Raw genomic sequence first — 56159 nt, forward strand, 5'->3', positions numbered from 1 at the left:
GGCAGGTCCAACCCCTTCTCCTTCGCGCATTCAATCGCGATCTCATACCCCGCATCCGCATGCCGCATCACGCCGGTGGCCGGGTCGTTCCACAGCACGCGCGCGATGCGCTTGGCCGCGGCCTCGGTGCCGTCGCAGACGATCACCATGCCGGCGTGCTGCGAGAAGCCCATGCCCACGCCGCCGCCGTGGTGCAGCGACACCCAGGTCGCGCCGCTGGCGGTGTTGAGCAGGGCGTTGAGCAGCGGCCAGTCCGAGACCGCATCGGAGCCGTCGGCCATCGCTTCGGTTTCGCGGTTGGGCGAGGCGACGCTGCCGCTGTCCAGATGGTCGCGGCCGATCACCACCGGCGCCTTGAGTTCGCCGTTGGCGACCATCTCATTGAACGCCAGCCCAAGCCGGTCGCGGTCGCCCAGGCCCACCCAGCAGATGCGCGCCGGCAGGCCCTGGAACTTGATCTTCTCGGCCGCCATGTCGAGCCAGCGGTGCAGGTGCGGGTTGTCCGGAATCAGTTCCTTGACCTTGGCATCGGTCTTGGCGATGTCCTCTGGATCACCGCTCAGCGCGGCCCAGCGGAACGGGCCGATGCCGCGGCAGAACAGCGGGCGGATATACGCCGGCACGAACCCGGGGAAATCGAACGCATCCTCGACGCCTTCTTCCAGCGCCATCTGGCGCAGGTTGTTGCCGTAATCCACGGTCGGCACGCCCAGCACGTGGAAGGCCAGCATGGCGCGGACGTGGTTGGCCATCGATTCGCGCGCGGCCTTCTCCACCACCTTCGGCGCGGTCACGCGCTGCTCGTCCCACTGTTCCACCGTCCATTCCTGCGGCAGGTAGCCGTTGACCGGGTCGTGCGCGGAGGTCTGGTCAGTCAGCAGGTCCGGCTTGACCCCGCGCAGCAGCAGTTCTTCCAGCACGTCGGCGACATTGCCGAGCAGGCCCACCGACAGCGGCTTCTTCGCCGTGCACGATTCCTCGATCAGGCGCAGCGCTTCATCCAGGTTGTCGGTCCAGGTGTCCAGGTAGCCGGTGCGCAGGCGCATCTCGATGCTGCTCTTGCGGCATTCCACCGCCAGGCACGAGGCACCGGCCATCACCGCGGCCAGCGGCTGCGCGCCGCCCATGCCACCGAGGCCACCGGTGAACAGCCACCTGCCAGCCAGGCTGCCGTTGTAGTGCTGGCGGCCCATTTCCACGAAGGTTTCGTACGTGCCCTGCACGATGCCCTGGGCGCCGATGTAGATCCAGCTGCCGGCGGTCATCTGGCCGTACATGGCCAGGCCCTTCTTATCCAGCTCGTTGAAGTGGTCCCAGTTCGCCCAGCGCGGCACCAGGTTGGAATTGGCGATCAGTACGCGCGGCGCATCGGCGTGGGTGCGGAACACGCCCACCGGCTTGCCCGACTGCACCAGCAGGGTCTGGTCGTCTTCCAGCCGGGTGAGCGTCTCGATGATCGCGTCGTAGCTTTCCCAGTCACGCGCGGCGCGGCCGATGCCGCCGTACACCACCAGTTCCTGCGGGCGCTCGGCCACGTCGGGGTGCAGGTTGTTCATCAGCATGCGCAGCGGTGCTTCGGTCAGCCAGCTCTTGGCGGTGAGCGTGCTGCCGGTGGGGGCGATGATGGTGCGGGTGGAATCGTGACGGCTCATGCAGCACTCCGGGAGTTCGCGAATTCAAGGCAGGCGGTGAGCACCTGCTGCAGCGTGTGGCGCAGCGGCGCAGCGTGGTCGGGGTCGAGCGGGGTGGGCCAGCTGTGCACGTCCACCTGTTCGGGTTCGTGCATGTAGCCGCGGCAGGCGAGCTCCATCTGCAGGCTGTGCACGCCGCCGGCGATGTCGCTGTAATGGCGGGTGATCCAGCCACCCTTGAAGCGGCCGTTGCGCACATGCGACAGGCCGCTGATCCGGCACAGGTTTTCGACTACGTCGCTGAGCGCGTTGTCGCAGGAGGTATCCGGCGCGCCGGAGGGACCGGCAGTGCCCAGGTTGAACTGCGGCAGCTCCCCATCGAACAGGTGTGGGATGTGCGAGCGGATCGAATGCGCGTCGTATACCACCACGGTGCCGTGGCGCTGGCGCAGGCGCGCGATCTGCGCGCCCAGCGCCGCGTGATAGGGCGCAAAATACGTATCGCGGCGCTGGGCGATGTCGGCGTCATCCGGCTCCCGGCCAGGGTGGTACAGCGGCTGGTTGTCGAACGTGGTCAGCGGGCACAGCCCGGTGGTGTTCTGCCCGGGATACAGCGAGACGCCGCTGGGGTCGCGGTTGAGGTCGATCACCGACCGCGAGATCGCCGAACGCACCGTGGTCGCCCCGAGGCGCTGGGCGAAGTCATACAGCTCATGCACCCACCAGTCGGCATCGCGGCGGGCCAGCCACGGCGACACGAAATCGCCGGCCAGCGCATCGGGCAGTTCGGTGCCGGTGTGCGGGATGCTGACGATCAGCGGCGCATCACCTTCATGCACCTGCAGCCAGTCCGGCTGGGCGGTCATGCCAGCGGCTCCACCTGCGGCAGGATGTCGGCCAGCCCTTCGGCCAGCGCGCCGCTGCGCACCAGCGCGGTGGCGGCCAGCATGTCCGGGTGGAAGTAGCGGTCATCCTGCAGGGTCGGCACCTGCGCACGCAGGCGCTGGCGCACTGCTTCCAGCGCATCGCTGGAGCGCAGGCCACCGTGGAAGTCGCACCCCTGCGCGGCGGCCAGCAGCTCGATGCCTACCACGTTGGCCGCGTTCTCGGCCATCTGCAGCAGGCGGCGTGCGCCATGCGCGGCCATCGAGACGTGGTCTTCCTGGTTGGCCGAGGTGGGAATCGAATCCACGCTGGCCGGGTAGGCGCGCTGCTTGTTTTCCGAAACCAGCGCGGCGGCGGTCACCTGCGGAATCATGAAACCGGAATTCAGGCCCGGCTTCGGGGTGAGGAACGCGGGCAGGCCCGACAGCGCCGGGTCGACCAGCATCGCGGTGCGGCGTTCACTGATCGAACCGATCTCGCACACCGCCATCGCCAGCATGTCGGCGGCGAACGCCACCGGTTCTGCGTGGAAATTGCCGCCGGACAGCGCTTCGTTGGTATCGGTGAACACCAGCGGGTTGTCGGACACGCCATTGGCCTCGATCGACAGCGTGGTGGCGGCCTGGCGCATCACATCAAACGCCGCGCCCATCACCTGCGGCTGGCAGCGAAGGCAGTACGGGTCCTGCACGCGCACGTCGTTGTCGCGATGCGATTCACGGATCGCCGAGCCCTGCATCAACCTGCGCAGTGCCGCAGCGGTGGCGATCTGGCCACGCTGGCCGCGGATCTGGTGGATGCGCGGATCGAACGGGGTGTCCGAGCCCTTGGCCGCTTCCACCGAAAGCGCACCGGTGACCAGCGCGGCCTGGAACACGGTGGTGATCTCGAACAGCCCGGCCAGCGCATAGGCGGTGGAGTACTGGGTGCCGTTGAGCAGGGCCAGGCCTTCCTTGGCGCCCAGGACCAGCGGCGCCAGGCCGAAGCGCGCCAACGCATCGGCGGCCGGCAGGCGCTCGTCGCCGACGAAGGCCTCGCCTACGCCGATCATTACGCTGGCCAGGTGCGACAACGGCGCCAGGTCGCCCGAGGCGCCCACCGAGCCTTGGCACGGAATCACCGGCACCAGGTCGTGCTGCAGGAAGGCTTCCAGCAAGGCGAGCGTTTCCGGGCGGATGCCCGAGGCGCCCTGGGCCAGGCTGGTCAGCTTCAGCGCCATCATCAGGCGCACCACCGGCGCGGGCATCGGCTCACCGACGCCGGCGGCGTGCGACAGCACGATATTGCGCTGCAGGGTTTCCAGGTCGTCGCGTTCGATGCGCACGCTGGCCAGCTTGCCGAAGCCGGTGTTGATGCCGTATACCGGCTCGCCCTTGGCCACGATGTCGGCCACGGTCTGCGCGCTGCGGCGCACCGCCTCGGCCGACGCGGGGTCCAGGCGCACGCGGGCACCGTCGAAGATCGCGCGCCAGTGCGCCAGCGTCACCGCGCCGGGCTGCAGGGTCAGGGTCGTACTCATGGAATCTCCAGGCATCTCTGTGTTCAGACGGATACGCCGCGCATCACACGCGCGTGCAGGGGGTTGAAGCCGATGCGGTAGACAAGGTCGGCAGGCGCCTCGATGTCCCACACGGCCAGGTTGCAGTCCAGCCCGACCGCCAGGCGGCCGATCCGCGCCTGTCGGCCCAGCGCACGCGCCGCTTCACGGGTGAAGCCGGCAATGCACTCGTCCACGGTCATGCGGAACAGTGTCGCGGCCATGTTCATGGCCAGCAGCGGGCTGGTCAGCGGCGAGGTGCCGGGGTTGCTGTCGGTGGCCAGTGCCAGCGGTACGCCGGCCGCGCGCAGCGCGTCGATCGGGGGCAGGGTGGTGTCGCGGGTGAAATAGAACGCGCCCGGCAGCAGCACCGCCACGGTGCCGGCGGCACGCATCGCGGCAATGCCGTCTGCATCGAGGTGTTCGATGTGGTCGGCCGAAAGTGCGCCATGCCGCGCAGCCAACGCAGCGCCGTGCTGGTTGCTGAGCTGTTCGGCGTGGATCTTCACCGCCAGTCCATGCGCCTGCGCGGCCACGAACACCTGCTCGGCCTGCGCGGTGCTGAAGGCGATGTTTTCGCAGAACACATCCACCGCTTCGGCCAGGTCCTGCGCGGCTACCGACGGAATCATCACGTTGCACACCTCATCGATGTACTCCTGCGCCTGCCGCCCCGGCGGCACCGCGTGTGCACCCAGGAAGGTGGGCACCACCTCGACCGCGCGCTGCCGCGACAGCTCGCGGGCCACGCGCAGCTGCTTGGTTTCATCGTCAAGCGAGAGGCCGTAGCCGGATTTGATTTCCACCGTGGTGAGGCCCTCGGCCAGCATCGCATCCAGCCGCGGCAGGCTGGCCGCCAGCAACTGCGCTTCGCTGGCGGCACGGGTGGCGCGCACGGTGGAGACGATGCCGCCGCCGGCGCGGGCGATGTCGGCATAGCTCACGCCCTGCAGGCGCTGTTCGAATTCATTGGCGCGGTTGCCGGCGTACACCAGGTGGGTGTGGCAGTCGACCAGCCCCGGGCTGATCCAGCGCCCGGCGCAGTCCACGCGGCGGTTCGGCTGCAGGTGCGCTTCGGACCCGGCCGGGCCGACGTGCACGATGCGGCCGTCGTGGGCGGCGATCACCCCGTCGCGGATCACGCCAAGGCCAGGGCCGTCGACGGTGATCAGGTTGGCGTTGGTCCAGAGGGTGTCACAGTGCATGGCAGCAACCACGGCGGCTTATATGTCTATACAATATAGGCGCCACTTCCGGGATGTCCAGTGATGCCAGCCAACCCCGCTTCCGTCCTCGCTTTCCACGCCGACCATGCCCTGCTGCCGCAGGGGTGGGCGCGCGATGTGCGCATCGTCTGCGCCGGCGGCACCCTGCAGTCGGTCACCCCGGGCGTGCCCGCGCAGCCTGGCGACACGGCGCTGGCGATCTCGCTGCCCGGCCTGGGCAACCTGCACAGCCACGCCTTCCAGCGCGGCATGGCCGGTTTGACCGAGATCGGCGGACGCAGCGGCGACAGCTTCTGGAGCTGGCGCGAACTGATGTACCGCTTCCTGTCGAACCTGCAGCCCGAGGCGGTGCAGGCGATCGCCGAGCAGGCGTATGTGGAAATGCTGGAATCGGGCTTCACCCGCGTCGGCGAATTCCACTACCTGCACCACGCCGCGGACGGCAGCCCGTATGCGGACCGCGCCGAGATGGCCGCGCGCATCGCGGCGGCGGCGCAGGGCAGTGGCATCGGCCTGACCCTGCTGCCGGTGTTCTATGCGCATGCCGACTTCGGCGGCGCGCCCCCCAACCCGGCGCAGCGCCGCCTGCTGCATGATGTGGACGGCTTTGCCGCACTGCTGGAGGGCTGTCACCAGGCCCTGCGGAGGCAGGACGATGCGGTGCTGGGCATCGCCCCGCACAGCCTGCGCGCGGTCACCGGCGAAGAGCTGGCCGCACTGCTGCCACTCACCACCGGCCCGGTGCACATCCACATCGCTGAACAGACCCGCGAGGTCGATGCGTGTGTGGCCTGGAGCGGGCTGCGCCCGGTGCGCTGGCTCTACGAACACGCACCCGTGGACGCGCGCTGGTGCCTGGTCCATGCCACCCACGTGGACGACGACGAAGTACGGCGCATGCTGGCCAGCCACGCCGTGGTCGGCCTGTGCCCGATCACCGAAGCCAACCTCGGCGACGGCCTGTTCCCGATGCAGGCGTTCGCGCGCGGCGGTGGCCGCTTCGGCGTGGGCTCGGATTCCAACGTGCTGATCGACGCCGCCGAGGAGCTGCGCCTGCTCGAGTATGGGCAGCGCCTGCAGTTGCGCGGGCGCAACGTGCTGGCGCCGCAGGAAGGGGTATCCAGCGGACGCTGGCTGTTCGAAAGGTCGCTGCACGGTGCGGCGCAGGCGCTGGGCGTGGGCTGTGGCCTGCAACCCGGTGCGCCCGCCGACGTGGTCGAACTGGATCCGCAGCACCCTTCGCTGATCGCCCGTGACGGCGACGCGTGGCTTGACAGCTGGGTGTTCGCCGCCCGTAATGGCGCCGTTCGATCGGTCTGGCGCGGCGGACGCGAGCTGGTCCGGCACGGCCGCCACCTGCAGCGCGACGCCGTGGCAGCGCGTTTTGCCCAGGCCCTGCGCGGCGTGTTGAGGAGTTCCGAGTGACGGGCAAGAAAGCCGAAACCCTCAACCAGCGCATCCGTGCCGATCTGGAAAACCGCATCCTCAGCGGCGAATGGGCGCCCGGTTTCCGCATTCCATACGAGCATGAGCTGATGGAGCTCTACGGCTGCTCGCGGATGACGGTCAACAAGGTACTCACCGCGTTGGCCGAGAGCGGCATGATCGAACGTCGCCGTCGCGCCGGTTCCTTCGTGGCCCGGCAGCCCCCGCACCTGGAGCAGGTGGCGCTGGAGATTCCCGATATCGCCATGGCGGTGGGTGCGCGCGGCCACGTCTACGGCTACCAGCTGCTGGAACGGGCCTACCGCGCGCCGGACCCGGCCGCCAGCGAGGAAGTGGCGCTTGCCGGAGAGCAGAAGCTGCTGGCGATCCGTTGCCTGCATCGGGCCGATGGCCGACCGTTCGCGTTGGAACACCGTTTGATCAGCCCGGTCGGGGTGCCCGAGGTGCTGGAGGTGGATTTCACCACCACCGCGCCGGGCAGCTGGCTGCTGCAGAACGTGTCGTGGACCCGGGCCCAGCACCGCATCAGTGCCTGGGGCGCCGACGCCGCAGCGGCGGCGCTGCTGGACGTGAAGCCCGGCACCGCCTGCCTGGTCATCGACCGGCTGACCTGGCGGGGCGAACAGCCGATCACCTGCGTGCGCCAGATGTTCCTGGGCGATGCCTGGGACCTGGTGGCGAAATTCGCGCCCGGCGCACGTTGACGTGATGCCGGGCGCTGCCCGGCACCCCTGTTACGACGTGGCGCACTGCCGCCAGCGCACCGGTTCGTCGGTACCCAGGCGTGGGTTGAGCTGGATGCGCACCGTGCGCAGCGCCGGGTAGCGTTTGACCTGGCTGCAGATCTGCGGCCAGATCGCATCGATCTCGGCAGACCGGTTCACCGCGAGGGTCTGGCGGGTCTGCCAGAACGCATTGAGCACACCGCTCTGCTGCCCCAGCAGGGCGGCCAGTTCACGCTGGTAGCGCGCGAGCGTTTCCGCATCCGGATCGGCCACGGTGCCGAGAATGCCGTCCGGGTCGCTGCTGCCTGGCGCAGGTGCCGGCGACGGTGGCGCAGTCGGGGTGCCTGCAGCGTCGGCGGCGGGTGCGGTGGGTTCCGGTGGTGCGGCGACGGGGGTCGAAGACGGGGCGGTGGCGGCAGCGGGCGAGACAGGCGGCTCGGTCGGGGCTTGCTCCAGGCGCGAGGTCAGGTAGCCCATGCCTACGATCAGCCCGAGGGTCAGCGAGCCCAGCGCGGCGATCGAAATGCGCCGCAGCGCCTCGCGCCGCGCCTGGTGCTTGACCCGGCTTTCCACGTCACCGGGCAGGTAGGGCTGCAGCATCGGCCACAACACGGTGCCGTCCAGCACCTCCACGCTCTGCTTTTCCGCGGCGCCGCGGCCATCGCGTTCGACCCGGCCTTCGGTGATCAGGATCCCCCCGCGGGCCCCGGCCAGGCGCGCGGCCGCGCCGAGTTCGTTCACTGCCGCCGTGCCGATCCGATAGGCCCGGCCGTGCTTGCAGGACACCAGGTAGCGCTGGTGCGCGGCGTCCTGCATCAGGAAGTCGCTGCTGGGCTCGCGGCTGTCATCCGGCTCGCCGGTGATGTCCTGCAGCTGGCGCTGTTCGTGCAGGGCGCGCCGGACGATGCTGGAAAAGTCCCGCCAGTGCATCCCGGCCAAGGCGTTGAGCCCCAGTCGCGTCTCCGTCCGGCGGCGTTTGACAAGCCAGAACCAGGCAGCAGCGAGGGACCAGACAACAAGAGCCAGCAGGAGGGCCAGAATCCAGGAGAACATGAGATCTAGAAATGAACACGGGGGTACAGACGACAGTCTATATGCGCCCACCTACAAAAAACCCGCCAATCCGTAGCCGTGAGGGGAGGGAACAAACGGCAGTGACGCGATTGGCGGGTCGGGTTCGATTGTCAACAAACGTTTGCTGCTTTGCAACAATCCGAACTCAGGCGTCCGAGCTGGGCGACTGGTGGGTGCCGGGCAGGGGGTCGGCATTAGGCGAAGCGTTGCGCGCCTCGGCCCGGTTGAGCCGGGTGGTCAGCGCATCGATGCGGGCATTGAGCGTAGCGACATCCTCGGCGGTAGGGATGTTGAGCCGCTTGAGCACGCCCTGGACGCGGTCGTCGAAGGCCTTCTCCACCTTGTCCCAGGTGCCGGCGGCCTTTTCCCGGGCCTCGCCCAGGTGCTCCTCGACGTTGTCGCGCCAGCGCGGGGTGTCCCCGGCCTGCTCGCGGTTGCGCGCGTCCACCGACTCGCCTTCCCTGACCAGGTCATCGAAGACGCGGCTGCCTTCGGCCTGGGCGCGTGCGAATACGCCAAGCCCGGCCAGCCAGATCTGTTGTGCCGAGCCGGTCAATCTGCGCGAAAAGCGCTCGGCCTGGTCCTGCAGCGAGGGCTTCTCGCCGGTGCGGTCATCGTAGTCGTCGTGTGCGTTCATGGGGCGATCCTGTGAGTGGCCACCCTTCGATCCTACCCAGCCCGTCGATTGCGCGGCGTGATGGCGGGCGCCTGCCGGCCCTGCGGTTCAGCCCAGCTTTTCCTGCAGGACGCTCTTGATCTGTTCTTCCACCATGCCTTTCATCATCGATACCGGAAAGCCCAGATCCGCGCTGACGCGCACCGTGCCCGGCAGCAGTTCAATCAGCCCGTTCACCCCGGAGCCGCTGAAGTTCAGCGCATTGCCAACCCAGTTCGAGTTGACGGAAAACTTTTCCGCGAGCTTGCCCGCCATCTCCTCGACCGCCTTGCGGGCTGCCTCGGCGGGCAGGGCGTGGGCGTGGGTGATATCGATCTTGGACATGCGGGCTCCTGGAGGCGGTAGTGGAAAGGGGCGTGCATTGTGCGCATCCGCAGACAGATCTCCAAGCAGTGCGTCACACTTCTATCTTCCCAGACTGCCAACCTGTTAGGCTGCGCCGCGTGCAGAACCTGCTTGTCCACTTCACTCATCGCCAACACCCCGACCAGCCGTTGAAGCCCGGGGTGCAGCGCATCGTGCGCCACGCATCGGGCGGGGTCCGGCTCGGCGGCGACGTGGCCGGCACGCTGCTGCTGGCGCAGTTCTGCCTGGACGACCGCGGCCTGTGGCTGCAGGTGGCCGCCGGCATGCGCGGCATCCACGTCAATGGCCGGCCGGTACGCCGCATGGCACTGCTGCGGCCCGGCGACGCGGTCTATGCCGACGGGGTGGAAATGGTGGTCCAGGGCGGCTGCGAGCCGCTCAGCCACGCGCCATCGCGCAGCGATGACAGCGGTGAGGACCAGCGCCTGCTGCGCGGCGTGGGCGGGCAGCACCACGGCCGCAGCTTCACCCTGGACCGCCCGCGGGTGATCGGGCGCGGGGCCGAATCGGACATCGTGATCGACGATCCGGCCTTTGCCGAACAACACGCGCGGATCGAGCGGCACGGCGAGCGCCTGTTGCTGCGCGACCTGGGCGCGGGCGAATCCACGCGGGTCAATGGCGTCAGCGTGCGCCACTGCTGGCTGCAGCCGGGCGACCAGCTGGTGTTCGACGCCCAGCACCGGTTCGTGCTGGAAGTGCCGCACGACGGGCGCAAGCGCGTGGCCAGCGACGAACAGGACGAACTGCTCGACCTGCCCAGCGCGGTCGAAGCACCGGCCAAGCCTGCGCGCGTGAGCCGTTGGCCGTGGCTGCTGGGCAGCGCGTTGCTGCTGGCGGGGCTGATCAGCCTGCTGCTCTGGTTCGGCGCGCGCTGAACCAATAGATTCAAACGCAACCAATTTCGCCTTGTGCAGCAAGGCCTAAAGGCTGGTGCGCTGCGGCATACTAGGGGTCTTGCCCCATAGGTGTGTCATGACGCGCGCGTTCAATTTCAGTGCCGGCCCTGCAACCCTGCCGGAATCGGTCCTGCGCCAGGCGCAGGAAGAAATGTTGGAATGGAACGGCGCCGGCGCCTCCATTGTCGAAATGAGCCACCGCGGCCCGGAGTTCATGGCCGTCGCGGCCGAGGCCGAGGCCGACCTGCGCCGCCTGATCGGCATCCCCGACGACTACGCCGTGATGTTCCTGGCCGGCGGCGCGACCACCCAGCAAGCCCTGCTCGCGCTGAACTTCGCCAGTCCCGGCCAGACCGTCGACTACGTGCTCACCGGGCACTGGGGCAAGACCGCGATCAAGCAGGTCAGCCCCTACGTCAAGGTGAATGTCGCCGCCAGCAGCGAAGCCACCGGCTTCCACGACATCCCGCCACGCGACCAGTGGCAGTTGTCCGACGATGCGGCCTACGTGCACATCACCGCCAACGAAACCATCCACGGGGTCGAGTTCCGTGACACCCCGGACGTGGGCAACGTGCCGCTGTTCGCCGATTTCAGCTCTTCCATCGCCAGCGAGCCGCTGGATGTCTCGCGCTACGGCCTGATCTACGCCGGCGCGCAGAAGAACCTCGGCCCGGTCGGGGTCTCGGTGGTGATCGTGCGCCGCGACCTGCTCGAGCGCAGCGGCCAGCCGCGCGCGGACATCTTCGACTACCGCTCGCACGTCGCCCGCGACTCCATGCTCAACACGCCGCCCACCTGGAACTGGTACCTGGCCGGGCTGGTGTTCAAGTGGATGCTGGCCCAGGGCGGCGTGGAAGAATTCGCGCGCCGCAACGCGGCCAAGTCGGCGCTGGTCTACGGCGCCATCGATGCCTCCGGCGGCTTCTACCGCAATGAGGTGGTGCCGGCGGCGCGCTCGCGCATGAACATTCCGTTCTTCCTGCCCGACGAGACGCTTACCGCGCGTTTCGTCAGTGAATCCAAAGCCGCCGGCCTGCTGGCACTGAAGGGTCACAAGGCGGTCGGCGGCATCCGTGCCTCGCTATACAACGCGCTTCCGGTGGAGGGCGCGCAGGCGCTCACCGCCTTCATGCGCGATTTCCAGCAGCGCAACGGCTGACGCTCCCGACTTTACCGGGGCGCCCGCCGCCCCACTGCAACTGGAACCCCTGATGGCCACCAAACCCGCCAAGCCCAAGGCATCCACCGCCAAGCCCGTCACGGCCAAGACCGCACCGGGCGCCGCCAAGCCGACCAAGGCCGCTGCCGTGCCCGCCATCGCCGCACCGGTGCTGTCCGACGTGCGCGCCAAGATCGACCACATCGACCGCAGCATCCAGGCGCTGATCGCCGAGCGTGCGCAGTTCGCCCACCAGGTCGGCAAGGCCAAGGGCAAGCTCGCCGCCGCCGTCGATTACTACCGCCCCGAGCGCGAAGCGCAGGTGCTGCGCATGGTGGTGGACCGCAACGAAGGCCCGCTCAGCGATGAAGTGCTGGTGCATGTGTTCCGCGAAATCATGTCGGCCTGCCTGGCCCAGCAGGAGCCGTTGAAGATCGGTTACCTCGGCCCGGAAGGCACCTTCAGCCAGCAGGCCGTGCTCAAGCATTTTGGTCGCTCGGCGCTGGGCCTGCCGCTGGCCAGCATCGAAGAAGTGTTCCAGGAAGTGGAAGCGGGCAACGCCGATTTCGGCGTGGTGCCGGTGGAGAACTCGGGGCAGGGCACCATCCAGATCACCCTGGACATGTTCCTCACCTCCAACCTGAAGATCTGCGGCGAAGTCGAACTGCGCGTGCAGCAGTACCTGATGTCGCGCAGCGGCCGGTTGGAAGACGTCGAACGCGTCTACGGCCACCCGCAGTCGTTCATGCAGACCTCGTCCTGGTTGCGCGCGAACCTGCCCAAGGCCGAGAAGGTGCCGGTGTCGAGCAACGCCGAAGGCGCGCGTCGCGCCCGCAACGCCGACGACGCCGCGGCCATTGGCGGTGAGAGCGCCGGCCATGTGTACGGCCTGAAGAAGGTGGTCACCAAGCCGATCCAGAACGATGCCGACAACACCACGCGCTTCCTCGTGGTGGGCCGCCAGTTCTTCCCGAGCTCCGGGCATGACCGTACCTCGGTCCTGGTGTTCATCCACGACAAGCCGGGCGCGTTGTTCGACGTGCTCAGTCCGTTCGCCCGGCACGGCATCAGCATGAACCGCATCGAATCGCGCCCGTCGCACAACGCCAAGTGGGAGTACGGGTTCTTCATCGACCTGGCCGGCCACATCGACGACGCGGCGATGCAGGCCGCGTTGGCCGAACTGGAGGCGCACTCGGCACAGATCAAGGTGCTCGGCTCCTATCCGGTCGCCGTGCCCTGAGTTCCGGGCGCCGCCGCTGCGCCCTCCATCGCCCTACGATTCACGGCTGCCGCTGTCGGCGGCCCCGCACAGGATCCACCGATGACCGCTTCCGCTTCCTGGACCGCCCGCAAGGGCCAGCCCCTGCAGGGCAGCCTGACCATTCCCGGCGACAAGTCGGTGTCGCACCGCGCGGTGATGTTCGCCGCCCTGGCCGACGGCGTCTCCCGCATCGACGGCTTCCTGGAAGGTGAAGACACCCGCGCCACGGCCGCGATCTTCTCGCAGCTGGGCGTGCGCATCGAAACGCCGTCGCCGTCGCAGCGCATCGTGCACGGCGTCGGCGTGGATGGCCTGAAGGCGCCCAGCGCGCCGCTCGACTGCGGCAATGCCGGTACCGGCATGCGCCTGCTGGCCGGCCTGCTGGCCGCGCAGCCGTTCGATTCGGTGATGGTCGGCGACGAATCGCTGTCGCGCCGGCCGATGCGCCGGGTGACCGGTCCGCTGGCGCAGATGGGCGCCCGGATCGACACCGAAGCCGACGGCACCCCACCGCTGCGCGTGCACGGCGGGCAGCCGCTGCACGGCATCGACTTCGCCTCCCCGGTGGCCAGTGCCCAGGTCAAGTCCGCGGTGCTGCTGGCCGGCCTGTACGCGCAGGGCGAGACCACGGTGACCGAACCGCACCCGACCCGCGACTACAGCGAACGCATGCTGCGCGCGTTCGGCGTGGACATCACCTTCTCGCCGGGCAAGGCTCGCCTGCGTGGCGGCCAGCGCCTGCGCGCCACCGACATCGCAGTGCCCGCCGACTTCTCCTCGGCCGCGTTCTTCCTGGTCGCCGCCAGCATCATTCCCGGTTCCGAACTGCGCCTGCGCCAGGTCGGCCTGAATCCGCGCCGCACCGGCCTGTTGGCCGCGCTGCGCCTGATGGGCGCCGACATCCGCGAGGAAAACCATGCCGAGCAGGGCGGTGAGGCCGTCGCCGACCTGGTGGTGCGCCACGCACCGCTGCACGGCGCCGCGATTCCCGAAGCGCTGGTGCCGGACATGATCGATGAGTTCCCCGCCCTGTTCGTCGCTGCCGCAGCGGCGCAGGGCAACACCGTGGTCACCGGCGCGGCCGAACTGAGGGTCAAGGAATCCGACCGCTTGGCCGCCATGGCCACCGGCCTGCGCACCTTGGGCGTGCAGGTGGACGAAACCGAAGACGGCGCCACCATCCATGGTGGGCACACCCTGGGCAGCGGCACCATCGAAAGCCACGGCGACCACCGCATCGCCATGGCCTTCGCCATCGCCGGCCAGCTCAGCAATGGCGAGGTCCGCATCAACGACATCGCCAACGTCGCCACCTCGTTCCCGGACTTCGACGGCTTGGCCAAGGGCGCCGGCTTCAACCTGTCCTGACCAGACCGGGACGCCCAACGCACCCTCGGAACCCACGAAAAAAGAGCCGACCTTTCGGTCGGCTCCCCGGCTCCCCCGCCGTTTTCGGTTTTACCGTTCGGTGCGGAAATCCACCGGCACGCGCACCACGCTGGCCACCGCGCGACCGTTGTGCATCGCCGGCTCGAACTTCCAGTCGCGCACGGTGGTGAGCACAGCGCGATCAAGATCGCGGTCGCGACCGCCACTACGCTTCACGATATCGGCATTGGTCACCTGGCCGCGCGTATCCACGTTGAGGCTGGCCACCACGCTGCCTTCCACGCCACTACGCAGGGCCGAGCGCGGATACACCGGCTTGGCGTTGCTGCTCAGCGGGCGCGCCTCACGGTCGCGAACCGCCGGCGCCGCACGGCGCTGGGTGGTCGCCGGAGCAGCCTGGCGCGTCGTCGGCGTGGGCGTCGTCGCCACGGGGGTTTCAGTTGCCGGCAGCATGCGCTCGCCGATCGGCGCACTGGCCGTTTCGTCCGGATTGGCATAGCGCAGCCACACCAGCGCGGCCGCGAACATCGCCACGATCAGCGCGATCCACAGCAGCGGCGACGTACGCCGGCGGCCGTGGTCGTCGATCACATCGCGCTGGTGCTGCGGCGAAGCAGGGATTTCATGGGTATGGGTAACACTCATGGCGGACTCCTGGTGTCGAGTTGACGTCCGCAGTGTTGCCCGCACCGCCTTGCAGGTGTGTCACCGATTCGTCAACGCCGCGCGTGCATGGCCAGCGTGGTTCAGCATGATGAGCCGTGCCTTTACGCGAGGCTGACGCCGCGATGACCGGCGCACCGCGTACCCACCAGCGGTGGCTGACTACCGCGCTTTGAAGTCGAACGGTACTTCAATGCTGCCGACCACGGCCTGCCCGTTGCTCTGCGCCGGCAGGAAGCGCCAGCGGCGCACCGCATCGGTGGCGGCGCGGTCGAGATCGCGCGAGCCGCTGCGCTGCACGATGGTCACGTTGAACGGCACGCCGGTGGCGTCCACGTCCACGCGCACCACCACGCTGCCCTCCACCCCGTTGCGCAGGGCGGCAGGCGGGTAGGACGGCGGCGGCGACTGATCGGCAATCGGCTGCGGGCGGTCACCCGCAGCGGGTGCCACCGGCGCCGCATCCGTCGCGGGCGCGGGGACGGCCGCCGGCGGGGGGGGCGGGGCGGTCTCCACCAGCTGCGGCTGCTCGTCAACCGGCAGCGGGCGGGCATCGGGCATGTCGCTGGAACCGGCGGCGGCGGGCAGGGGTTCAGGCAGGGGCTCGACCTCGGCCACCTGCTGCGGGGTCTGCGCCGGCCCGGCCTTGTAGAAGTCGTTGTTGCGGGTGCTCAGCCACACCACCAGGAACAGCAGCACGCCCACGCCGAAGGCGATCCCGGCGATCAGGAGGCTGCGGCGGGGCAGCTGGAAGGTGATGTTCTTGCCAGACGAGGAACGGGAAGCGGACATGAGCCATACCATGGTGAACCCCCCGATTCTGCCACGCCGGGAATGAACCGCGCGGCAGAAGGGCCGATTACAGGCGATAATCCCCCTCCAGACCCACAAACAGCCCCCTGACGCCATGCTTGATCCAGCCCTGCTTCGCCAACAGCCCGCCGAACTCGCCGAACGCCTGCGCACCACGCGCGGTTTCGAGCTGGACGTCTCCGGGCTGGAGTCGCTGGAAGCCGACCGCAAGCGCATCCAGATCCGCACCCAGGAGTTGCAGAGCCTGCGCAACAGCCGCTCCAAAGCCATCGGCCAGGCCAAGGCCAAGGGCGAAGACGTGTCGGCGATCATGGCCGAAGTGGCCGCGTTCGCCGATGAGCTGAAGGCCTCGGAAGTGGCGCTGGACGAGCTTCGCGAGAGGATCGAAGCCATCGCCATGGGCATCCCCAACGTACCGGCCGACGATGTGCCGTTCGGCAAGGACGAAACGGAGAACGTCGAACAGAAGCGCTGGGGCACGCCGCGCAGTTTCGATTTCCCGGTGCTTGACCATGTCGAGCTGGGTGCGCGCAACCAGGGCCTGGACGGCGAAGCCGGCGCCAAGCTCTCCGGTTCGCGCTTCACCGTGCTGCGCGGCCCGGTGGCGCGCCTGCACCGTGCCCTGGCCCAGTTCATGCTCGACCTGCACACCGGTGAGCATGGCTACGAAGAAACCAACGTGCCGGTGCTGGTCAACCCGGAATCGCTGCGCGGCACCAGCCAGCTGCCGAAGTTCGAGGACGACCTGTTCAAGACCGCGGTCGGCGAGTCCACCCGTTACCTGATCCCGACCTCGGAAGTCTCGCTGACCAACATCGTCCGCGACGAGATCGTCGACGCCGAGCGCCTGCCGCTGAGCATGACCGCCCACTCGCTGTGCTTCCGCGCCGAAGCCGGCAGCGGCGGCCGTGACGTGCGCGGCATGATCCGCCAGCACCAGTTCGAGAAGGTCGAGCTGGTTACCGTGTGCGCACCGGCCGACAGCGACGCCGAACACCAGCGCATGACCCGCTGCGCCGAAGTGGTGCTGGAAAAGCTGGGCCTGCCGTACCGCAAGGTGCTGCTGTGCACCGGCGACATGGGCTTCTCGGCGATCAAGACCTACGACCTGGAGGTGTGGCTGCCCTCGCAGGACACCTACCGCGAAATCTCGTCCTGCTCCAACTGCGGCGACTTCCAGGCCCGTCGCATGCAGGCCCGCTGGCGCAACCCGGAAACCGGCAAGCCGGAACTGGTGCACACCCTCAACGGCTCCGGCGTGGCCGTGGGCCGCGCGATGATCGCAGTGATGGAGAACTACCAGAACGCCGACGGCAGCATCACCGTACCGGATGCGCTCAAGCCCTACATGGGCGGCCTGGAAAAGATCGCATGAAGAAAACCGGCCGAAAGGCGGGTTTTTTCTGTGATCAAACCAACCCGGCCACACCGGGTCGATGCCACCGCGACCAACCCCGGTAGGGTCGCATCCCAATCGACCGCCGATAACAATGGCAACGTTCTTTGGTGGCATGAACTCCAATCAACATCACCCCCGCAGCAGGCACCAAGCCCGCCGCGCCGATACCCAAAAAGAACGGCCCCGCAAATGCGGGGCCGCAGGGGTGGGCCGGAATGGGGAGGGGGAACCCGGCCCGGGCAGGGCGTCCGACGAGGACTCAACGCCTGCCCTGGAACACTCAGGCTTCAGCCAGTTCTTCGAACTCGGCGGCCGGCAGGCTGGCCAGCGCCGCGGCAATGGCCTCTTCGCGGTGCGTCGGCGAGTAGGCAATGCCTTCGGCGCGCACGAACTCCACGTTGTCGATGCCCATGAAGGCGAACACCTGGCGCAGGAACGGCTCCTGGAAGTCGGCCGGCGAATCGGTGTAGATGCCGCCACGCGAGCTGGCGATGATCACCCGCTTGCCACCGGCCAGGCCCACCGGGCCGTTCTCGGTGTACTTGAAGGTGCGCCCAGCCACTGCCACGCGGTCGATCCACGCCTTCAGCGTCGAGGGGATGCTGAAGTTGTACATCGGCGCGCCGATCACGATCACATCAGCGGCGAGGAACTGCTGCATCACCGCCTCGGCGTCGGTCGCCTCGGCCGCATCAGCCTGCGCCAGCGAACCACTACTCAAATGGGGAATGGGGTTACGATCGAGATCGCGGTAGGTTACGTCGAGGTTCTCGACGGTCTCATTGAATCGTGCGACTACTGCCGCAGACAGCTGGCGGGAAACCGAGTTGTCGCCCAGCACGCTGGCATCGATGTGAAGAAGCTTCATGGCAATCACCTGTATCCGGGTAAGGGCGGTCAAGGCGCCGCCGACGGAGAGCAGGTTAGGTTGTTGCGTCGCTGGGATAAAGGTGGTTGAATACCACGTATTGTTCTATATATGGAACTTCGGTATGCACGACCTCAACGACCTTTACTACTTTGCCATGGTGGTGGATCACGGCGGCTTCGCTGCGGCCGAACGCGCCCTGGGCATCCCAAAATCCCGCCTCAGCCGCCGTATCAGCCAGCTGGAAACCGACCTGGGCGTGCGCCTGCTGCAGCGCTCGACGCGCCGTTTCGCGGTGACCGACGTCGGCACCAGCGTGCACCGCCACGCGCAGACCATGCTTGCCGAGGCGCAGGCCGCGCGCGAAGTGGTGGACCGGCTCAGCGCCGAGCCGCGCGGCCTGGTCCGCGCCAGCGTGCCGGTTTCGCTGGCGCAGATGCAGCTGCCCAAGCTGCTGCCGAAATTCCTGGCCCAGTACCCGAAAGTGCGTCTGCAGCTGAACATCAGCAACCGCCGGGTCGACATCATCAATGAAGGCTATGACGTGGCCCTGCGCGTGCGCTCGCGACTCGACGACGACGGCAGCCTGGTGATGCGCAGCTTCGGCCAGGTGCAGGAACTGCTGGTGGCGAGCCCGAAATACCTGGATCGTGCCGGGCGCCCGAAGGACCCCGACGAACTGGCCAACCACGTCACCCTCAGCATCAGCGAAGACGAAGCTCGGCAGCGCTGGGAGCTGCACGGGCCGGAAGGTGCGGTGCGCCGTGTCGACCTGCAGCCGCGCGTGGCCGGTTTTGACTTCCCGCTGCTGCAGAGCATGGTCAAGGATGGCTTCGGAATCACCATGCTGCCCGAGACCGTCTGCGCCGATGCCGTACGCAGCGGAGAACTGGAAGTGGTGCTGCCGGAATGGTCGCTGCCGCAGGGCATCTGCCACGCCGTATTCGCCTCCCGCCGCGGCCTGCTGCCGGCAGTGCGGGTGTTCATCGACTTCCTGGCCGAGCACCTGCCGCCGCAGCTGGAAGCGTCGCGCCTGGACTGCGGTGGAGCGTGCGAGCGGGCCAAGGAAAAGATCCGGGCCAGCGCCCTGGGTGCGCTGGCGGTGGACGCCGGCTGAGGCTGTCGGGGTCGCCCTTGGGTAAACCCGGCCGACCATGCGAGAATACGCGCCCGGCCCCGGCCGGCGCGGGACATCCGGAGAGATGGCCGAGCGGTTTAAGGCACCGGTCTTGAAAACCGGCGAAGGGTCATTCCTTCCGTGGGTTCGAATCCCACTCTCTCCGCCACCGACCGCTAAATCATTGATTTGAAATTGTAATCGTGAATTGAGCAAATGGGGGGAAGCATGCAGAGAAACCCGGCATGCGTATCCCACATCACGTGAGCCCGTCCGCCACCGCTCGAGAGACCCCGGTCCAGCGTGTCCCTGTAGCTTTTCAAGCCGTGCTCCATTGCCGGCTGATCAAGTGAACCGTTGGGACCAACGATGTGGGTTGACCGCATGTACCTGCAGTGTTGTCACTTTGAATGCCGTTGGACACCTTGCGTCTATTGATCGTTCGCGATCGATAAATATTCTTCCAGAACATTGGCGCGTTCGCAGAGGCGGAAAAGTTGTCTCTGCATGACTTGAAAGCTGCTCACTCCTTCACTTCCATAGAGTGACGCCTCAAAGGCGTTGCTGGTGCTGTGGAAATCGAGCCAGGCGCGGTTGGCGCTGTTCAGATCTTCCTTGGCCGTACCATGCTGCTTGCTGAGCAGCGATTGGTAAGCAGCGCTCAATCGCGCGTCTTGTCGTTCCTTTTCCGCAGATTGACATGCAGCAAGAGCGATGTCGTCTGATTCCGCTTTTTCGACGCAGCCATAGAAGGCATTGCTGATGCCTGGGGGCGCTTGACGCTTGATGACCTGAGCGGTGCTTTCATACGCCTGCGCGGCTGATCCATACATGACAAGTGCGAGGCTGATGGTGAAAATTCTGGTGTTCTTTCTCATGGTGAAGACTGCCGTCCGTGCGATGTCAGGAAAAATCATTCTTGTTCAAGGTGCTACCTTCCGGCAGCCTTTCTAACCTCCGCCGCAACCCGCGCCTTGATCTTGTCCACTTCCGGGCTGTTCGGACGCGTGTAATCAAACGCCTGGATCACGAACACCGTCTGATCGCCGGCGCTGATGCAATACGAAACCAGCGAGCGCCCATCCCCTGGCGGCGCCGACACATGCAGGACCAGCGTCTTCTGGTCCTGGTCCACCCGCGTGGTGTATCCCACCGCAGCGGCGCCACGCGACACGGCCGCGCGGCACGCAGGCAGGCTCAGTGTCTTGGCGGGGAAGCGGTCGACGTCATAGCCCAGGCTGAAGTCCTGGCCTGAAGCGGTCGCCGCACCTGCCACGGAAGCGACGATGGCGATGGCGGTGATGAATCCTGCTCTCATGGGTCACTCCTTGGCGATCATCCAAACCGGGCGTCAGCTCACGCCCGTACGAATATCTCAACCCGCCGATTCATCTGTCGCCCGGCGGGATTGTCTTTTTCCTCAAGCATGTTCGGTGCGACCGGCTCGCTTTCGCCATAGCCCTTTGCCGCAGCATCCTGTGCCGCGCCGCGTTGACGAAGCGCATTCACCACGGCCGCAGCCCTGCGCTCGGACAATGCCTGGTTGTAGGCGTCGTCACCCTTCGAATCAGTATGGCCTCGAATCTCCATTCCCTTGGCCTCGACCTGTTTCAGCGCATCAGAAAGGGTATCCAGCAGCCGCGCAGCGTCAGGGCGGATGTCCGACTTGTCGAAGTCGAACAACACGCGGTCGTTGAGCGTGATCAGGTAACCGCAGGGCGCGCCGGGCGGCGCGAACTTCTTCAGTGGCGGGAACCTGCCGGCAGGCTGCAGGCGAGGCATCGGTGGCATTGTGACCGGGCGCGCCGGAGGCCCGATGGTGCCGGTGCCGTCGCCATGATTGGTGATCAGGCCAGCATCGCCGTTCCAGGTGCCCGACCCATCCGCGTTGATCCGCAGCAGCCCGTCGGGACCGTTCCAGGTGCCGCTGCCGTCGCCATTGTTGGTGATCAGGCCGCTGTCGCCGTTCCATGTGCCGGCGCCTTTTCCGTCCAGACGGATCAGACCGGCCGGGCCGTTATAGGTACCGGAGCCATCGGCCTCCACGCGGATGATCGCCTCTTCGCCATCGCCGCTGCCGCCGGCACTGCCATTGATGGTGCCACTGCCATCCGCATTGACGCGGACCAGCCCACCCTCGAAGTTCGCGGTGCCGCTGCCATCGGCGTTGATGACGAACAACCCTTCCTCGCCGTTGCGCATCAGCTGGCCGTGCTCATCGACACGGGTGATGCCGCCGTCGCTGATCAGCGCGCCCTCACTGCTGCAGCGCGCAGGCGACACTGTCACGCCACGCACCGGGTCGAGGATCGATTGCATTGAAGATTCAAGAGCGCGCTGCGCTGGCGTGACACCGATGATCTCGGGCACGACGATGTTGGGCACGATGGGAAACGCAGGAACGTCGCTGCTGGTCTCATCAGTCGGGGTGCCAGCCGCCCGGGACTCACCCAATGCCGTGGTTGCTCCGCCTTCGACGATCTTCGAGGCGCTTGTATCAGGTTCCCGGGAGCACCCTGCCAGCAGCACCAGAAGGAGAGGGGCGACCGGAAAGGGCAACACACGCTTCGGTGCAATCATGGATCAGGCAGGCCCGCGTCGGTGACTGGCTGCGAATCATATCCATGAAGCATTTCGCCGACGTGAAGCCACCGCTCCCGAGCCATTGCCCGGGAGCAGCTGGCGCGGAATCAATGGCGCGCGTTGTCCTTGGCCTTGCCAACATCGCTCTGAACCTTGCCTACTTCCTTCTGCACCTTGCCTTCCAGCTCCTGCGACTTGTCGCCGGTCACTTTGCCAGCAACTTCCTTCACGGTGCCCTTGACCTGGTTCTTCGCGCCTTCAGTACGATTCTTGTCCATGTCCAAATACCTCGTGGTTGAACCCGTTGTGGGTGAAACCATCCTGCGTGGGCGGCAGTGGCGAAGTGGTGAACTACTGCCTCACGCGGAACGCATGCTTTGCGTCCGTTCATGTACACGGTGCAACAGGGCCGCTTGAACCGGGCCTCGACCACGTGAGTACTGCTTCACGACACGACCGTATGCTGGCGCAATCCCCCTGCCAAGGTTTCGACCGCGCATGAGCCGTCCAGCGCCCGACCATTTCGACGTCATCATCGTGGGCGGCAGCTATGCCGGCATGTCCGCTGCGCTGCAGCTGGTACGGGCCCGGCGCAGCGTGCTGGTGATCGACAGCGGCCTGCCGCGAAACCGGAATTCCCTTGAAGCTCACGGCTTCATTGGCCGGGAAGGCATGCATCCTGCGGAAATCGCCGCACAGGCGCGCACCGAACTGCTCAGCTATCCGACCGTGACCTGGATGGAGGGCCGGGCGTCCCGGGCTCGCGTGGTGGAGGAGGGTGTCTCCTTCGAGGTGGACTGCGACGACGGCCGCACGATCGCTGCCGATCGGCTGGTGCTGGCCTATGGCGTGACGGATGCATTGCCTCCCATCGACGGCCTGACCGAACGATGGGGGCGCAGCGTGTATCACTGCCCGTACTGCCACGGCTATGAGTTGTACGAAGGCAACATCGGCGTGCTCGGCTGTGCCAAGGATGGTGGCGTAGGGCAGGCGTTGCTGCTGTGCGACTGGGGAAAGATCACCCTGTTCTGCCCGGATCCGGCCAGCATCGAGCCGGAAAAGCGCGAGCGACTGGATGCATGCGGTGTGGTGATCGAATCGACTCGCGTCCAGCGTGTCGAAGACACGGCCACAGTAGTGCTGGCCGACGACCGACGCGTGGTGCTCGATGCGCTGTTCCTGCTGCCGACCTCCACCTTGTCCTGTGATCTGGCCCAGCAGCTCGGCTGCGAGCTGATGGACGCAGGCTGCATCACCGCCGATTCCGCCAAGCAGACCACGGTGCCCGGGGTGTTCACCTGCGGCGACGCCGGGCGCATGGCCGGCAGCATCGCGCTGGCGGTGGGCGAGGGTGCACTGGTCGGAGTTGCGGTGCACCGATCGTTGTTGGGCCTGCTGGATTGATTGATGCGTCAGCCACGCAGGGCGTGGCTCTACCGGGGTAACGCCGCCGCCGTCTGCCGCGGCTTGTACTGGCAGCGCGGGTAGCTAGAACAAGACGCGAACTCCCCGTAGGGCCCGGTACGCTGCACGATCACCCCGCCGTCGCAGACCGGGCAGGCCTGCTCATGGATCGGCTCGCCGCTGCTCGTGGTGATCTCCACGGCGCCGTCGTGCACCAGCTCGTCGAGGAACGGCGAGCGCTTGCCCTGTACGGTGAACACCGCCACCGAGCGTCGCGCGCGGGTCAGCGCCACGTAGAACAGGCGGCGCTCTTCGCCCAGCGGGAAGCTGTCGGCGTGCGGCATGGCCAGTCCCAGCACCGGGTCGTCGGCGCGGGCGCTGGGGAAGCTGCGCGCCAGCATCGCCGGCAGGATCACGATATCGGCCTCGGCCCCCTTGGCGCGGTGCGCGGTAAGGAAACCCAGCTCCAGCTGCGCGCCGAACCGTTGCGCCCAATGCAAGGGCAGGTAGCTGCGCTCGGCGTTGTAGCGGCCCAGGATGAACACCGAGAGCCGCCCATTGCGTCCGGGTGCGATGGCCCCGCTTCGCAGTTGCTCTTGCAGCCGTTGCAGGTACTGGTAGATCGCGTCCTGCAGCCGCTCGCGCGAGGCTACCTGGAACGCCTGCAGCGCCGGACCCTGCGCGGGCGCGGTCGAGCGCACCTGCTTGGCGATCTGTGCCGGATTCTTCGCGATGAAGTGGCTGGAGGCATCGCACAGCGCCTGCGGGCAGCGGAAGGTCTGCGACAGGTGCAGCACCTGCGACGGCCCGAAGGTGTCGGCGAACCCGGTCATGACGCTCACGTCCGCGCCGGCGAACCGGTTGATCGACTGCCAGTCGTCGCCCACCGCGAACAGGTGGCGTCCGGGCGCCTGCACCAGGGCCCGGCACAGCCGCGCGCGGGCGCGCGAGGCGTCCTGGAACTCGTCGGCCATGACCATCAGGTACGGCGCCTGGTAGCGGCCCTGTTCGAGGTAAGCAGCAGCCTGGTTGAGCATGTCCTCGAAATCGATGCCGCCCGCTGCAGCCAGCGCATCATCCCAGGCGTGCAGGATCGGCGTGGCCAGTTCCAGGAACAGCCGGTAGCGGTGTTTGAAGCGGTCTTCGGGCAGGCGGCGCAGGCGCTCGGCCAGCCCGGGTCCGTCCAGGCCATTGCTTTTGGCGTGGCTGATGAAGGTGCGCAGCAGGCCGATCAGGTCGCTGTCCGACATCGGTCGGGCGCCTTCGGCGGGCAACTCGCGGTCCGGATTCGGGTCCAGCAACCGTCCCTGTTCACCCAGCGCCTTGGCCAACGTGTCGAACAGCGCACCGCTGCGCAGCTGCGCGCTGGTGGTACGCAGGCCTGCCGCGTCGCGGCCTTCCCCATCGCCGTGCACGTGATACAGCGACGTACCGGGGTAGAAGAACGCCGCCGAACCCGGTTGCCAGCTGTCCGTGATCGTATCCAGCTTCGGCAGCGCGTCGTAGGTGTAGTCCACCCCGTTGTAGAACAGCCAGTCGGCGATCACGCACGTTTCGATGCTGTCCACCCGCTCACCGCGCAGGGTGCGCATGTAGCGGCTGCCGTCGCTGTCCCAGCCATCGGCAGCGGCGAGGTGCCCCTGCGGCGGCAGGTCGCGCGCGAACACCAGCCGGAACATGTCCCATTGGGTGCGGAAGTGCAGCGAGCGGTCCTTGAGGCGGTCGATGATGTCGGCCAGGTAATCGAAGCCCTTGGTGCCATCCACCGCCCAGGCGGGCACCTCCGGCATGCGCCCGGTGACGCTGCCGATGATCTGTCGGCCCAGCGCATGGAAGGTGCAGGCGGTGACCTCGCCAACCGCCAGCCCCAGGCGCTGGAAGGCGGCATCGGTACGTTGCTGCAGTTCGCTGGCGGCTTCCTTGTTGAATGCCAGCATCACGATCTGGTCCGGCGCCATCAGCCCGCATTGCACCGCGTAAGCGGCCTTGGCCACCATGGTCGAGGTCTTGCCGGAACCGGCGGCGGCCACCACCAGCATCCGGCTGTCGAAGCACAGCACCGCCCGCGCCTGTTCCGCGCTCAGCGGCTGGCGTTCCACCTGCGCCAGCAGGCCGGCGGCCGCGCTGTGCGCTTTGGCCAGCTGGGCCTCGTTGCGTGAGGCCCAGTGTGCGGTCCAGTCCTCTGACCAGCGCAGCAGATCGTCCTCGATCGCGGCCGGCGTGCCCTGCAGGTACGGGCGCAGCGCAGGGTCGTCGAAGATCGCCCACAACCCATCCTCGCCCAGGGCCGGTAGCGGCCGGCACGCCAGCAGCGCATGCTGCTGCTCGAGGGTGAGCCAGCGTCGGTCCGCATCGGCGCCTTCAAGCACCCCATCGACCTCATCCAGCCACTGGCGGATATCGGCGAGCGCGGCATTCGCATCGCCCAGCCGCTGGTCCTGCTGCCGCGTATCGACGCCGGCTTGCCACAACTGCTGCAGCTCCTTGGCCTGCGCCGTTGGCAGGCCGCCCAGTTGCAGGTCGCCGTCCTCGGTGGCGATGCACAGCGTGGCCCATACCGGTCCGCGTTGGACGCGCCAGGCCGAGGTCGCGGCGACATCCAGCGAGTAGACCTGCGCGTCCGCTGTCAGCTCGAAGCGGTCGCCGACCCGGCGCAGCTGCCAGTCCGGCGAGCGTGCGAGGCGGCGCCCCCAGGGCGAAGGGGACCAGTGCTGCGTCATCAGTACATCCAGGGAAAGCGGGCGGTCGTCGGCGCGGAGCCGGAGCGGCGAAGCGGGGAGCGCCATGATAGGAAAAACCGCGAAAAAAAACCCCGCCGCAGCGGGGTTCGTTCATTGCAGCAGGCGCGCGTCCGCTCAGCGTTCGCAGGCTACCGCGGCGGCGCTGCGCGACTGCCGCTCCACCAGCACCGCCACGCCCCACAGCAGCAGGCCGCCGACGGCCGTGGCCGCGCCGACGTAGCCGGTCACCGCCGGGCTAAAGCCGGCGCCGATGGCCATGCCGCCGAACCACGGGCCGAGGGCGTTGGCGGTGTTGAAGGCAGCGTGGTTGGAAGCCGCCGCCAGCGTCTGCGCTTCCCCGGCCACGTCCATCAGGCGGGTCTGCAGTACTGCGGCCAGTGCGCCCATCGTGCCCACGGCGATGATCATCGGGAAGATGGTCCACACCGAATTAGCCGCCAGCGGGTAGGCCAGCAGCACCAGGATCGACCACACCAGCACGACGGCAGCAGCGCGGAACTGGAATCGATCCACCAGCCAGCCGCCCGCGACGTTGCCGATGATCGCGCCGATGCCGAAGATGCCCACCGCGACCGGCATCCACGATTCGGCCAGCCCGGTCACCTGCACCAGCGTCGGTGCCAGATAGGTGAACACACAGAACATGCCGGCAAAACCGACCGAGCCGATCGCCAGCGCCAGCCAGACCTGCGGCTTGTTGAACGCGCGCAGCTCGCGCATCGGTGAGGTGCGCACCTCGTCCGGATCCGGCAGCAGGAAGCGCGCGATCATCGCCACGGTGGCGATGGCCAGCACGCTGACCAGGGCGAAGGCCGTGCGCCAGCTCAGCTGCTGGCCAAGCCAGGTGGTGAGCGGATTGCCGACCAGGATGGCGATCGACAGGCCCAGCAGCACCTTGGATACCGCCGCGCCGCGCTGGGCCGGCGGGCTGATGGCGGCCGCCACCAGCATGGCCACGCCGAAGTAGGCGCCATGCGGCAGCCCCGCCACGAAACGGGCGACCAGCATGGTCGCGTAGTCCGGCGCCAGCGCGCTGGCCAGGTTGCCAACGGCATAAAAGCCCATCAGCGCCAGCAGCAGGGTGCGGCGCGCGTAACCGGCGCCGGCAAAGGCCAGCACGGGTGCGCCGACGACCACGCCAACCGCATAGGCGCTGATCAGGTGGCCGACCTGGGTTTCGCTGATCGAGAGCCCACGGCTGATCTCGAGCATCAGGCCCATGCTGGCGAATTCACTGGTGCCAATGGCAAAGCCGCCCAGCGACAGGGCAAGGATGATCAGCGTGCGCTGGCGAGGAGTCAGCCGCGCGGCCAGGGGAAGGTGGGTGGGGCTCATGGGCAGGGTGCGGAAACGTGGCCCGCTATTGTACTGCTGCAGCGCAGCATGCGCCCGCCTGGGGCGGGGGCGCTACTGGAATGCTGTGGATCGAGGGGCGCGGCGCGGTTCGGTGCCCGTGACATTTTCACGCAGCCTTCACGCGTGGAAAAGTGTGAGCCGCCGCACTCCCTCAAGCTGTCATGTTTCATGCGCGTGAAATCGCTCTGCACATTCCTTAATCGAAGTGATGAAGTGCACACTTTCGATCATTGGATCCGTCTCGCACGCGCGCATGTAAAACATCGTCAAGCAGCGCGATGTGAAGAATGCAGCGTCGTCTTGCGTGCGTAGGCGTCTGCGTTGGACACGATCTTGTTCCATTGTCCCGCTGTGCGCATCATTGACGCGAATACACCCGTATTTACAGGCGTATTATCGGTTTTTTCTGATTGGCAGCGCTGCAAACGTGCATTAGGATGCGCGTCAATGGCAGTGGTCCGGAAGTGTGCTCCGAACGTTTCCGGCATGTCATGAGGTACAGAACGAACAGCGTGTCCGGTGACGGGGCAGGTGCGGGACACGCTAGCAGCGCTTTGAAAGCGCGTCATGGAGGATCACGTTTGTCCACGCAGAAGATTGTCGTCGTTGCTGTTGCAGTGCTCTTGACCGCGCTTGTCGGCTACTGCCTGTCTGGATACCTGACGCTGGTGCTGCTCGGCCTGGATACCAGCCTGTTCAAGTGGAACATCTATCAGCAATACATCCAGGCCATGGACCAGCCTGCGGTCGCGCCGTACCTGACCCGGATCAAGGTCGCCGGCGTGCTCGGCTTCGGAATGCCGGCGCTGGCGTGGCTGGCCGCGCTGTTCTTCCTGGTCAAGCCGAAGAAGAAGTCGCTGCATGGGGACGCGCGCTTCGCCGGCGCCGCCGATCTGGCCAAACATGGCCTGTTCAAGAAGTCCGACAACGGCATCGTGGTCGGCAGCTTTGGCGGCAAGCTGGTGCGCCTGAGTGGCCAGCAGTTCGTGATCCTCGCCGCACCCACGCGTTCGGGCAAGGGTGTGGGCGTGGTCATTCCCAACCTGCTGGAGTACGGCGAATCCGTGGTGGTGCTGGACATCAAGCAGGAGAACTTCGACCTCACCAGTGGCTGGCGCGCCAGCCAGGGGCACGAGGTGTTCCTGTTCAACCCGTTTGCCGAAGACCGCCGCAGCCACCGCTGGAATCCGCTCAGTTACGTGTCCGATGACCCGGCATTCCGCGTTTCGGAGCTGATGAGCATCGCGGCCATGCTGTATCCGGATGGCGCGGACGACCAGAAATTCTGGATCAGCCAGGCGCGCAACGCGTTCATGGCATTCACCTTGTATCTGTTCGAGAACCGCGACGATGAACGTCGCCAGGGCTTCCCCGCTACCCACGGTGCGCCAACCCTCGGCGGGGTGTTCCGGCTGTCCACCGGCGACGGCAGCGATCTGCGGAAATACCTGAAATCCCTCTCGGAAAAGACCTTCCTCAGCGGCAACGCCCGTGCGGCGTTCGCCAACCTGCTGTCGCAGGCCGATGAGACCTTCGCGTCGATCATGGGCACCTTCAAGGAGCCGCTGAACGCCTGGATCAACCCGGTGCTGGACAAGGCCACCAGCGACAACGACTTCCTGCTCACCGACCTGCGCCGGAAGAAGATGACCATCTACATCGGCATCCAGCCCAACAAGCTGGCCGAGAGCCGACTGATCATCAACCTGTTCTTCAGCCAGATCATCAACCTCAACACCAAGGAACTGCCCAAGTCCAATCCGGACCTGAAGTACCAGTGCCTGCTGTTGATGGACGAATTCACCGCCATCGGGAAGGTCGACATCATCGCTTCGGCGGTGTCCTACATGGCCGGTTACAACGTGCGCCTGCTGCCGATCATCCAGAGCATGGCGCAGCTCGACGCTACGTACGGCAGGGACGTCTCGCGCACCATCATCACCAACCATGCGCTGCAGATCCTGTATGCGCCGCGCGAGCAGCAGGACGCCAACGACTATTCGGAGATGCTGGGCTACACCACCGTGCGCAGGAAGAACGTCACCCACGCGCGTGAGAAGACCCATACCTTCACCGAGGAGCGCCGCGCACTGATGTTGCCGCAGGAGCTGAAGGCCATGGGCAATGACCACGAGGTGTTCCTCTACGAAGGAATTCCGCACCCGGTGAAGTGCGACAAGATCAAGTATTACAAGGACCGTTATTTCACATCACGACTGCTGCCGAAGACCGACGTCCCCATGCTGGCGCTTTGAGCGCTGCATAGCTGAACGCCTGTGACGCACGTCAATAAAATTTGCGGTGAAGGTTAAAAATTTGTCGCATTTGACGTTGAATTGACGCGAAGGTGTGGCATCGTATTTGTGATGGACGTTCCATGCGTCATGAAAACATCGTTATCAGCAGTGCTGTTCCAGGTGTACTGACGCAATAGAAATTCATGGATGGCTTTTCGCGGGTTGGTCGTGCGGCGCAGGGACCGGACAGGCGTTCGGGGCGATTGCACACCAGGCGGGCGGGGTCCGGGTTTCACTCGCGAAAAGTGTTTGACCTTACATCCGATGCACCCTCGTCGCGCCCTTGCAGGCCGCGATGCGGCCTCGTATTTCCGTTTTTTCAGATCAAGCCGCTATTCCGTACGCCATAGGGAAGTTCCGTATGAAGCAAGCGTTACTGTCCAAGGGGTCCATCAGCGTTGTCGCCGCAGCCGCGATGCTGATGCTCGCAGGTTGCGCCACCAAGCCCGCCCCGGATTTCGGGGGGCGCTGGAAGCCGGTGAACCGCTTCGCCAGCACCACGATGGAAATCCCGCTCTACACCAGCTACGTGTATCAGGCCTCGCCGATGGACGGCACGCTGAAGACCATGCTCGAGCGGTGGGCGAAGGACTCGGGGATGACGCTGGACTACCGTCTCAGCTCCGACTACACGCTGTATGGCGCGGTCTCCACGATCGGCACCACCAATCCGCAGCAGGCGGTGGTCGACGTCAGCGCCGCGTACGCGGGGCAGGGCGTGCTGGTGTCCATCGTCGGCAATCAGATCGTCGTGCAGCATGCGGCAGCGTCCACTGCTGCAGCAGCCGGCGCCGACGCCGCCGGCGGAAGCTGACATCGTTCCACGCAGCGCATGCCCGCAAGGGTGACGTTCCCAGGATGTTCGAGCAGTACGGAAGAATTCCATGTTTCGAAAGAAGGACGCAGGCACCAGCCCCAAGGTCGACCAGGCCATTGCCAAGGCGGTCAGCTATGAGTTGACCGTCGCCGATCTCGCGCGCCGCAGCGAGCGCCGCGCGTGGTGGGTGGCCGGCTCGTCGCTGGTGATGTCGCTGGCACTGGCCGGTGGCTATTACTACATGCTGCCGTTGAAGGAGAAGGTGCCGTTCCTGGTCATGGCCGACGCCTACACCGGTACGGCCACGGTGGCACGGTTGACCGGGAGCTTCGAAGGCCAGGCCATCACCGCCAGCGATGCGATCAACCGCAGCAACGTGGCGCAGTACGTCATGGCGCGCGAGTCCTACGACTTCGCGGTGATGGGCCTGCGCGACTGGCAGCTGGTGCACGTCATGTCGAGCAGGCCGGTCAGTGATGCCATCCGTGCGCGCTACGCCAACAACAATCCGCAAAGCCCGATCACGCTGTACGGAAAGGACCGCGCGATCCGGATCAAGATCCTGAGCATCACGCCGCTGGAAGCGCAGCCGAATGGCGGCTTCCGCGGGGCGTCGGTGCGCATCCAGCGCAGCATCTACGACAAGGTCAAGGCCAGCACCAATTACCTGGACAACCAGCTGGTGACCCTGCGCTTCCGCTATGACAACAACCTGGCGTTGAACGAACAGGAACGCATCCTCAATCCGCTCGGCATGGAAGTCTTCGAGTACCGGGTGGACAACGACTACGCGCGCGGCGTGCCGGGTCCGGATGACGCGGCACTCCAGCAGCAGGCCGAACAGTCGCAGCAGGCCGCCTGGGAGGCCAGCCAGGCCGCCGCCGCCGCTCCCGCGATCGACCCGGTCACCGGCCAGCCGGTGGCTGCGCCGCCAGGCTACCCGCAGGCTCAGCCCGGCCAGGCGCCGGGCTATCCGGGGCAGGCGCCCGCGCCCGCTCAGGCCTACCCAGCGCAGCAGGCAGTGCCGGGGCCGCACCCGGTGCAGGGGCAGCAGATGCAGGGACCGCCGGCACCGACGCCGGCACAGGGAATTTCCACCGGACGTGCTGATGGAGCGAGCAACCGATGAGTAGTCGCAAGGTAAAGGGGAGCGTATTGGCGGTCGCGTCGATGCTGTCCATGATGTTTTCCACCGCCGTGTCGGCGCAGGCCGTGGACCATTACCAGTACGAGCAGGACCGCATCTACCCGGTGCGTACCGGCCTGGGCCTGACCACCCAGATCGAGCTGAGTCCCAACGAGAAGATCCTGGATTACAGCACCGGTTTCAGTACCGGCTGGGAACTCACGCGACGTGAGAACGTGTTCTATCTCAAGCCGAAGAACGTCGACGTGGACACCAACATGATGGTGCGCACCGAGACCCACTCCTACATCTTCGAGTTGAAGGTGGTGGCGACTGACTGGCGTGAGCTCGAGCAGGCGCGTCGCGCCGGCGTGCAGTACAAGATCGCCTTCACCTACCCGAGCGATACCGAGTTCGGCATCGCCCAGGAAGCGGTCGAGGAGGAGGCCAAGCCGCTGCTGAGCACCGAACTGGCCAAGGACCGCCAGTACAACTTCGACTATTCGTATTCCACCCGGCGCGCCAAGAAGATGGGCTGGTTGATCCCGGTCAACGTGTACGACGACAGCCGCTTCACCTACGTCAAGCTGCCCAGCTCGCCCGAATACAAGACCGGCATCTTCCCGGCCGTGTTCGGCCGCGATGAAGAGTACGGCGAGGAGTACGTGGTCAATACGACGGTGGAGGGCAACACCCTGATCGTCCATGGGACCTACCCGTATCTGGTCGTCCGCCACGGTGACAACGTGGTGGGCCTGCGAAGGAACGTCAAGAAATGAGCCAGCACACCACTCCCGGCAACGGCCCGAACGACCCGAATGACCCGCGCGATGAACGCCATGGCGCGGATCCGTCCAACCCCTATTTCGGCAATGCACACGCCACGGCGACCCCGGACCTGGACGCCGGCGCGCCGCAGCTGCGGTCTGCCGAAGAACAGCGGCTGAACCGCAAGGCGCTGGCCTTCCTGGGCGGTATCGTGGTCCTGCTGATCGCGATGGGCTTCCTCCTGTTCCGCAAGGCCAGCACCGACGAGCCGGTCCGGCGCGCGCCGGAAACCACGCGTGCGGCCGCGCCGGAACTGCCGCGGCTGGCGCCCAGCGCACCGCTGCCGCCGGCCGAAGCCGCCGAGCCGATTCCGATGCTGCCGCCGCTGCCGGAGGAGGAACTGTCGCGCAGCAGTCGTCGCGGCTTTGCCAGCGACCTGCCCGAGCGTGACCTGGATCGCGGCCCGACGCTGCTCGACCGCCGCATCGGCGCCGGCAACGGCACGGTGAGCGAGGTCGAACGCGCGCAGAGCGCGAGCGACGATTACACCAAGGCGATGCTGGCGGCGATCCAGGCCCAGAATGGCACCCAGCCCGCTGGCCCGCAGCGCGTGCGGCGCGGACCGGACGTCGACGATGTGTCCAGCGCGGCCTTCATCCGCTCGCCGGATGCGCTGCTGGTGCGCGGCACCTACCTGCGTTGCATCCTGGAAACCCGCATCATCACCGACTTCGCGGGCTACACCTCGTGCCTGCTGACCGAGCCGGTGTACTCCATCAACGGCCGCACCCTGCTGTTGCCGAAGGGGTCGAAGATCTACGGTTCCTACGGCGGTGGCCCGGTCGGCGAGCGCGTGGAGGTGATCTGGGACCGCATCACCACGCCCAACGGTATCGACGTGGCCATGTCCAGCCCGGGCATCGACGGCCTGGGCGGCGCCGGCATGCCCGGCCAGTACAGCGCGCACTGGGGCAGCCGGATTGCGTCCGCGCTGATGATCAGCCTGATCGCCGATGCCTTCAAGTACGCCGCCGCCGAAAACGGTCCGGAAACCACCACCATTACCGGCAGCGGCCTGGCCGTGCAGTCGCCCTACGAGAGTGCCACCGCACGCCAGATGGAGCGGCTGGCCGGCGAAGCGCTGAGCCAGCGTCGCCCGCCGACCGTGACCATCAACCAGGGCACGCGCATCAACGTCTATGTCGCCAAGGATGTCGACTTCACCGATGTGCTTGGACGCCGTTGACGGACTGACCTGATCATGGATGCCGAAGTGGCCCCTCTTGCCCTGGTCTCAAGCGATTTCCTGCACTATCAGTACGAAGTGCTGGGCATCGCCGAGTACATGCGCTCGCCCGAAGTGACGGAGATCTGCATCAACCGTCCGGGCGAGTTGTACCTGGAGACCCGGGCAGGGTGGCAGCGGGTGGAAGTTCCCGGGCTCACCTTCGAGCGTGCCCGCCAGTTCTGCACCGCCGTGGTGAATGAAAGCAACACCGGCCAGCGCATCACCGATGCCGACCCGGTGGTGTCGCTGACCTTCCCGACGGGGCAGCGCGCCCAGTTCGTGATTCCGCCGGCCTGCGATGCGGGCAAGGTGTCGATCACCATCCGCCTGCCGTCCAAGCACACCAAGACGCTCGGCCAGTACCAGGAAGATGGCTTCTTCAACCAGATCCTGGAGCAGGACGGCAGCCTGACCGAGCAGGACCGCGAACTGCTGGAACTGCGCAGCTCGCGTGACTACGCCGAGTTCTTCCGGCGCGCGGTGAAGTACCGCAAGAACATCGTGGTGTCCGGCGCCACCGGCAGCGGCAAGACCACCTTCATGAAGGCGCTGGTCAACCATATTCCGGACGACGAGCGGCTGGTTACCATCGAAGACGCGCGCGAGCTGTTCATCACCCAGCCCAACGTCGTGCACCTGCTGTACTCCAAGGGCGGGCAGAGCACCAGCAACGTCACCGCCAAGACCTGCATGGAAGCCTGCCTGCGCATGAAGCCGGAGCGGATCATCCTGGCCGAGCTGCGCGGCGATGAAGCGTTTTACTTCATCCGAAACTGCGCCTCCGGCCACCCGGGCTCGATCACCAGCTGCCACGCCGGCAGCCCGGAGCAGACCTGGGACCAGCTGGCGCTGATGGTGAAGGCGTCGGCGGAAGGATCGGGGCTGGAGTTCGCGGTCATCAAACGGCTGCTGATGATGACCATCGACATCGTGGTGCACATCAAGGCGCACGCCGGCGCGCGCTACATCACCGGGATCGATTTCAACCCCGGGCGTACCCAGGGACAGGAGGGCTGACATGTTGCCAGGACTGGAAATGCTTGCGTGCCCGGAAATGGCCGTGCCCATGGACGTCATGCAGCACGTGATCAACGTGGAGTCGTCGCGCAACCCCTACGCCATCGGCGTGGTCGGCGGGGCGCTCGCGCGCCAGCCGAAGCAGCTGGATGAGGCGCTCGCCACCGTGCGCATGCTGGAGGAGAAGGGCTACAACTTCTCCGTGGGGCTGGCCCAGGTCAACCGTTACAACCTGCCCAAGTACGGCCTGGATTCGTACGAAAAGGCGTTCCGCCAGTGCGACAACCTGGTCGCCGGCTCGCGCATCCTGGCCGAGTGCTACCAGCGCTCTGGCGGCGACTGGGGCAAGTCGTTCAGCTGCTACTACTCGGGCAACTTCACCACCGGCTTCCGGCACGGCTACGTGCAGAAGATCTATGACTCGATCCAGAAGGGCCAGCGCGTGGCGGCCAACGGCAGCGTGGCGCCCATCAACGTGATCGACCGCGGCACGCGGCGCACGGTGAAGGTGGAGCACCACCCGCAGACCGCGGTTGGGATGCAGGGCCGCATCGTGGCCCAGACCGCGCCCTCGCAGATGGCCCCCGGGGTTCCCGAAGATCCGGCCCGTGCCTACGTGGTCTATCCCTCGACCTCGGCCATGGCGCGCGGCAGCCTGGTCAACCTGGCCGACCAGGCGCTGTCGCGCGTGGTACTGGGTGCGGTCGACAACGCCATGCCGCCGCCCCAGCCGCTACCTGCGCCGCCGGTAGCGGCCGCGCCCGGCGGGGCGGAAGCCCCGGTCCGGCTGAGGCCCTGGAGCGAACGCAATGCACCGGCAGCGCTGCCGGTGGAACCCGCAACGTATTCCGCACCGGTGGCGCCGCCGCCGGTACAACCGATTCCCGCAGGGGATGCGGCCTTCGTGTTCTGACGAAGGCATGGCGTGGCCAGGCCCCCGATTGGCCAATTCAACAATGCAAGCCCATCAACAAGGATATCCACCATGAAGCGATCCACCCCCGACCTCGTCACCGCGCAGCGCACGCTGAAGACCCTCCTGATGGCCGTCGCCTTCGTTGGCGCACTGGCCGCCCCTCAGGCATTCGCACAGGAATTCGGCGGGACCGACGTCAAGGTCTGCGGCTTCTTCGACAGCATCAACGGCCTGCTCAGCATCGCCTCGATCGCCGTGGTGACCATCGCGGTCATCTTCGCCGGTTACCAGATCGCCTTCGCGCACAAGCGCATTGGCGACGTTGCCCCGATCCTCATCGGTGGCCTGCTGATCGGCGCGGCTGGCCAGATCGCGAGCATGCTGCTGGGCGACAGCTCCGGCAATTCGGCCTGCGCCAAGCCGGCCGCCTTCCTGCTGGAACAGGCCGCGACCTACTACGGTGCATAAGAACGTCGTCTTCCGCGGCTGTACGCGCCCGGCGATGTTCCTGGGCGTTCCCTACGTGCCGTTCTTCTTCGTCGTCGGTGGGCTGTTCCTGCTCAGCGTCTACACGAACTTCTGGTACCTGGCGAGCATCCCGGTGGCCATTTTCGTGATGCGGCAGATGGCCAAGCGCGACGAGATGATCTTCAGGCTCATGGGCCTGCGCCTTCAGTTCAAACTGAAGGCGCGCAATGTCCAGGCCAACGATGGCATGTGGGTATTCACCCCCAACCATTACCGCAGCAAACCGGCACCCAGGGATTGAGTGCCACCGGGTCCGCGCAGCCAGCTGCGCGGACCTTCCGGAACCCCATACGAAGGCGCAGCATGTTCAGCCCAGACACGTCCATTGCCGAGTTCATCCCGCTGTCGTCGCACGTGGCCGCCAACGTCGTGAAGACCACCGGCGGCGACTACCTGCTGACCTGGCACCTGGAAGGGTTGCCCTTCGTCGGCCGCGAAGACTGGGAGCTCGAGCACAAGCACAACACCTTCAACCGCCTGCTGCAGACACTGCGCGCGCCGGACTTCGTCAACGTGGCGTTCTGGGCCCATGACATCCGCCGCCGCCGCACCCTCAAGGGCCGGAGTTCATTCCGGCAGAAGTTCAACCAGGACGTCTCCGACCAGTACATGGGCATGCTGTCTTCGCAGCGCATCATGCAGAACGAGCTGTACCTGACCATGATCTATCGCCCGGTGGTGGCGGGGAAGCGGTTCGTGGAGCGGTCCGCCAATGTGACCAAGCTGCAGGCGGAACAGAACCAGGCGGTCGAAAAACTGCTGGAGCTGGCCAACAACGTAGAAGCGGTGATCCGCGACTACGCACCGTACCGGCTGGGCATGTATGAAGCGAAGAACGGTATCGTGTTCTCCGAAACGCTGGAGTTCTTCGGCTACCTGATCAACCGCATCGACGAGCCGGTTCCGGTACTGCCCGCGCCGGTCAAGGACTACCTGCCGGTCAGCAAGCACCTGTTCTCGGCCAAGACCGGCGACTTCGTGATCGCCACCCCAAATGGCGTGAACCACTTCGGCGCCATCCTCAACATCAAGGAATTCGCCGAAGGCACTTACCCGGGCATCCTCAACGGGCTGAAGTACCTGGACTTCGAATACGTGGTCACCCATTCCTTCAGCCCGATGGGGCGGCAGGATGCGCTCAAGGTCCTGGACCGGACCAAGGGCATGATGATCTCGTCCGGCGACAAGGCAGTCAGCCAGATCATCGAGCTGGACCAGGCCATGGACCAGCTGTCGTCGGGAAATTTCGTGCTCGGCGAATACCACTACACGCTGGCGGTGTACGCCGACAGCCAGGCCAAGCTGTCCCAGAACGTCGCCACCACCCGCGCCGAGTTGTCCAACGCCGGCTTCGTGTCGGTCAAGGAAGACCTCGCCGTGACCTCGTCGTTCTATGCGCAGCTGCCGGGCAACTGGCGCTACCGCACCCGGCTGGCCAACCTGAGTTCGCTGAACTTCCTCGGCCTGTCGCCGCTGCACAACTTCGCCACCGGCAAGCAGAACAACAATCCTTGGGGCGAGTGCGTCACCACCCTGCAGACCACCAACGGCCAGCCGTATTACTTCAACTTCCATGCCACCCACCCGTCGGAGAACTCGCTGGGTGAGAAGGCCATCGCCAATACGATGGTCATCGGCAAGTCCGGTACCGGCAAGACCGCGCTGATCAACTTCCTGCTCAGCCAGGTACAGAAGTACGACCCGTCGCCGACCATCTTCTTCTTCGACAAGGACCGTGGCGCGGAGATCTTCGTCCGCGCCTGCGGCGGCAACTACTTGGCACTGGAGAACGGGGCGTCGACCGGCTTCAACCCCTTCCAATGCGAGAACAGCGAGTCCAACGTCCAGTTCCTGGCCGACCTGATCAAGGTCCTGGCCGGCAAGAAGGACTACAGCGCCCGCGAGGAAGAGGACATCTACCGCGCAGTGGAGAGCATGCTGGACACGCCGATGCACCTGCGCAACATGACCAATTTCCAGAAGAGCCTGCCCAACATGGGCGACGACGGCCTGTACGCGCGGATGCGCCGCTGGACGCAGGGCAACTCGCTGGGCTGGGTGTTCGACAACCCGGTCGATACGGTGGACCTGAGCAAGGCCAACATCATCGGCTTCGACTACACCGACATCATCGACAACCCCGAAGTACGCGTGCCGGTGATCAACTACCTGCTGCACCGGCTGGAGTCGCTGATCGACGGTCGTCCGCTGATCTATGTGATGGATGAGTTCTGGAAGATCCTGGACGGCGAGGGCGGTCTGAAGGAATTCGCCAAGAACAAGCAGAAGACCATCCGAAAGCAGAACGGCCTCGGCATCTTCGCGACGCAGAGTCCGGAGGATGCGCTGAAGAGCGACATCTCCGCGGCGCTGATCGAGCAGACCGCGACGCTGATCCTGCTGCCGAACCCCAACGCCAGCAAGACCGATTACATGGACGGCTTGAAGCTGACCGAGGCGGAGTTCCGTGTGGTCACCGCCCTGGACGAGCGCTCGCGCTGCTTCCTGGTCAAGCAGGGGCATGCCTCCAGCGTGTGCCAGCTCAACCTGCGCGGGATGGACAACATCCTGTCGGTGATTTCGGCGTCCACCGACAACATCGACGTGATGCACAAGGTGCTGCAGACCGCAGCGATACGGGCGAGGGTTCCGGTCAGCGAGCTCACCCCGGAACAGTGGCTGGAAGAGTTCTACAAGCAACGCAAGGGATCGGGCAAGCCGACGGCGGCCAGCCCGGACGCGGCATGACGCAAGGCGACGGCCCGATGGCCCACACGATATTGGAGACTGCGATGAAGACCCCTCTCAACGCTGGCCGCATGGCCAAACGACCCCGGCATCGGCGCATCGCCGCCGCAATCCTGGCAGCTTCGCTGCTGGTGGGGGCGCCCAGCGCCCAGGCCGGCGGTTACCCGGTGATCGACGTCACCGCGATCTACCAGGACCTGAAGAGCTGGATCGACGACACCATCGAGTATGGCAAGGAAGCCCTGCGCTGGAACGAGATCAAGCAGCAGATCGACGATGTCCGCGCCATCATGGCGGCGGTGAACTTCGTCATCGACCTGCCCATGGGCGAGCCGCTGAAGAAGGTGGATCCCAAGTACCTCGTGGCCGAAACCTGCGGGCAGGAAGCCATGGGGTTCAACCTGCGCACGGCGATGAGCCTGGCGGGAATCGAGTCGGGCGACATCAAGTCGCAGCAGCAGCAGATCTGCGTGAACATCCGCATGATGCAGAATCGCAAGTTCAATGACTCGGTCGACTTCCTCGACAAGACCATCAAGCAGGCCCAGGAAGCGATGCTGGAGAATTTCCTCGCGCGCAAGGCCACCAGCAAAGTTGGCGGCGTGCAGTCGGCGGACAGCGACAGCGCCCGGTTGAGCAACCAGCTCAATACGATGGCGCAGCAGTGGGCGACCCGGATGCAGTCGTACGACGCCTACATCACCACGATGGAGGCGAACCAGAATGCCCTCGCGCGGACGGCACTGAAGGGTAACCCCAAGAACAAGCTGCTCGGTGACATCGTGCAGACCGCCGTGCTGAAGGGCGCTCTCAGCGTCGATTGAAAGGAGCGGGTGGCGGGGGCCATTGTCCCCTGGCGCGTCGCAGGTAGGAATCCCAAAGGACCATGGAAATGAAGCTCGCATCGATCGGACACTTTGACCTCCCGGGAGGCCTGCAGGACCTGCTTGGGTACGCGTCGCGTATCTCGGTCGGCGACTTCGTCTTCTTCCGCCTGATCCTGGATTACCTGTCCGACCGGATCAACAAGTTCGGCCTGGACCTGTTGAACCACATGATGACCTGGGTTGGCGGCATCGCCCTGGTGCTGATGACCCTGTGGGTGTTGATCCAGGGGTATCGCATCGTCACCGGGCAGAGCCGCGACTCGATGATGGCGCTGGTGACCAACATGGCACGTGCCGCGCTGATCGTGAGCGTGGCGACCAGCATGGCGATCTTCGGCACCAACATCCAGGACTTCCTGGTCGACGACGTCAAGGGCGTGATCTCGGCGGTGGTGACCGGCAAGGACAAGTCGCCGGAAGAGCAGATCGACGAAGCACTGGGCTGGATGCAGGTGGCGCTTTCCAGCGTGGATGCGATCAAGGTCATCGACGACCCCAGCATCAGCAGTGAAAAGACCCAGGCGCAGCTGTTCATCGGCATGGGCACGGGCGGGCCTGCGGTGGTGGCCGGTTCGATGCTGCTGCTTTACCAGATCGCGCTGGCGCTGTTCGTGGGCTTCGGACCGTTGTTCATCCTCTGCCTGCTGTTCGACCAGACCAAGGCGCTGTTCCAGAAATGGCTGCTGTACGGCTTGGGCACCATGTTCTCGATGGCGGTGCTGGCGGCAATGGTGTCGATTGCACTGGACATGGTGATCCGCGTGTCCGTCGCGTTCTGGGCACGCGCCGCGTTCGACCGGTTCCTGCTCGACGGCGCATCCAGCGATGGCCTCACCAGCCAGGCCATGCAGCAGGGCGGCATGGGCCTGATCCTCACCACCCTGATTCTGACTGCGCCCCCAATGGCCGCGTTCTTCTTCCAGGGCACCCTCGGCAGCTTCATGGCATATTCCCAGATAGGCGGCAGTGCAGCGGCGCAGCCCGGCCCGCAAGGGCAACCACCGGGCTCATATGTCCCGCCCCAAAACGTAGATAGGACTTCAGAACAGGTTGGGCAAGCTGTGCAGCCGGTGATGAGAACTACCGCCGAGGCCGGTGGATCTGATGGTGGAACTGTTGGTCCCGGAAGACTTGGCAATGCTGGAACCCGCTAATTGGCCTACGAGCTCTGGTTGAGGCCAGGAGTCTGGAGATGTCGAATGCGTAAACTATTTCTTGTTTCACTGATGCTGCTTCCTTCCGGGTACGCGCACTCGGAAGGCGGTTGCCCTCCGGGGCAGTACCCTGTCGGTGGACAGGGAGTACAAGGCTGTGCGCCCATTCCCGGGTCAGGAAGTGGCTCAGCGGCCCCGGCAGCACCTCGTCCAGCAGGGAAGTGGGAGACACGCTGGGGCGCGATCGCCGAGGATAAGGCCCCCACTCCAGGTGCCGCCTTGGCGACGGGTGCGGCGGTCTCTCAGAGGTCCAAGCGTGAAGCGTCATCGCTTGCTGTTGAGCAGTGCAGACTGCAAGGCGGTAACAAGTGCGTCGTTCGACTTGCCTACTACAATCAGTGCGCTGCCATTGCCGATCCTGGTACTACAGCAGGAAACATTACCGGCGGAGTTTCCATCGCCGCGAGAGCCGAGACGCTTCAGCTGGCCAAGGAAAATGGTCTTCGCGACTGCAGGGCCGCAAACAACGGGACGAGTTGCGTGATTTCCTACTCGGCTTGCAGTATGTCCGAGTTCAAGTCCTTCTGACGGCGAGCTTTTGACCGCCCGTAGTGACGCTTACCGCGTCACTTCATGCATTCGCTGAAGACAATCGGGCAGACCTTGGCGCCGGCGCCGATGCAGTCGGTCAATGCTGCTTCTTCGGCCACGTCCTTGGTCTTGCCGCGACCACCGAAGCTGATGTTGCGGCCGTCCGCGCCGCGCAGGCGGATGGCGGCCGCGCACTCGCCGTGTGGAACGGCCACCAAGACCTTGCAGTCGCCGCCGCCGCATTTGCTCAAGGCGGTATCGCTGGCGTCCTGCTGGTTCAGTCCCCAATGCACCGCATAGGCGTTCGCACCGGTGCCGGTGGCAATGGCGGTCCAGGGTTGGGCCATGCGCGTCATGCCCTCGGCGCGCCGCTCCGTCATCACCCCGGCGTAGGAGCGGTTGGGGTCCGCAGGCATGTCGGTGTTCACCGCCTTCATCGCGGTGGAGGTGCCGCGCCTGGCGGGCGGTTTGGCCAGGTATTCCTGTGCGCCGGGGAAGGGGATCAGCTTGGCCGTGGCCACGTCTCCGCGCGCGGTCAGGTCGGCGCGGTGCAGGAAGCGGTCGACGGCACGGTAGGCGTACTTCCAGCCGGAGCAGAAGGCTTCCTGCGCCGGGCTCTGGCACTGTGCGCCCCCGGCCGCGCTGCAGGCGGTCGTCGCCGCGGCACCCGCTGCCTCGCGGCTCTCACCCTGGCCCCAGAACATGCCGCCCTGCTGGCTGTAGGCCGGCGCCATGCACGCATTGGCGAACGTGAGCACCGGTGAACAGGTTCCTTTGCACTGGCGCATGGCATCCAGCATGGCCTCGCCCTTGTCCTGCTCGTTGAGCACGACGTTCCAGGAACCGTCGTCGGTGCTGACCACGACCACGCCCCACCAGTCACGGATGGCATCCTTGCGGATCTTGGCCTTCTCGGCGGCGCGGAAGTTGGCGGCGATCTGCGCGGCTGCTGCAGCCTCCGCCTGGTTCACGTAGGCCCCCGCCGCCTGGTTGCGCATCCAGCCTTCGTAGTTGTGCACGGCCTGCGCATGTCGCTGCTGCTCGGCTTGGGCGCTGTTCTGCGCCATGGCCGGTGCTGCCAGCAGCAGGCTGGTTGCCAGCAGCGTGGTGACGAGGTTAGAAGCAGTAGTCATTCTGCGACTCGCACTTTGCGCCACCACCCGCCTTGCACTGTTCCAGCGACTTCGCCGCGAGTTCGCCGGGCTTGGTCTTGGTACTCTCCGCCACGTTGACGAACAGGGCGCGGACGTTCGGCTTGGCCTTCTTGTCCACGGCGATGCCCATGCAGTGGTTGCGCAGCGGGAAGGTCACCAGCTCGACGCAGCCCTTGTGCTTGCCGTTGCATTCCTGGAGCGAACGGATGCGTGCCTCCGCCGCGCTCATGCCCATGTTCTGGCTGACCTGCTGGTCGGCGTCGCTGACCGCCATGCTGAAGAACATCTCGACGCCTTCCGGCATCTGCGCGCTCATCGTGCCCGGCGGCGGCAAGCCGGCGGGGGCATCCTGCGCACCTGCCACGCCGGCCATCATCAGCGCGAAAGCCAGTATCCCGCGTACCCGCATGGGGTCAAGCAACCTACGTTTCATGTGTCTTCCCGGATGGTGTGCCACGCAGGCGCGGGCGTGAGGATCATCCTCCCACAATAGCGGCGGAAACCGCGACAGCGTATAGGGAATTTCCTACATCCCAGCCCGTGGCGTAGTGCCACGCCCTGCGTGGCAAATCATCCGCGAGCACCAGTAGCCCCCATCAACCAAAACACCGGTTTCGAGTCAAACAATCAAATTCCCACCAAACCGCGCGCAGCACATGGTGTCTTCCCAACCACCACGGATCTGGAGCGCGCAATGCAATCCCTGAAGGAAAGAAGCGGAAGGCCTTCCACGTCCTCGCGGGGAGGGCGTATCGTCGCCCGCCTGCTGATCACCGCTCTCCTGGCAGCACCCACCGCCAATGCCGGCGCCCCGGTCATCGACATCACCGCGATCATCGGCGATCTCCGCGCCTGGCTGGACGACACCATCCAGTACGCCAAGGAAGCGGAGCGCTGGAAGGAAGTGCAGGCACAGATCAACGATGTGCGCGCGATCTTCGACCCGCTGCGCTTCAGTATTGGCCTGCCCGCGGGGGCGGCGCTGGAGGCTGTCCCGCCAGACTATCTGGTCGTGGAAGCCTGCGGCAGGCGTGCCGCAGGTCTTGAGATGCAGCGGTCAGTGCCGGCCTTGCGATTCGCGCGACGGGAACAAAGGGAGGAAAGAGAAGCCCAGCAGCGGCAGATCTGCGTGAACATCCAGATGATGCAGAACCGCAAATTCAACGAGACCGTGACGTTCCTGGAGCGCACGATCAGTGATGCCGAATCTGCAATGCAGGACATCTTCCAGGCCCGGGTGGAGAGCAACAACACCAGTGGCGGCGTGCAGGCTACCCAGAGCGATACAGAGAGGTTGTCCACCCAACTCAGCTTGATGGCGCAGCAGTGGTCCGCGCGCATGCAGGCGTACGATGCCTACATCGCGGTCATGCAGTCGCGACAGAACACCATCGCCCGGGCCGCGCTGCAGGGCGACCCCACCTCGGATGCGGTGTCTGACATCATGCAGACGACGCTTCTGGAGCTGGCGCTGAAAACCAAATGAGCGCCGATGGCGCTCAATCAGCGGTAACCAGGGCAAAACGCGGGCGCAGTAGCCCGTCAGCTTCGACCTGGGCGCAGAACATCTCGTACGGCCGTACCCACAGCCCCAGATCCTCATCCAAGGGGCGGTACAGCACCATGGGTTCAAGCGTTTCACTGTGCCGGACAACATCCAGCACCTGGTAGTTGCCGCCTTTGAAGTGGCGGTACAGGCCGGGTGTAAGCCGGGGCAGGGGCGTCAGATCGGCCATGGGAAACCATCGTTTGGCAGGTGTGACACCATTTTACGGCGAGACCGGCCTACCGGGTCTGTCAGGCCATCATGCTGCGTGTCGAGGACTGGACCTGGGTGAGTTGTCGGTCCTGCTGCTCGGCCTGCCGGGCTTCGGCAGCTGCCTGCAACGCACGACTGCTCTGGTCCAGCGGCGTGTTCATCGCGGGGACCGTCTCGACAGCGACGCGCAGGTGGGCAGGGTCGTCGACCCGGCCCTGCACCGCGAACGTACGTGCTGCGTCTTCGCTCATCAGGACGGCGTCTATGCGATTGCCGCCGGCGGCATGCATCCGGGTGGCCAGGCTACCGGCCAGCTGGTCGCTGGCGTGGTCCGGGGTCCGGCCCACCCGGGCGTCCTGCGCGTGCACGCCACGCTGGGCGTCCTTGAACAGCGAGTAGCCGGGGTGGCCCGGTTCGTCCATGCGTGCGCCCTCGTGGTCAGTGTTGCCCTGGCCGGTATGGCGACGGGCCGGCTCGCCCGGCTCAAGCGGGCCCCGCAGTTTGTCGTAGGCATCGATCATGCCGCCAGGAACGCCGCGCGAGATGACGGTAGCGCCCGTGCGCAGGCCGTCGATATCGCTGCGGTACTCGTGGATCATCCGTGCGTTGGCGGCGGCCAGCTGCTGGGCGCCGCCCATCAGCAGGACGGATTCATCGCCGATGAACTGGCCCATCTTGTGGGAATCCACAGACGCGGCTGCGGCGGTGATGGGGTAATCAGGGATCAGGACGTTGAGCGCGCTGTTGCTGTAGTGCGCCTGGGACAACGTGTCGATCTCGTGCTGCCTGGCATACACCCGCACTTCGCCAAAATGTGGCGAGGCCGCGCTGACTGCGTCGGCGGCCATCACGTGATTGATCACGCTGTGCCCGCCTTGCGGAATGCGGCTCCCGGAGAGGCTGACCGCGCCATAGGCGTTGAAGGTTTCGCCCTTCAGCCCGTAATGGTGGGCGGTGATCTGCGCGAGTGAACCGCCCAGCGAATGGCCTGTGACAGTGACCTCAGGTGCTCGGCCCGTTTCAATTCCCAGTCGTTCCGCATCTGCTACGGCACGGCCCGAAAGAGCCAATGCTTGCAATGTCTGAGGATTGCTTCGTGCCAGAACCATGCTGGCGTCGGTGACAATGCCATCCTTGATGAGCTCCTCTGTACCCCGGTGCGAAACGATGATCTCTTGTGTATTGACCCGTTGATACACCGTTCCCTGGTAGCCGGTTCGACGATCATCAACGTGCTCGAGCACCTTGTACTGCTGGCCGTTGAGGTAAACCTTCTCCTCTTGGCCGGGCTCCCTCCGCCCTACCGCTCGATCCTGATAGGCGTCGTCAGCCAGCGCTGCATAGTCTTGACTGGTTATGGTCACGACTTGATCTCAACCGCCGTCATGCTTATTGAGAAAAGGGCATCTTGAAGCTCTGGAACGAACTCGTTCAGATCCTCTCGGCCTCGGGAGGGGTAGTCATCTCGCCAAGGCAAGTCCGGACGCCCCTTGACGGGTCCTGCGCGGGGATAATCGTGCTGAGGGTAATGCCGCGTATACATCTTCCCGGCCATCAGCTCCGGCGCGTCCATAAACGTCAGGAATCGCGTCTCTTCGTGCGCGCCGGTGGCCTTGAGCAGGGCGCCGGCCCCAGTGAATTCCCAGCGGCAGAGGCCGCGCCCGTAGTAGTCCTGGTCCTGCATCCGGTCCAGGTAGAGCGTGCCCTGGTACTCTTCGTCGGAGATCCGGGTCAGCTCCAGCGGCTCCTGGCTGGTGATGCGCGAGGGCGTTCCGGTGGCCGGTTCGATATGCCCGCACTGTTCTTCATTGACGACGTCGTACTGGGCACTGCCGCGGACGTGCTGGAAGGTGCCCGGGGCACCGTTGATGCGCAGGGTGACCTGATACGCCTTGACCGGTGCGGGGTTGAGTGTGGCCAGCCCACGGCCGCCGGCGGCGACATCGGCTTCGGCGGTGGACAGGTCGCGGCTCATGGCAGGCTCCGAACGGTTGCAGGCCGTCATCAGGACGGCGGACAGGCAGAACAGGGTCAATCGATTCAAGGCGGCACTCCAGCCGGGTGTTCGGGCGACGGTCTACGCGGTGAACGGAAAAAGGCGGCAGCACTGTACGCGGTCAGGTCATGCTAGCAGCGCGTCAGAAGGAGGTCGCATGTGCGTGGTCACGATCACGCCGACATGCCCCGGGAGACAGTATGGGTTTCCGCAAGTTGCAGGCTCTGCTGTTCTGCGTGCTGGCTGGCCACGGCCTGCAACGCACGACTGCTCTCTTCCAGTGGCGTGTTCATCGCAGGAACGGTATCGACAGCGACGCGCAGGTGGGCAGGGTCGTCAACGCGGCCCTGCACTGCGAACGAACGCTCCGCGTCGTTGCTCATCAGGACGGCATCAATGCGACTTCCGCCGGCGGCATGCATCCGGGTTGCCAAGCTGCCGGCCAGCTGGTCGCTGGCGTGGTCCGGGGTCCGGCCCACTCGGGCGTCCTGCGCGTGCACGCCGCGCTGGGCGTCTTTGAACAGCGAGTAGCCGGGGTGGCCCGGTTGATCCATGCGCGCGTCTTCGCGGTCAGGGTTGCCCTGGCCGGTATGGCGACGGGCTGGTTCGCCCGGCTCAAGCGGGCCCCGGAGTTTGTCGTAGGCATCGATCACGCCGCCGGGAACGCCGCGCGAGATGACGGTAGCGCCCGTGCGCAGGCCGTCGATATCGCTGCGGTACTCCTGGATCATCCGTGCGTTGGCGGCGGCCAGCTGCCGGGCACCGCCCATCAACAACACGGACTCGTCGCCGATGAACTGGCCCATCTTGTGGGAGTCCAGAGACGCGGCTGCGGCGGTGATGGGGTAATCCGGAATCAGGACGTTGAGCGCGCTGTTGCTGTAGTGCGCCTGGGACAACGTGTCGATCTCGTGCTGCCTGGCATACACCCGCACTTGGCCAAAATGTGGCGAGGCCGCGCTGACTGCGTCGGCGGCCATCACATGATTGATCACGCTGTGCCCGCCTTGCGGAATGCGGCTCCCGGAGAGGCTGACCGCGCCATAGGCGTTGAAGGTTTCGCCCTTCAGTCCGTGATGGTGGGCGGTGATCTGCGCGAGTGACCCGCCCAGGGAATGGCCGGTGACCGTCACCGGGATATCGTGGCCAACGTTGTCGCTCAGGCGCTTGCCCTCATCCAAGGCACGCCCGGTCAAGGCGATCGCCTGCGCCGCTTGGGGATTGCTGCGAGCCACCACCATCGCTGCGTCGGTGAGCATGCCATCCTTGATGATCTCGGCCGTCCCGCGATGGGCGACGACGAGTTCCTTGGAGTCCACGCGTTGATATAGGGTGCCTTGATAGCCTGTTCGCGGATCGCTTACATGTTCACGGATCTTGTATTGATGCCCATTGAGATGGACTTTTTCTTCCTGGCCAGGGATCCGTCGGCCGACAACTCTATCTTTGTAGGCATCATCGGCCAGCGCTGCGTAGTCCCGGCTGGTCATTGTCACGGGGATTTCTCAACCGCCGTGATCGATATTGAGAAGAGTGCGTCCCGTAAGCCGGGTCTGTATTCCGTCGGGTCGTCTTCGCCGCTGGAGGCGTAATCATCAATGGCGGGGATATCCGCGCCATCGACGGGACCTGCACGCGGATAATCGCGAAGCGGGTAATACCGCGTATACGTCTTCCCGGCCACCAATTCCGGCGCATCCATGAACGTCAGGAAGCGCGTCTCCTCGTGCGCGCCGGTGGCCTTGAGCAGGGCGCTGGCCCCAGTGAATTCCCAGCGGCAGAGGCCGCGCCCGTAGTAGTCCTGGTCCTGCATCCGGTCCAGGTAGAGGGTGCCCTGGTACTCTTCGTCGGAGATCCGGGTCAGCTCAAGCGGCTCCTGGCTGGTGATGCGCGAGGGCGTGCCGGTGGCCGGTTCGATATGCCCGCACTGTTCTTCATTGACGACGTCGTACTGGGCACTGCCGCGGACGTGCTGGAAGGTGCCCGGGGCACCGTTGATGCGCAGGGTGACCTGATACGCCTTGACCGGTGCGGGGTTGAGTGTGGCCAGCCCACGGCCGCCGGCGGCGACATCGGCTTCGGCGGTGGACAGGTCGCGGCTCATGGCAGGCTCCGAACGGTTGCAGGCCGTCATCAGTACGGCGGAAAGACAGAAGAGGGTCAGTCGATTCAATGCGGCACTCCAGCCAGGCATGGTCGCGCGAACGTCGCCTTGAGCACGGTGTTCGCAGCGACATCATCCTAGCAGTGGCATCGCTGCCACGGCGGGCCCGCTGTCACGGATCGGGCAGGGGGCTACGCGCCTTCCACATCGTCCGGTGGCCCGGCGCGGTGCGCCAGTACCAGTTGGGTCACCGCCTCCGCGCTCATCGGGCGCGCCAGGTAGTAGCCCTGCGCCTCGTCGCAGTTCCACAGGCGCAGCAGCGACAGCTCCGCCTCATGCTCGACGCCTTCGGCGACCGTGCGATAGCCCAGTTGGTGCGCCAGCCGGATGATCGCCTCCACTTTCAGGCGCGCGGTGCGCGAGCGCGCCAGCCCGGTGACCAGGCTCTGGTCGACCTTGATGTGGCTGATCGGTACTTCGCTCAGGTAGCCGAAGTTGCTGTAGCCGCTGCCGAAATCATCGATGGCCACGCGCACCCCGGCGGCTGCCATCGCACGCAGTTGCGGCAGGGCGGCCGGGTGGCTGTGCAGCCATTGGCCCTCGGTGATTTCCACTTCGATCTGCGTCGGTACCAGGCCGTGCATGCGCAGCCGCTCGGCCATGCCGGTCCACAGGTGCTCGTTGTCGAAGTCGCGCGGGGACAGGTTGATCGAGAGCGCGAAGTCGGGCAGCGCCTGCTGCCAGCGCGCCGCCTGGGCGAAGGCGTGTTCGATCACCCATTGGCTCAGCGCGGGCATCAGCGCGGTGCATTCCAGCACGGGAATGAACTCGCCCGGGGTGACCGGCCCCAGCATCGGGTGGGTCCAGCGCAGCAGCGCTTCGGCCGACACCGGCTCGCCGCTGTCCAGATCGTAACGTGGCTGGTAGACCAGGCTGAACTGGTCCTGCGCCAGGCCACGGGCCGCGTCCGATGCCAGCCGGTAGCGGCGGCGCAGGTGCGCATCGCGGTCGGCCGAATACCAGCACAGGCACGCGTCGGTATGCAGCGCGTGGTTCAGGGCCACCATGCACTTGCGCAGCAGGTCGTTGGCTTCATCGGGGTCGGCATGGAAGTCGCACAGGCCGGCGTGGAACTGCGGTGACATCGGAATGCTGCCGACCATCAGGGGGCGCCGCATGCGCTCGCGCAGCCGGCCCATCAAGGTCTCGGCCTGGTCGCGCGCATGGTCGCGCAGTACGAACGCAAACCGGGTCGAGGCGACGTGGTAGATCTGCACGTCGTCGCGCACGACCTCCTGCACGCGCAATGCGGCCTGCCGCAGCAGCGATTCCACCGGCTTCAGGCCCAGCGCCTGGCCGGCGTCGTTGGCGCTCTGCAGGTCGAATACATCCAGCAGCACGCCGGTATAGCGGGCGGCGCCATCGCGGCGGCTCAGCACGCTGAGGTCGGCCTGGAACTGCTGGCGGTTGGGCAGGCCGCTGATCGGCTCGCGGCGCCCCACCGACATGGTCAGCTCCATCTGGTTCATCACGATCCGCGCCAGGGTCTGCAGCTGGCGCTGCTCGTCGCTGGACAGCAGCCTGGGCTCGCGGTCCATCAGGCACAACGTGCCCAGTGCGATGCCGTTGCGGGTCACCAGCGGCGCCCCCGCATAGAAGCGCATGCGCTCGGGGCCTGAAACAATCGGGTTGTCGCGGAAGCGCGGGTCGTTGCGCAGGTCGCTGATCTGCAGGATGCCGGCGGACTGCAGCGCGCAGGAGCAGATCGAATGGTGGCGGTCGGTACGTTCCAGCGCCAGCCCGACCCGCGAAATGAACTGCTGGGTGTCGGCATCCACGATCGAGATCAGCGCGATCGGCGTACCGAAGGTGAACGCTGCCAGCTCGGTGATCGGGTCCAGCGAACGGCCCAAGGCTGGATCCATCACATTGAGCGCTTCGATCAGCGCGACACGTTCAAGATCCTGGCTGCGGTCGAGCATCCGGTGCGTCCTGTCATACGGAATACACAGGTACTATCCTGCCGCCGTTGCAGAGCCGGTGTGAAGTGTTCCGTTCAGGGATGAAGCGTTCACGCCCGTGCAGGCAGCGCGCCCATGCGCATCAGCTTGCCGTTGTGGTGCCGCGCAGCAGGTCCACGAGCTGACGGAGACGGTACGGCTTCGGTATGAAGGTCACGTTGTCCGGCAGGTTGGGAAGCTGGGAGCGTGCGTACCCGGAAGACAGGATCATCCGGGCATGGGGCAGCAGTTCGGCCACGTGCTCGCTCAATTCCAGCCCGGTCATGTTGTTGGGCATGTTGATGTCACTGAACACGACATGGAAATCGCCGGTTTCATCAATCACCCTCAATGCATCCGGGCCGTCGTTGGCGGTGTGGACATCGATGCCGAAGTCGCGCAGGGCCGTGCCGATCATCTCGCGCAGCTCGGCCTGGTCTTCGACCATCAACACGCGGAGGGGATCAGACATGTGTGGGTTCCTCAAGGGCAGGTAACAACAAACGAACCGTGGTGCCGCGTCCGGGGGCGGTCTGGACATCGACGAAGCCGTCGCACTGGGACACGAAGCCGAACACCTGGCTGAGGCCCAGTCCGCTGCCCTTGCCCACTTCCTTGGTGGTGAAGAACGGCTCGCTGGCGCGCTCGGCTACGTCGGGTGGCATGCCACTGCCGGCGTCGGTGACGGTGATGGCCACATAACGGCGCTGGGTTGGCGTGGCCAGGTCCGGGGCGAGGCGTTCTTCGACCTGGGCGCTGAGCGTGATGGTCCCGCCCGATGGCATCGCCTCGCAGCTGTTCAGCAGCAGGTTCAGCACGGCGGTATGCAACTGTACGCCATCGGTGCTGATACGAGGTAGGTCGAAAGGCACTTCCGTACGCAGCAGAATGTTGGCGGGGCAGGCGCGCTGCAGCGAGTGCAGCTCGTCCTCGAGCAGGCGTGCAACCTGCAACGGCTCGCGGATCAGGGTCTGGTCGGCGGAGAAGGCCAGCAACTGGCGGGTCAGCAGCGAGCCACGGTCGGCGGCGGCCTGGGCCAGCTCGGCCAATTCACGGGTCCGCGCGTCGGCCGCCGGTCCCAGGGCAATCAGGTCCAGCGCGGTGCCGATGGTGGTCAGCAGGTTGTTGAACTCGTGCGCCAAGCCACGGGTGAGGCGACCCACGCCTTCGAACTGCTGGAGCTGCTCGCGTGCGCGCTGTGCGTCCTGCAGTAGGCGCTGGGCCTGGTAGCGCTCGGTGATGTCCTGAGTGACCTTGACGAAGCCGAGCAGGGCGCCGTCCTGACGAACGGCTTCGATCACCTCGCTGGCACGGAACCGCTCGCCGCTGCGGCGCACGCGCCAGCCTTCGCCGACGAACCGGCCCTGGGCTTCGGCCTGGGCGAGGGTCTGCCGGGGCACGTCGCGGGCGCGGTCGTCGCTGCCGTAGAACAGGCCGACGTGCTGGCCCAGCGCTTCCTCGGCGGTGTAGCCCTTGACCCGCTCGCAGCCGCGGTTCCAGCTGCGGATGCAGCCCTGCGCGTCGAGCATGTAGATGGCATGGTCGGAGACGTGATCGATCAACAACTGCAACTGCAGGCGATCATCAGCATGTGGTGCGATGTCGGTGATTGCCTGGACCACGGCGACGGCTCTACTCCCCCTGTAAGGGGCTGAACCCTAGGAGTGATGGTGTGAAGATAGTGTCAAGAACGTGGCTGGATACGTCGCCAACTGGCGGATAACGCACGCATTCACTGTTCGGTTACCATCGAACCCCTTTTTTGCGTTGGAACCGTCTGGATGAATGCTGCGCCGACTGCTCGCGACCGCTGGATCTGGCTGGCGTCCGCCGGCCTGATGGGCCTGACCATCGGCCTGGAACTGGTGGTGCCGCTGGGGTATGCGGTGTGGCTGACCTATTTCATGGCGGTGGCGATCACCCTGTTCCAGCGTCGGCTGGAAGCGCCGGTGCTGGTCGCGCTGGGCTCCTGCGTGCTGCTGGCGGTGGGCTACAACCTTGCACCGGCCAGCACCAATTCGGCGTTCTCCTTTGTCAATCGCAGCATTGGCGGCGTTTCGTTCGTGCTGATGGCGCTGACCGTGGTCAAGGCGATCCAGGCCCGCCGCACTGCCGCCGACGCGCTGTGGCTGCAGGAAGGCGAGAACGATGTGACCGTCAGCCTGCGTGGCGATCCGGAGCCGCGCACGCTGGCCGATGCGGCCATGCGCTCGTTGTGCGCGCGCCTGAATGCGGACGTTGGCGCGCTGTACCGCCTGCACGGCGAGCGCCTGGTGCTGGTGGGCGGGGCGGCACTGCCGACCGGGCTCCCCGAATCGCTGCCGGTGAAGGCGGGGCAGTGGGGCGAGGTGCTGCGGGAGGGCCAGCCGCGCCGGTTGGAGGAAGACGAAAGTTCGCTGGAGATCGAGACCGCGCTGGGCCGCGCCCGCGTGCACCAGCGGCTGCTGGGACCGATCACCGCCGACGGCGTGGTCGTGGGCATGGTCGAACTGGGGCGTGCCGGGGTCTCCCCGGCACGTTCGCTGGAGCTGGACCTGCTGCGCGTGTGCGCCGAACCGGTCGGCATGGCGCTGCGCACGGCGCTGCTGCGTGCGCAGCTGGTGGAGCTGCTGGAAGAAACCCAGCGCCAGAGCGAAGAACTGCAGACCCAGCAGGAAGAGCTGCGGGTGGCCAACGAGGAACTGGAAGAGCAGAGCCGCAGCCTGCTGCATTCGCAGGCCAACCTGGAACAGCAGCAGGCCGAGCTGGAACAGACCAACGTCCAGCTGGAAGAGCGCACCCACGAGCTGGAAGCGCGCCAGCAGGCGCTGCTGGTGGCGCAGGGCCAGCTGGTGCAGAACAGCCGCGAGCTCGAAGCGAGCTCGCGCTACAAATCCGAATTCCTGGCCAACATGTCGCATGAGCTGCGCACGCCGCTCAACAGCGCGCTGATCCTGGCCAAGCTGCTAGCCGACAACAAGGACGGCACGCTCACCGCCGAACAGGTCAAGTACGCGCAGGCCATCCACTCGTCCAACAATGACCTGCTGGCGCTGATCAACGACATCCTGGACCTGTCGCGGATCGAGGCCGGCCACGTCGAGCTGGCCGAAGAGAACCTGGCGGTGTCCAGCGTGCTGCAGCGGTTGAAGGAGACCTTCGAACCGCTGGCGGCGCAGAAGGGACTGGCGCTGGACATCCGCGCCGAGCCCGATGCGCCCACCCAGCTGGTGGCCGACGGGCAGCGCCTGCAGCAGATCCTGAAGAACCTGCTGGCCAATGCGGTCAAGTTCACCGAGCACGGCAGTGTCTCGCTGGTGGTGCGCGGCAGCGGCAATGGACGCATCCAGTTCGCGGTGAGCGATACCGGCATCGGCATTGCCCAGGCCCAGACCGAGGTGATCTTCGAGGCCTTCCGCCAGGCCGACGGCAGCACGCGTCGCCGCTATGGCGGCACCGGGCTGGGACTGTCGATCTCGCGCGACCTGGCCTCGCGGATGGGCGGCGATATCGCCGTGACCAGCGAACCCGGCCGTGGCAGCTGCTTCACCCTGGAGCTGCCGCTGGCGGCCAGCGCCAGCGCCGCGCCACTGGCCAGCGCGCCGGACGTGCGCCCGGCAACGATCACAAAGCCGTCGGCCCCGGCGCCGCTGTTCGGCTCGTCCCACGACGCACCGGCCGCGCAGGCGCCGCGCGTTGCCGACGACCGCGGTCGCCGCAGCCGGGCAGGGCGGATGATCCTGGTGGTCGAGGACGACGTCACCTTCGCCGAGGCACTGGTGGGCATGGCGCATGAGCTGGACTTCGACTGCGTGGTCGCGCAGAGCGCGGAGGAAGCGCTGGCGCTCGCGTCGGAGCTGCGGCCGAACGGCATCCTGCTCGACATCGGCCTGCCCGATGTGTCCGGGCTCAGCGTGCTGGAACGTCTGAAGCGCGACCCGGCCACGCGGCACATTCCGGTGCACGTGGTGTCCGGCCTGGAACGTTCGCAGGTGGCGCTGGAGCTGGGCGCGATCGGCTACGTGATCAAGCCGGCCACGCGCGAGCGCCTGGTCGAGGCGATCCAGCAGCTGGAAGCCACCAGCGAGCGTGACGTGCGCCGCCTGCTGATCGTCGAGGACGACAGCGCGCTGCGCTCCAACCTGCAGCTGCTGCTGGGGCGCGACCAGCTGGAGATCACCGCGGTCGGCACCCTGGCCGAGGCGATCGCCGAGCTGGCCAATTCCACTTTCGACTGCATGGTGACCGACCTGGCGCTGCCCGACGGCACCGGCTACGACCTGCTCGAACACATGGCCGGCAACGAAGCGCTGGGCTTCCCGCCGGTGATCGTCTACACCGGGCGTGCGTTGACCCGCGACGAAGAGCAGCGCCTGCGCCGCTATTCCAAGAGCATCATCATCAAGGGCGCGCGCTCGCCCGAGCGCCTGCTGGATGAGGTCACCCTGTTCCTGCACAGCGTGGAAGCGTCGCTGCCGAGCGACCAGCAGCGCCTGCTGCGCGAAGCACGCCGCCGCGATGCGGTGCTGGACGGGCGCACCGTGCTGCTGGCCGAGGACGACGTGCGCAACATCTTTGCCCTGTCCAGCGTGCTCGAACCGCTGGGGGTGAAGCTGGAGATTGCCCGTAACGGCCGCGAGGCGCTGGATCGGCTGGGCCCGGACATCGACCTGGTGCTGATGGACATCATGATGCCGGAGATGGACGGGCTGACCGCGATGCGCGAGATCCGCAGCGACAACCGCTGGCGTGACCTGCCGATCATCGCGCTGACCGCCAAGGCCATGCCCGACGACCGCGAGCACTGCCTGCAGGCCGGTGCCAACGACTACATCGCCAAGCCGATCGACGTGGACAAGCTGGTCTCGCTGTGCCGCGTGTGGTGCTCGCGCCGATGAACGAGGCCGAGCTGTTCGACCTGGAGCTGCGCCTGCTGCTGGAGGCGGTGTACCAGCGCTACCACTACGATTTCCGCGACTACGCGCTGGCCTCGCTGCGGCGGCGCATGCGCCATGCGATGGCGCGGTTCGAGTGCGACAGCATGGGCGCGCTGCAGCACCGGCTGCTGCACGAGCCGGAAACCTTCGCGCTGGCCATGCAGTACTTCACCGTGCAGGTGTCGGAGATGTTCCGCGACCCGGCGTACTTCCGCATGCTGCGCGAACACGCCATCCCGGTGCTGCGGACGTACCCGTCGATCAAGCTGTGGATCGCCGGCTGCAGCACCGGCGAAGAGGTGTGGTCGCTGGCGATCCTGCTGCACGAGGAAGGCCTGCTCGACCGCGCCATCATCTATGCCACCGACATCAACCCCGAAGCGCTGCAAGCGGCTGAAGCGGGCGCCTTCCCGATCGAGCGCCTGGCCCAGTTCAGCCGCAACTACCTGGCGGCTGGCGGGAGTGGTTCGTTGTCGGACTACTACAGCAGCGGCTACGGCAACGTGGTGTTCGACCGCAGGCTCAAGCGCAACATCGTGTTCGCCGACCACAGCCTGGCCACCGACACGGTGTTCTCCGAGGTCCACCTGGTGTCGTGCCGCAACGTGCTGATCTATTTCCAGCGCGCCCTGCAGGATCGCGCCATCGGCCTTTTCCACGAGGCGCTGGTGCACCGCGGCTTCCTCGGCCTGGGCAGCAAGGAGTCGCTGCAGTTCGGCGCCCATGCCGATGCATTCGAAGCCTGCGCGCGCGAACAGCGCCTGTACCGGAAGCTGGCCTGATGAACGCAGCGTCCGCACATCCCGGAATCGAACTGATCGTGGTGGGCGCTTCCGCCGGCGGCGTGAGCGCGCTGCAGCAGCTGC

The 56159-nt window shown here is 66.1% G+C and carries 52 protein-coding genes and 1 tRNA gene (2 of these 53 cut by a window edge); 27 read left to right on the plus strand and 26 right to left on the minus strand.

The genetic code is table 11. The annotated features are described in order from the left end of the window. The 4 genes in view from hutU to hutI are tightly spaced (at most 23 nt apart) and all read right to left on the minus strand, a layout consistent with a single transcriptional unit that may run on beyond the window. Window positions 1-1652, minus strand: partial view of a urocanate hydratase gene (hutU, locus tag FSZ13_RS17410; protein WP_145481689.1) — the 5' portion only. It extends 16 nt beyond the left edge of the window; only the first 1652 of its 1668 coding nucleotides appear in the window; the start codon lies at window positions 1650-1652; its stop codon lies beyond the left edge, outside the window. After that, window positions 1649-2497, minus strand: a complete 849-nt coding sequence (gene hutG, locus FSZ13_RS17415) for an N-formylglutamate deformylase (RefSeq protein WP_145481690.1) — start codon at window positions 2495-2497, stop codon at window positions 1649-1651. The genes hutU and hutG overlap by 4 nt, the downstream gene beginning before the upstream one ends. Continuing rightward, window positions 2494-4035, minus strand: a complete 1542-nt coding sequence (hutH, locus tag FSZ13_RS17420; protein ID WP_145481691.1) for a histidine ammonia-lyase — start codon at window positions 4033-4035, stop codon at window positions 2494-2496. Before hutH ends, hutG begins: the two co-directional genes overlap by 4 nt. A gap of 23 nt (window positions 4036-4058) precedes the next feature. Continuing rightward, the gene (gene hutI, locus FSZ13_RS17425; RefSeq protein WP_145481692.1) at window positions 4059-5258 is read right to left on the minus strand and encodes an imidazolonepropionase; all 1200 of its coding nucleotides are present in this window, start codon (window positions 5256-5258) and stop codon (window positions 4059-4061) included. Between the two features lie 63 nt (window positions 5259-5321). Between hutI and FSZ13_RS17430 the strand changes: the two genes are divergently transcribed. Next, a complete protein-coding gene (locus FSZ13_RS17430) occupies window positions 5322-6704 on the plus strand; it encodes a formimidoylglutamate deiminase (RefSeq protein ID WP_145481693.1) in 1383 nt (460 codons plus the stop codon). After that, window positions 6701-7429 (plus strand): histidine utilization repressor, encoded by a 729-nt coding sequence (gene hutC, locus FSZ13_RS17435; protein WP_145481694.1) that lies wholly within the window; start codon window positions 6701-6703, stop codon window positions 7427-7429. Before FSZ13_RS17430 ends, hutC begins: the two co-directional genes overlap by 4 nt. A 30-nt stretch (window positions 7430-7459) precedes the next feature. Here hutC and FSZ13_RS17440 read toward each other — a convergent pair whose 3' ends face one another. The 3 genes from FSZ13_RS17440 to FSZ13_RS17450 form a co-directional block, all read right to left on the minus strand. Next, window positions 7460-8503: a restriction endonuclease gene (locus FSZ13_RS17440; protein WP_145481695.1), complete on the minus strand. Its 1044-nt coding sequence runs from the start codon at window positions 8501-8503 to the stop codon at window positions 7460-7462. A 166-nt stretch (window positions 8504-8669) separates the two neighbouring features. Continuing rightward, a complete protein-coding gene (locus FSZ13_RS17445) occupies window positions 8670-9161 on the minus strand; it encodes a phasin family protein (protein ID WP_145481696.1) in 492 nt (163 codons plus the stop codon). Window positions 9162-9248: 87 nt separating this feature from the next. Continuing rightward, window positions 9249-9524 (minus strand): polyhydroxyalkanoic acid system family protein, encoded by a 276-nt coding sequence (locus tag FSZ13_RS17450; RefSeq protein WP_145481697.1) that lies wholly within the window; start codon window positions 9522-9524, stop codon window positions 9249-9251. Window positions 9525-9643: 119 nt separating this feature from the next. Here FSZ13_RS17450 and FSZ13_RS17455 point away from each other — a divergent pair, with 119 nt between their 5' ends. The 4 genes from FSZ13_RS17455 to aroA all read left to right on the plus strand — a co-directional run bounded on the left by FSZ13_RS17455 (window position 9644) and on the right by aroA (window position 14259). Continuing rightward, complete coding sequence (locus FSZ13_RS17455; RefSeq protein ID WP_145481698.1) at window positions 9644-10444, plus strand: FHA domain-containing protein; 801 nt, start codon at window positions 9644-9646, stop codon at window positions 10442-10444. Between the two features lie 97 nt (window positions 10445-10541). Beyond that, window positions 10542-11627: a 3-phosphoserine/phosphohydroxythreonine transaminase gene (gene serC, locus FSZ13_RS17460; RefSeq protein WP_145481699.1), complete on the plus strand. Its 1086-nt coding sequence runs from the start codon at window positions 10542-10544 to the stop codon at window positions 11625-11627. A gap of 52 nt (window positions 11628-11679) precedes the next feature. Next, on the plus strand, window positions 11680-12870 hold the full coding sequence (gene pheA, locus FSZ13_RS17465; protein ID WP_145481700.1) for a prephenate dehydratase: 1191 nt from the start codon (window positions 11680-11682) through the stop codon (window positions 12868-12870). Between the two features lie 81 nt (window positions 12871-12951). Further along, window positions 12952-14259 carry a 3-phosphoshikimate 1-carboxyvinyltransferase gene (gene aroA / locus FSZ13_RS17470; RefSeq protein WP_145481701.1) on the plus strand — a complete coding sequence of 436 codons (1308 nt, stop codon included), beginning with the start codon at window positions 12952-12954 and terminating at the stop codon, window positions 14257-14259. 90 nt (window positions 14260-14349) lie between these two features. On the opposite strand, the gene FSZ13_RS17475 is transcribed toward aroA, so the two are convergent. Both FSZ13_RS17475 and FSZ13_RS17480 read right to left on the minus strand, forming a co-directional pair. Beyond that, a complete protein-coding gene (locus FSZ13_RS17475; protein ID WP_145481702.1) occupies window positions 14350-14925 on the minus strand; it encodes an energy transducer TonB in 576 nt (191 codons plus the stop codon). Between the two features lie 180 nt (window positions 14926-15105). Beyond that, window positions 15106-15735 carry an energy transducer TonB gene (locus FSZ13_RS17480; RefSeq protein ID WP_145481703.1) on the minus strand — a complete coding sequence of 210 codons (630 nt, stop codon included), beginning with the start codon at window positions 15733-15735 and terminating at the stop codon, window positions 15106-15108. Window positions 15736-15850: 115 nt separating this feature from the next. On the opposite strand from FSZ13_RS17480, the gene serS reads away from it, so the two are divergent. Then, window positions 15851-17131 (plus strand): serine--tRNA ligase, encoded by a 1281-nt coding sequence (gene serS, locus FSZ13_RS17485; protein WP_145481704.1) that lies wholly within the window; start codon window positions 15851-15853, stop codon window positions 17129-17131. A 304-nt stretch (window positions 17132-17435) separates the two neighbouring features. On the opposite strand, the gene FSZ13_RS17490 is transcribed toward serS, so the two are convergent. Then, entirely contained in the window at window positions 17436-18023 is a 588-nt protein-coding gene (locus FSZ13_RS17490; RefSeq protein ID WP_145481705.1) for an FMN-dependent NADH-azoreductase, read from the minus strand. A 124-nt stretch (window positions 18024-18147) separates the two neighbouring features. On the opposite strand from FSZ13_RS17490, the gene FSZ13_RS17495 reads away from it, so the two are divergent. Then, the gene (locus FSZ13_RS17495) at window positions 18148-19140 is read left to right on the plus strand and encodes a LysR family transcriptional regulator (protein WP_068854691.1); all 993 of its coding nucleotides are present in this window, start codon (window positions 18148-18150) and stop codon (window positions 19138-19140) included. Window positions 19141-19219: 79 nt separating this feature from the next. Beyond that, window positions 19220-19309: transfer RNA gene (locus FSZ13_RS17500), tRNA-Ser, on the plus strand. A gap of 262 nt (window positions 19310-19571) precedes the next feature. On the opposite strand, the gene FSZ13_RS17505 is transcribed toward FSZ13_RS17500, so the two are convergent. The 4 genes from FSZ13_RS17505 to FSZ13_RS17520 all read right to left on the minus strand — a co-directional run bounded on the left by FSZ13_RS17505 (window position 19572) and on the right by FSZ13_RS17520 (window position 22001). Continuing rightward, the gene (locus FSZ13_RS17505) at window positions 19572-20057 is read right to left on the minus strand and encodes a lysozyme inhibitor LprI family protein (protein WP_222116623.1); all 486 of its coding nucleotides are present in this window, start codon (window positions 20055-20057) and stop codon (window positions 19572-19574) included. 14 nt (window positions 20058-20071) lie between these two features. Next, a complete protein-coding gene (locus FSZ13_RS17510; protein ID WP_145481706.1) occupies window positions 20072-20458 on the minus strand; it encodes a DUF6180 family protein in 387 nt (128 codons plus the stop codon). A gap of 38 nt (window positions 20459-20496) precedes the next feature. Further along, window positions 20497-21720: an OmpA family protein gene (locus tag FSZ13_RS17515; protein ID WP_145481707.1), complete on the minus strand. Its 1224-nt coding sequence runs from the start codon at window positions 21718-21720 to the stop codon at window positions 20497-20499. Window positions 21721-21830: 110 nt separating this feature from the next. Beyond that, the gene (locus tag FSZ13_RS17520; RefSeq protein WP_145481708.1) at window positions 21831-22001 is read right to left on the minus strand and encodes a CsbD family protein; all 171 of its coding nucleotides are present in this window, start codon (window positions 21999-22001) and stop codon (window positions 21831-21833) included. Between the two features lie 220 nt (window positions 22002-22221). Here FSZ13_RS17520 and FSZ13_RS17525 point away from each other — a divergent pair, with 220 nt between their 5' ends. Next, window positions 22222-23130: an NAD(P)/FAD-dependent oxidoreductase gene (locus tag FSZ13_RS17525; protein WP_145481709.1), complete on the plus strand. Its 909-nt coding sequence runs from the start codon at window positions 22222-22224 to the stop codon at window positions 23128-23130. Between the two features lie 29 nt (window positions 23131-23159). On the opposite strand, the gene FSZ13_RS17530 is transcribed toward FSZ13_RS17525, so the two are convergent. Further along, on the minus strand, window positions 23160-25850 hold the full coding sequence (locus tag FSZ13_RS17530) for a UvrD-helicase domain-containing protein (RefSeq protein WP_145481710.1): 2691 nt from the start codon (window positions 25848-25850) through the stop codon (window positions 23160-23162). A gap of 135 nt (window positions 25851-25985) precedes the next feature. Next, window positions 25986-27206 (minus strand): MFS transporter, encoded by a 1221-nt coding sequence (locus FSZ13_RS17535; protein WP_145481711.1) that lies wholly within the window; start codon window positions 27204-27206, stop codon window positions 25986-25988. A 617-nt stretch (window positions 27207-27823) separates the two neighbouring features. On the opposite strand from FSZ13_RS17535, the gene FSZ13_RS17540 reads away from it, so the two are divergent. The 13 genes from FSZ13_RS17540 (at window position 27824) to FSZ13_RS18910 (ending at window position 41361) form a co-directional block, all read left to right on the plus strand. Beyond that, window positions 27824-29482 (plus strand): type IV secretory system conjugative DNA transfer family protein, encoded by a 1659-nt coding sequence (locus FSZ13_RS17540; RefSeq protein ID WP_429000032.1) that lies wholly within the window; start codon window positions 27824-27826, stop codon window positions 29480-29482. Between the two features lie 403 nt (window positions 29483-29885). Continuing rightward, a complete protein-coding gene (locus tag FSZ13_RS17545; RefSeq protein ID WP_145481761.1) occupies window positions 29886-30338 on the plus strand; it encodes a hypothetical protein in 453 nt (150 codons plus the stop codon). A gap of 70 nt (window positions 30339-30408) precedes the next feature. Continuing rightward, on the plus strand, window positions 30409-31470 hold the full coding sequence (locus FSZ13_RS17550) for a virB8 family protein (protein ID WP_145481713.1): 1062 nt from the start codon (window positions 30409-30411) through the stop codon (window positions 31468-31470). Then, the gene (locus tag FSZ13_RS17555) at window positions 31467-32246 is read left to right on the plus strand and encodes a TrbG/VirB9 family P-type conjugative transfer protein (RefSeq protein ID WP_145481714.1); all 780 of its coding nucleotides are present in this window, start codon (window positions 31467-31469) and stop codon (window positions 32244-32246) included. Before FSZ13_RS17550 ends, FSZ13_RS17555 begins: the two co-directional genes overlap by 4 nt. Next, complete coding sequence (locus FSZ13_RS17560) at window positions 32243-33481, plus strand: TrbI/VirB10 family protein (protein ID WP_145481715.1); 1239 nt, start codon at window positions 32243-32245, stop codon at window positions 33479-33481. The genes FSZ13_RS17555 and FSZ13_RS17560 overlap by 4 nt, the downstream gene beginning before the upstream one ends. A gap of 15 nt (window positions 33482-33496) precedes the next feature. Next, window positions 33497-34540, plus strand: a complete 1044-nt coding sequence (virB11, locus tag FSZ13_RS17565) for a P-type DNA transfer ATPase VirB11 (protein ID WP_145481716.1) — start codon at window positions 33497-33499, stop codon at window positions 34538-34540. A gap of 1 nt (window position 34541) precedes the next feature. Then, window positions 34542-35453: a lytic transglycosylase domain-containing protein gene (locus FSZ13_RS17570; RefSeq protein ID WP_145481717.1), complete on the plus strand. Its 912-nt coding sequence runs from the start codon at window positions 34542-34544 to the stop codon at window positions 35451-35453. A gap of 72 nt (window positions 35454-35525) precedes the next feature. Further along, window positions 35526-35924, plus strand: coding sequence for a TrbC/VirB2 family protein (locus FSZ13_RS17575; RefSeq protein ID WP_145481718.1), 399 nt, complete (start codon window positions 35526-35528; stop codon window positions 35922-35924). Continuing rightward, the gene (locus tag FSZ13_RS17580) at window positions 35917-36225 is read left to right on the plus strand and encodes a type IV secretion system protein VirB3 (protein WP_145481719.1); all 309 of its coding nucleotides are present in this window, start codon (window positions 35917-35919) and stop codon (window positions 36223-36225) included. The genes FSZ13_RS17575 and FSZ13_RS17580 overlap by 8 nt, the downstream gene beginning before the upstream one ends. 62 nt (window positions 36226-36287) lie before the next feature. Continuing rightward, window positions 36288-38732 (plus strand): VirB4 family type IV secretion/conjugal transfer ATPase, encoded by a 2445-nt coding sequence (locus tag FSZ13_RS17585; RefSeq protein WP_145481720.1) that lies wholly within the window; start codon window positions 36288-36290, stop codon window positions 38730-38732. A gap of 44 nt (window positions 38733-38776) precedes the next feature. Beyond that, entirely contained in the window at window positions 38777-39556 is a 780-nt protein-coding gene (locus tag FSZ13_RS17590; RefSeq protein WP_145481721.1) for a hypothetical protein, read from the plus strand. 68 nt (window positions 39557-39624) lie between these two features. Continuing rightward, on the plus strand, window positions 39625-40773 hold the full coding sequence (locus FSZ13_RS17595; RefSeq protein WP_145481722.1) for a type IV secretion system protein: 1149 nt from the start codon (window positions 39625-39627) through the stop codon (window positions 40771-40773). 72 nt (window positions 40774-40845) lie between these two features. After that, window positions 40846-41361, plus strand: a complete 516-nt coding sequence (locus FSZ13_RS18910; protein WP_429000033.1) for a DUF4189 domain-containing protein — start codon at window positions 40846-40848, stop codon at window positions 41359-41361. Between the two features lie 38 nt (window positions 41362-41399). Here the strand turns inward: FSZ13_RS18910 and FSZ13_RS17605 are convergent, their stop codons facing one another. After that, the gene (locus FSZ13_RS17605; protein WP_145481723.1) at window positions 41400-42497 is read right to left on the minus strand and encodes a DUF4189 domain-containing protein; all 1098 of its coding nucleotides are present in this window, start codon (window positions 42495-42497) and stop codon (window positions 41400-41402) included. After that, entirely contained in the window at window positions 42481-42951 is a 471-nt protein-coding gene (locus tag FSZ13_RS17610; RefSeq protein ID WP_145481724.1) for a DUF4189 domain-containing protein, read from the minus strand. The genes FSZ13_RS17605 and FSZ13_RS17610 overlap by 17 nt, the downstream gene beginning before the upstream one ends. Window positions 42952-43212: 261 nt before the next feature. Here FSZ13_RS17610 and FSZ13_RS17615 point away from each other — a divergent pair, with 261 nt between their 5' ends. Continuing rightward, entirely contained in the window at window positions 43213-44004 is a 792-nt protein-coding gene (locus tag FSZ13_RS17615) for a hypothetical protein (RefSeq protein WP_145481725.1), read from the plus strand. Between the two features lie 13 nt (window positions 44005-44017). Here the strand turns inward: FSZ13_RS17615 and FSZ13_RS17620 are convergent, their stop codons facing one another. The 8 genes from FSZ13_RS17620 to FSZ13_RS17655 all read right to left on the minus strand — a co-directional run bounded on the left by FSZ13_RS17620 (window position 44018) and on the right by FSZ13_RS17655 (window position 51999). Beyond that, window positions 44018-44254 (minus strand): DUF1653 domain-containing protein, encoded by a 237-nt coding sequence (locus tag FSZ13_RS17620; RefSeq protein ID WP_145481726.1) that lies wholly within the window; start codon window positions 44252-44254, stop codon window positions 44018-44020. Window positions 44255-44315: 61 nt separating this feature from the next. Beyond that, entirely contained in the window at window positions 44316-45641 is a 1326-nt protein-coding gene (locus FSZ13_RS17625) for an XVIPCD domain-containing protein (protein ID WP_145481727.1), read from the minus strand. Further along, entirely contained in the window at window positions 45638-46282 is a 645-nt protein-coding gene (locus FSZ13_RS17630; RefSeq protein WP_186308984.1) for a hypothetical protein, read from the minus strand. The genes FSZ13_RS17625 and FSZ13_RS17630 overlap by 4 nt, the downstream gene beginning before the upstream one ends. Window positions 46283-46446: 164 nt before the next feature. Then, on the minus strand, window positions 46447-47769 hold the full coding sequence (locus FSZ13_RS17635; RefSeq protein ID WP_145481729.1) for an XVIPCD domain-containing protein: 1323 nt from the start codon (window positions 47767-47769) through the stop codon (window positions 46447-46449). Next, entirely contained in the window at window positions 47766-48467 is a 702-nt protein-coding gene (locus FSZ13_RS17640) for a hypothetical protein (protein WP_145481730.1), read from the minus strand. Before FSZ13_RS17640 ends, FSZ13_RS17635 begins: the two co-directional genes overlap by 4 nt. Window positions 48468-48568: 101 nt before the next feature. Next, window positions 48569-50359 (minus strand): sensor domain-containing phosphodiesterase, encoded by a 1791-nt coding sequence (locus tag FSZ13_RS17645; protein WP_145481731.1) that lies wholly within the window; start codon window positions 50357-50359, stop codon window positions 48569-48571. Window positions 50360-50480: 121 nt separating this feature from the next. Further along, entirely contained in the window at window positions 50481-50849 is a 369-nt protein-coding gene (locus FSZ13_RS17650; protein WP_145481732.1) for a response regulator, read from the minus strand. Continuing rightward, window positions 50842-51999: a two-component system sensor histidine kinase NtrB gene (locus tag FSZ13_RS17655; RefSeq protein ID WP_145481733.1), complete on the minus strand. Its 1158-nt coding sequence runs from the start codon at window positions 51997-51999 to the stop codon at window positions 50842-50844. Before FSZ13_RS17655 ends, FSZ13_RS17650 begins: the two co-directional genes overlap by 8 nt. Before the next feature lie 159 nt (window positions 52000-52158). On the opposite strand from FSZ13_RS17655, the gene FSZ13_RS17660 reads away from it, so the two are divergent. The 3 genes in view from FSZ13_RS17660 to FSZ13_RS17670 are tightly spaced (each overlapping or abutting the next) and all read left to right on the plus strand, a layout consistent with a single transcriptional unit that may run on beyond the window. Further along, entirely contained in the window at window positions 52159-55254 is a 3096-nt protein-coding gene (locus tag FSZ13_RS17660; protein WP_145481734.1) for a hybrid sensor histidine kinase/response regulator, read from the plus strand. Next, the gene (locus tag FSZ13_RS17665) at window positions 55227-56075 is read left to right on the plus strand and encodes a CheR family methyltransferase (RefSeq protein ID WP_186308981.1); all 849 of its coding nucleotides are present in this window, start codon (window positions 55227-55229) and stop codon (window positions 56073-56075) included. The genes FSZ13_RS17660 and FSZ13_RS17665 overlap by 28 nt, the downstream gene beginning before the upstream one ends. Beyond that, window positions 56075-56159, plus strand: partial view of a chemotaxis protein CheB gene (locus FSZ13_RS17670; RefSeq protein ID WP_145481736.1) — the start only. 500 nt of this gene lie beyond the right edge of the window; only the first 85 of its 585 coding nucleotides appear in the window; its start codon is at window positions 56075-56077; the stop codon falls past the right edge of the window. The genes FSZ13_RS17665 and FSZ13_RS17670 overlap by 1 nt, the downstream gene beginning before the upstream one ends.

Source organism: Stenotrophomonas rhizophila, from assembly GCF_007667275.1.
Lineage (GTDB): Bacteria > Pseudomonadota > Gammaproteobacteria > Xanthomonadales > Xanthomonadaceae > Stenotrophomonas > Stenotrophomonas maltophilia_AE.

Bases quoted from the DNA above. Each gene is read 5' to 3' on its own strand.
- hutG (WP_145481690.1), bottom strand. From the start codon at position 2,497: ATGACCGCCCAGCCGGACTGGCTGCAGGTGCATGAAGGTGATGCGCCG.
- hutH (WP_145481691.1), bottom strand. From the start codon at position 4,035: ATGAGTACGACCCTGACCCTGCAGCCCGGCGCGGTGACGCTGGCGCAC.
- hutI (WP_145481692.1), bottom strand. From the start codon at position 5,258: ATGCACTGTGACACCCTCTGGACCAACGCCAACCTGATCACCGTCGAC.
- FSZ13_RS17430 (WP_145481693.1), top strand. From the start codon at position 5,322: ATGCCAGCCAACCCCGCTTCCGTCCTCGCTTTCCACGCCGACCATGCC.
- FSZ13_RS17440 (WP_145481695.1), bottom strand. From the start codon at position 8,503: ATGTTCTCCTGGATTCTGGCCCTCCTGCTGGCTCTTGTTGTCTGGTCC.
- FSZ13_RS17445 (WP_145481696.1), bottom strand. From the start codon at position 9,161: ATGAACGCACACGACGACTACGATGACCGCACCGGCGAGAAGCCCTCG.
- FSZ13_RS17450 (WP_145481697.1), bottom strand. From the start codon at position 9,524: ATGTCCAAGATCGATATCACCCACGCCCACGCCCTGCCCGCCGAGGCA.
- serC (WP_145481699.1), top strand. From the start codon at position 10,542: ATGACGCGCGCGTTCAATTTCAGTGCCGGCCCTGCAACCCTGCCGGAA.
- pheA (WP_145481700.1), top strand. From the start codon at position 11,680: ATGGCCACCAAACCCGCCAAGCCCAAGGCATCCACCGCCAAGCCCGTC.
- aroA (WP_145481701.1), top strand. From the start codon at position 12,952: ATGACCGCTTCCGCTTCCTGGACCGCCCGCAAGGGCCAGCCCCTGCAG.
- FSZ13_RS17475 (WP_145481702.1), bottom strand. From the start codon at position 14,925: ATGAGTGTTACCCATACCCATGAAATCCCTGCTTCGCCGCAGCACCAG.
- FSZ13_RS17480 (WP_145481703.1), bottom strand. From the start codon at position 15,735: ATGTCCGCTTCCCGTTCCTCGTCTGGCAAGAACATCACCTTCCAGCTG.
- serS (WP_145481704.1), top strand. From the start codon at position 15,851: ATGCTTGATCCAGCCCTGCTTCGCCAACAGCCCGCCGAACTCGCCGAA.
- FSZ13_RS17490 (WP_145481705.1), bottom strand. From the start codon at position 18,023: ATGAAGCTTCTTCACATCGATGCCAGCGTGCTGGGCGACAACTCGGTT.
- FSZ13_RS17495 (WP_068854691.1), top strand. From the start codon at position 18,148: ATGCACGACCTCAACGACCTTTACTACTTTGCCATGGTGGTGGATCAC.
- FSZ13_RS17505 (WP_222116623.1), bottom strand. From the start codon at position 20,057: ATGATTTTTCCTGACATCGCACGGACGGCAGTCTTCACCATGAGAAAG.
- FSZ13_RS17510 (WP_145481706.1), bottom strand. From the start codon at position 20,458: ATGAGAGCAGGATTCATCACCGCCATCGCCATCGTCGCTTCCGTGGCA.
- FSZ13_RS17515 (WP_145481707.1), bottom strand. From the start codon at position 21,720: ATGATTGCACCGAAGCGTGTGTTGCCCTTTCCGGTCGCCCCTCTCCTT.
- FSZ13_RS17520 (WP_145481708.1), bottom strand. From the start codon at position 22,001: ATGGACAAGAATCGTACTGAAGGCGCGAAGAACCAGGTCAAGGGCACC.
- FSZ13_RS17525 (WP_145481709.1), top strand. From the start codon at position 22,222: ATGAGCCGTCCAGCGCCCGACCATTTCGACGTCATCATCGTGGGCGGC.
- FSZ13_RS17530 (WP_145481710.1), bottom strand. From the start codon at position 25,850: ATGACGCAGCACTGGTCCCCTTCGCCCTGGGGGCGCCGCCTCGCACGC.
- FSZ13_RS17535 (WP_145481711.1), bottom strand. From the start codon at position 27,206: ATGAGCCCCACCCACCTTCCCCTGGCCGCGCGGCTGACTCCTCGCCAG.
- FSZ13_RS17545 (WP_145481761.1), top strand. From the start codon at position 29,886: ATGAAGCAAGCGTTACTGTCCAAGGGGTCCATCAGCGTTGTCGCCGCA.
- FSZ13_RS17550 (WP_145481713.1), top strand. From the start codon at position 30,409: ATGTTTCGAAAGAAGGACGCAGGCACCAGCCCCAAGGTCGACCAGGCC.
- FSZ13_RS17555 (WP_145481714.1), top strand. From the start codon at position 31,467: ATGAGTAGTCGCAAGGTAAAGGGGAGCGTATTGGCGGTCGCGTCGATG.
- FSZ13_RS17560 (WP_145481715.1), top strand. From the start codon at position 32,243: ATGAGCCAGCACACCACTCCCGGCAACGGCCCGAACGACCCGAATGAC.
- virB11 (WP_145481716.1), top strand. From the start codon at position 33,497: ATGGATGCCGAAGTGGCCCCTCTTGCCCTGGTCTCAAGCGATTTCCTG.
- FSZ13_RS17570 (WP_145481717.1), top strand. From the start codon at position 34,542: ATGTTGCCAGGACTGGAAATGCTTGCGTGCCCGGAAATGGCCGTGCCC.
- FSZ13_RS17575 (WP_145481718.1), top strand. From the start codon at position 35,526: ATGAAGCGATCCACCCCCGACCTCGTCACCGCGCAGCGCACGCTGAAG.
- FSZ13_RS17585 (WP_145481720.1), top strand. From the start codon at position 36,288: ATGTTCAGCCCAGACACGTCCATTGCCGAGTTCATCCCGCTGTCGTCG.
- FSZ13_RS17590 (WP_145481721.1), top strand. From the start codon at position 38,777: ATGAAGACCCCTCTCAACGCTGGCCGCATGGCCAAACGACCCCGGCAT.
- FSZ13_RS17595 (WP_145481722.1), top strand. From the start codon at position 39,625: ATGAAGCTCGCATCGATCGGACACTTTGACCTCCCGGGAGGCCTGCAG.
- FSZ13_RS18910 (WP_429000033.1), top strand. From the start codon at position 40,846: ATGCTGCTTCCTTCCGGGTACGCGCACTCGGAAGGCGGTTGCCCTCCG.
- FSZ13_RS17605 (WP_145481723.1), bottom strand. From the start codon at position 42,497: ATGACTACTGCTTCTAACCTCGTCACCACGCTGCTGGCAACCAGCCTG.
- FSZ13_RS17610 (WP_145481724.1), bottom strand. From the start codon at position 42,951: ATGAAACGTAGGTTGCTTGACCCCATGCGGGTACGCGGGATACTGGCT.
- FSZ13_RS17615 (WP_145481725.1), top strand. From the start codon at position 43,213: ATGCAATCCCTGAAGGAAAGAAGCGGAAGGCCTTCCACGTCCTCGCGG.
- FSZ13_RS17620 (WP_145481726.1), bottom strand. From the start codon at position 44,254: ATGGCCGATCTGACGCCCCTGCCCCGGCTTACACCCGGCCTGTACCGC.
- FSZ13_RS17630 (WP_186308984.1), bottom strand. From the start codon at position 46,282: ATGACGGCCTGCAACCGTTCGGAGCCTGCCATGAGCCGCGACCTGTCC.
- FSZ13_RS17640 (WP_145481730.1), bottom strand. From the start codon at position 48,467: ATGCCTGGCTGGAGTGCCGCATTGAATCGACTGACCCTCTTCTGTCTT.
- FSZ13_RS17645 (WP_145481731.1), bottom strand. From the start codon at position 50,359: ATGCTCGACCGCAGCCAGGATCTTGAACGTGTCGCGCTGATCGAAGCG.
- FSZ13_RS17650 (WP_145481732.1), bottom strand. From the start codon at position 50,849: ATGTCTGATCCCCTCCGCGTGTTGATGGTCGAAGACCAGGCCGAGCTG.
- FSZ13_RS17660 (WP_145481734.1), top strand. From the start codon at position 52,159: ATGAATGCTGCGCCGACTGCTCGCGACCGCTGGATCTGGCTGGCGTCC.